Source organism: Hymenobacter nivis (assembly GCF_006439025.1).
In the GTDB taxonomy this organism is placed as follows: Bacteria; Bacteroidota; Bacteroidia; order Cytophagales; family Hymenobacteraceae; genus Hymenobacter; species Hymenobacter nivis_A.
The window spans coordinates 1-57081 of sequence record NZ_RCYZ01000013.1; the positions used below are offsets into that span (position 1 = coordinate 1).

General features: G+C 60.0%; 51 protein-coding genes and 1 pseudogene (1 of these 52 only partly in view). 31 read left to right on the forward strand and 21 right to left on the reverse strand.

Annotation, left to right across the window (positions count from 1 at the left end; genetic code table 11):
• Window positions 1-183: 183 nt before the first annotated feature.
• The 7 genes from EAH73_RS21260 to EAH73_RS21290 form a co-directional block, all read right to left on the reverse strand.
• Window positions 184-1296 carry a catalase family protein gene (locus EAH73_RS21260; protein WP_140469449.1) on the reverse strand — a complete coding sequence of 371 codons (1113 nt, stop codon included), beginning with the start codon at window positions 1294-1296 and terminating at the stop codon, window positions 184-186.
• Window positions 1297-1324: 28 nt separating this feature from the next.
• Entirely contained in the window at window positions 1325-2290 is a 966-nt protein-coding gene (locus EAH73_RS21265) for an alpha/beta hydrolase (RefSeq protein ID WP_140469450.1), read from the reverse strand.
• A gap of 9 nt (window positions 2291-2299) precedes the next feature.
• On the reverse strand, window positions 2300-2482 hold the full coding sequence (locus EAH73_RS21270; protein WP_140469451.1) for a hypothetical protein: 183 nt from the start codon (window positions 2480-2482) through the stop codon (window positions 2300-2302).
• 126 nt (window positions 2483-2608) lie between these two features.
• Window positions 2609-3397, reverse strand: a complete 789-nt coding sequence (locus tag EAH73_RS21275) for a LytR/AlgR family response regulator transcription factor (protein ID WP_140469452.1) — start codon at window positions 3395-3397, stop codon at window positions 2609-2611.
• 75 nt (window positions 3398-3472) lie between these two features.
• The gene (locus tag EAH73_RS21280) at window positions 3473-3877 is read right to left on the reverse strand and encodes a hypothetical protein (RefSeq protein WP_140469453.1); all 405 of its coding nucleotides are present in this window, start codon (window positions 3875-3877) and stop codon (window positions 3473-3475) included.
• A gap of 108 nt (window positions 3878-3985) precedes the next feature.
• The gene (locus EAH73_RS21285; protein ID WP_140469454.1) at window positions 3986-4432 is read right to left on the reverse strand and encodes a hypothetical protein; all 447 of its coding nucleotides are present in this window, start codon (window positions 4430-4432) and stop codon (window positions 3986-3988) included.
• Window positions 4433-4531: 99 nt separating this feature from the next.
• Window positions 4532-5584: a sensor histidine kinase gene (locus tag EAH73_RS21290; protein ID WP_140469455.1), complete on the reverse strand. Its 1053-nt coding sequence runs from the start codon at window positions 5582-5584 to the stop codon at window positions 4532-4534.
• A gap of 504 nt (window positions 5585-6088) precedes the next feature.
• Here EAH73_RS21290 and EAH73_RS21295 point away from each other — a divergent pair.
• The 5 genes and pseudogenes from EAH73_RS21295 to EAH73_RS21315 all read left to right on the forward strand — a co-directional run bounded on the left by EAH73_RS21295 (window position 6089) and on the right by EAH73_RS21315 (window position 11582).
• On the forward strand, window positions 6089-8311 hold the full coding sequence (locus EAH73_RS21295) for an AAA family ATPase (RefSeq protein ID WP_140469456.1): 2223 nt from the start codon (window positions 6089-6091) through the stop codon (window positions 8309-8311).
• 402 nt (window positions 8312-8713) lie between these two features.
• Window positions 8714-8893, forward strand: a complete 180-nt coding sequence (locus EAH73_RS21300) for a DUF1778 domain-containing protein (RefSeq protein WP_140469457.1) — start codon at window positions 8714-8716, stop codon at window positions 8891-8893.
• 19 nt (window positions 8894-8912) lie between these two features.
• A complete protein-coding gene (locus EAH73_RS21305) occupies window positions 8913-9476 on the forward strand; it encodes a GNAT family N-acetyltransferase (RefSeq protein WP_140469458.1) in 564 nt (187 codons plus the stop codon).
• Between the two features lie 87 nt (window positions 9477-9563).
• Window positions 9564-9872, forward strand: coding sequence for a helix-turn-helix domain-containing protein (locus EAH73_RS21310; protein WP_161599636.1), 309 nt, complete (start codon window positions 9564-9566; stop codon window positions 9870-9872).
• A gap of 636 nt (window positions 9873-10508) precedes the next feature.
• Window positions 10509-11582, forward strand: a pseudogene (locus tag EAH73_RS21315) (IS3 family transposase).
• A gap of 109 nt (window positions 11583-11691) precedes the next feature.
• Here the strand turns inward: EAH73_RS21315 and EAH73_RS21320 are convergent.
• Window positions 11692-12366, reverse strand: a complete 675-nt coding sequence (locus EAH73_RS21320; protein ID WP_140469460.1) for a recombinase family protein — start codon at window positions 12364-12366, stop codon at window positions 11692-11694.
• Between the two features lie 128 nt (window positions 12367-12494).
• Between EAH73_RS21320 and EAH73_RS21325 the strand changes: the two genes are divergently transcribed.
• Window positions 12495-13178 (forward strand): recombinase family protein, encoded by a 684-nt coding sequence (locus tag EAH73_RS21325; protein ID WP_140469461.1) that lies wholly within the window; start codon window positions 12495-12497, stop codon window positions 13176-13178.
• Between the two features lie 491 nt (window positions 13179-13669).
• Here the strand turns inward: EAH73_RS21325 and EAH73_RS21330 are convergent, their stop codons facing one another.
• The gene (locus tag EAH73_RS21330; protein WP_140469462.1) at window positions 13670-14602 is read right to left on the reverse strand and encodes an alpha/beta fold hydrolase; all 933 of its coding nucleotides are present in this window, start codon (window positions 14600-14602) and stop codon (window positions 13670-13672) included.
• Between the two features lie 394 nt (window positions 14603-14996).
• Between EAH73_RS21330 and EAH73_RS21335 the strand changes: the two genes are divergently transcribed.
• The gene (locus EAH73_RS21335; RefSeq protein WP_240047364.1) at window positions 14997-15977 is read left to right on the forward strand and encodes a tyrosine-type recombinase/integrase; all 981 of its coding nucleotides are present in this window, start codon (window positions 14997-14999) and stop codon (window positions 15975-15977) included.
• A gap of 109 nt (window positions 15978-16086) precedes the next feature.
• Entirely contained in the window at window positions 16087-18087 is a 2001-nt protein-coding gene (locus EAH73_RS21340) for a beta-L-arabinofuranosidase domain-containing protein (RefSeq protein ID WP_140469463.1), read from the forward strand.
• A 520-nt stretch (window positions 18088-18607) separates the two neighbouring features.
• Here the strand turns inward: EAH73_RS21340 and EAH73_RS21345 are convergent.
• Window positions 18608-19249 carry a TetR/AcrR family transcriptional regulator gene (locus EAH73_RS21345; protein ID WP_140469464.1) on the reverse strand — a complete coding sequence of 214 codons (642 nt, stop codon included), beginning with the start codon at window positions 19247-19249 and terminating at the stop codon, window positions 18608-18610.
• A gap of 132 nt (window positions 19250-19381) precedes the next feature.
• Here EAH73_RS21345 and EAH73_RS21350 point away from each other — a divergent pair, with 132 nt between their 5' ends.
• Together EAH73_RS21350 and EAH73_RS21355 are read left to right on the forward strand one after the other, a co-directional pair.
• Window positions 19382-20299: a helix-turn-helix domain-containing protein gene (locus EAH73_RS21350; protein ID WP_140469465.1), complete on the forward strand. Its 918-nt coding sequence runs from the start codon at window positions 19382-19384 to the stop codon at window positions 20297-20299.
• A 137-nt stretch (window positions 20300-20436) separates the two neighbouring features.
• The gene (locus EAH73_RS21355; RefSeq protein ID WP_140469466.1) at window positions 20437-21363 is read left to right on the forward strand and encodes an NADP-dependent oxidoreductase; all 927 of its coding nucleotides are present in this window, start codon (window positions 20437-20439) and stop codon (window positions 21361-21363) included.
• An 8-nt stretch (window positions 21364-21371) separates the two neighbouring features.
• Here EAH73_RS21355 and EAH73_RS21360 read toward each other — a convergent pair whose 3' ends face one another.
• Window positions 21372-22301, reverse strand: coding sequence for an alpha/beta fold hydrolase (locus tag EAH73_RS21360; protein ID WP_205013032.1), 930 nt, complete (start codon window positions 22299-22301; stop codon window positions 21372-21374).
• A gap of 75 nt (window positions 22302-22376) precedes the next feature.
• On the opposite strand from EAH73_RS21360, the gene EAH73_RS21365 reads away from it, so the two are divergent.
• The 5 genes from EAH73_RS21365 (at window position 22377) to EAH73_RS21385 (ending at window position 25207) form a co-directional block, all read left to right on the forward strand.
• Window positions 22377-22757 (forward strand): winged helix-turn-helix transcriptional regulator, encoded by a 381-nt coding sequence (locus EAH73_RS21365; protein WP_140469467.1) that lies wholly within the window; start codon window positions 22377-22379, stop codon window positions 22755-22757.
• Window positions 22758-23002: 245 nt separating this feature from the next.
• Entirely contained in the window at window positions 23003-23374 is a 372-nt protein-coding gene (locus EAH73_RS21370) for a VOC family protein (RefSeq protein WP_140469468.1), read from the forward strand.
• Window positions 23371-23808, forward strand: a complete 438-nt coding sequence (locus tag EAH73_RS21375) for an EVE domain-containing protein (RefSeq protein WP_161599637.1) — start codon at window positions 23371-23373, stop codon at window positions 23806-23808. The genes EAH73_RS21370 and EAH73_RS21375 overlap by 4 nt, the downstream gene beginning before the upstream one ends.
• Window positions 23798-24244 carry a MarR family winged helix-turn-helix transcriptional regulator gene (locus tag EAH73_RS21380; protein ID WP_140469470.1) on the forward strand — a complete coding sequence of 149 codons (447 nt, stop codon included), beginning with the start codon at window positions 23798-23800 and terminating at the stop codon, window positions 24242-24244. Before EAH73_RS21375 ends, EAH73_RS21380 begins: the two co-directional genes overlap by 11 nt.
• A gap of 102 nt (window positions 24245-24346) precedes the next feature.
• Window positions 24347-25207, forward strand: coding sequence for an SDR family oxidoreductase (locus EAH73_RS21385; RefSeq protein ID WP_161599638.1), 861 nt, complete (start codon window positions 24347-24349; stop codon window positions 25205-25207).
• Between the two features lie 102 nt (window positions 25208-25309).
• Here the strand turns inward: EAH73_RS21385 and EAH73_RS21390 are convergent, their stop codons facing one another.
• A complete protein-coding gene (locus EAH73_RS21390) occupies window positions 25310-25675 on the reverse strand; it encodes a winged helix-turn-helix transcriptional regulator (RefSeq protein WP_140469472.1) in 366 nt (121 codons plus the stop codon).
• Between the two features lie 130 nt (window positions 25676-25805).
• On the opposite strand from EAH73_RS21390, the gene EAH73_RS21395 reads away from it, so the two are divergent.
• From EAH73_RS21395 to EAH73_RS21415, 5 genes are all read left to right on the forward strand, one after another.
• Entirely contained in the window at window positions 25806-26492 is a 687-nt protein-coding gene (locus EAH73_RS21395; RefSeq protein WP_140469473.1) for a nitroreductase family protein, read from the forward strand.
• A gap of 445 nt (window positions 26493-26937) precedes the next feature.
• Window positions 26938-27966, forward strand: coding sequence for a DUF2268 domain-containing putative Zn-dependent protease (locus EAH73_RS21400; RefSeq protein WP_140469474.1), 1029 nt, complete (start codon window positions 26938-26940; stop codon window positions 27964-27966).
• A 374-nt stretch (window positions 27967-28340) separates the two neighbouring features.
• Window positions 28341-28754 (forward strand): hypothetical protein, encoded by a 414-nt coding sequence (locus EAH73_RS21405; protein WP_140469475.1) that lies wholly within the window; start codon window positions 28341-28343, stop codon window positions 28752-28754.
• Window positions 28755-29051: 297 nt separating this feature from the next.
• On the forward strand, window positions 29052-29780 hold the full coding sequence (locus EAH73_RS21410) for a DUF6088 family protein (protein ID WP_140469476.1): 729 nt from the start codon (window positions 29052-29054) through the stop codon (window positions 29778-29780).
• Entirely contained in the window at window positions 29777-30754 is a 978-nt protein-coding gene (locus EAH73_RS21415) for a nucleotidyl transferase AbiEii/AbiGii toxin family protein (protein WP_140469477.1), read from the forward strand. Before EAH73_RS21410 ends, EAH73_RS21415 begins: the two co-directional genes overlap by 4 nt.
• Here EAH73_RS21415 and EAH73_RS21420 read toward each other — a convergent pair.
• Window positions 30747-31340, reverse strand: a complete 594-nt coding sequence (locus EAH73_RS21420) for a recombinase family protein (protein WP_140469478.1) — start codon at window positions 31338-31340, stop codon at window positions 30747-30749. The genes EAH73_RS21415 and EAH73_RS21420 overlap by 8 nt on opposite strands.
• 582 nt (window positions 31341-31922) lie before the next feature.
• Between EAH73_RS21420 and EAH73_RS24045 the strand changes: the two genes are divergently transcribed.
• Window positions 31923-32192, forward strand: coding sequence for a transposase (locus tag EAH73_RS24045; RefSeq protein WP_410503827.1), 270 nt, complete (start codon window positions 31923-31925; stop codon window positions 32190-32192).
• A gap of 35 nt (window positions 32193-32227) precedes the next feature.
• Here EAH73_RS24045 and EAH73_RS21430 read toward each other — a convergent pair whose 3' ends face one another.
• The 3 genes from EAH73_RS21430 to EAH73_RS21440 form a co-directional block, all read right to left on the reverse strand.
• Window positions 32228-33010, reverse strand: coding sequence for an ankyrin repeat domain-containing protein (locus tag EAH73_RS21430; protein ID WP_140469480.1), 783 nt, complete (start codon window positions 33008-33010; stop codon window positions 32228-32230).
• A 2-nt stretch (window positions 33011-33012) separates the two neighbouring features.
• A complete protein-coding gene (locus EAH73_RS21435; RefSeq protein ID WP_161599639.1) occupies window positions 33013-39963 on the reverse strand; it encodes a DUF6443 domain-containing protein in 6951 nt (2316 codons plus the stop codon).
• Window positions 39964-40068: 105 nt separating this feature from the next.
• On the reverse strand, window positions 40069-42786 hold the full coding sequence (locus EAH73_RS21440) for an RHS repeat domain-containing protein (protein WP_161599640.1): 2718 nt from the start codon (window positions 42784-42786) through the stop codon (window positions 40069-40071).
• Window positions 42787-44729: 1943 nt separating this feature from the next.
• Here EAH73_RS21440 and EAH73_RS21445 point away from each other — a divergent pair.
• The 3 genes from EAH73_RS21445 (at window position 44730) to EAH73_RS21455 (ending at window position 45921) form a co-directional block, all read left to right on the forward strand.
• Entirely contained in the window at window positions 44730-45014 is a 285-nt protein-coding gene (locus EAH73_RS21445; protein WP_161599641.1) for a transposase, read from the forward strand.
• Window positions 45015-45083: 69 nt separating this feature from the next.
• Window positions 45084-45716 (forward strand): DDE-type integrase/transposase/recombinase, encoded by a 633-nt coding sequence (locus EAH73_RS21450; RefSeq protein WP_161599642.1) that lies wholly within the window; start codon window positions 45084-45086, stop codon window positions 45714-45716.
• Window positions 45610-45921: an integrase core domain-containing protein gene (locus tag EAH73_RS21455; protein ID WP_410503828.1), complete on the forward strand. Its 312-nt coding sequence runs from the start codon at window positions 45610-45612 to the stop codon at window positions 45919-45921. Before EAH73_RS21450 ends, EAH73_RS21455 begins: the two co-directional genes overlap by 107 nt.
• Window positions 45922-46118: 197 nt before the next feature.
• Here EAH73_RS21455 and EAH73_RS23235 read toward each other — a convergent pair whose 3' ends face one another.
• Window positions 46119-46286 carry a hypothetical protein gene (locus tag EAH73_RS23235; RefSeq protein WP_161599644.1) on the reverse strand — a complete coding sequence of 56 codons (168 nt, stop codon included), beginning with the start codon at window positions 46284-46286 and terminating at the stop codon, window positions 46119-46121.
• 685 nt (window positions 46287-46971) lie between these two features.
• On the opposite strand from EAH73_RS23235, the gene EAH73_RS21460 reads away from it, so the two are divergent.
• Complete coding sequence (locus EAH73_RS21460; RefSeq protein ID WP_140469486.1) at window positions 46972-47277, forward strand: hypothetical protein; 306 nt, start codon at window positions 46972-46974, stop codon at window positions 47275-47277.
• Between the two features lie 92 nt (window positions 47278-47369).
• Window positions 47370-47936, forward strand: coding sequence for a hypothetical protein (locus tag EAH73_RS21465; RefSeq protein ID WP_140469487.1), 567 nt, complete (start codon window positions 47370-47372; stop codon window positions 47934-47936).
• A gap of 75 nt (window positions 47937-48011) precedes the next feature.
• Here EAH73_RS21465 and EAH73_RS21470 read toward each other — a convergent pair whose 3' ends face one another.
• Window positions 48012-48404, reverse strand: a complete 393-nt coding sequence (locus EAH73_RS21470; protein WP_140469488.1) for a helix-turn-helix domain-containing protein — start codon at window positions 48402-48404, stop codon at window positions 48012-48014.
• 936 nt (window positions 48405-49340) lie between these two features.
• Between EAH73_RS21470 and EAH73_RS21480 the strand changes: the two genes are divergently transcribed.
• Together EAH73_RS21480 and EAH73_RS21485 are read left to right on the forward strand one after the other, a co-directional pair.
• The gene (locus EAH73_RS21480) at window positions 49341-49526 is read left to right on the forward strand and encodes a hypothetical protein (RefSeq protein WP_140469489.1); all 186 of its coding nucleotides are present in this window, start codon (window positions 49341-49343) and stop codon (window positions 49524-49526) included.
• Between the two features lie 248 nt (window positions 49527-49774).
• Window positions 49775-50026: a hypothetical protein gene (locus EAH73_RS21485; RefSeq protein ID WP_140469490.1), complete on the forward strand. Its 252-nt coding sequence runs from the start codon at window positions 49775-49777 to the stop codon at window positions 50024-50026.
• A 54-nt stretch (window positions 50027-50080) separates the two neighbouring features.
• On the opposite strand, the gene mobV is transcribed toward EAH73_RS21485, so the two are convergent.
• Complete coding sequence (mobV, locus tag EAH73_RS21490; protein ID WP_161599645.1) at window positions 50081-51817, reverse strand: MobV family relaxase; 1737 nt, start codon at window positions 51815-51817, stop codon at window positions 50081-50083.
• A gap of 1730 nt (window positions 51818-53547) precedes the next feature.
• Here mobV and EAH73_RS21495 point away from each other — a divergent pair.
• Entirely contained in the window at window positions 53548-54465 is a 918-nt protein-coding gene (locus tag EAH73_RS21495) for a replication initiation protein (protein ID WP_140469492.1), read from the forward strand.
• A gap of 167 nt (window positions 54466-54632) precedes the next feature.
• On the opposite strand, the gene EAH73_RS21500 is transcribed toward EAH73_RS21495, so the two are convergent.
• Together EAH73_RS21500 and EAH73_RS21505 are read right to left on the reverse strand one after the other, a co-directional pair.
• Window positions 54633-55112: a hypothetical protein gene (locus tag EAH73_RS21500; protein ID WP_140469493.1), complete on the reverse strand. Its 480-nt coding sequence runs from the start codon at window positions 55110-55112 to the stop codon at window positions 54633-54635.
• A gap of 14 nt (window positions 55113-55126) precedes the next feature.
• The gene (locus tag EAH73_RS21505) at window positions 55127-55870 is read right to left on the reverse strand and encodes a ParA family protein (protein WP_140469494.1); all 744 of its coding nucleotides are present in this window, start codon (window positions 55868-55870) and stop codon (window positions 55127-55129) included.
• Between the two features lie 416 nt (window positions 55871-56286).
• Here EAH73_RS21505 and EAH73_RS21510 point away from each other — a divergent pair, with 416 nt between their 5' ends.
• Both EAH73_RS21510 and EAH73_RS21515 read left to right on the forward strand, forming a co-directional pair.
• Window positions 56287-56835: a hypothetical protein gene (locus EAH73_RS21510; RefSeq protein WP_140469495.1), complete on the forward strand. Its 549-nt coding sequence runs from the start codon at window positions 56287-56289 to the stop codon at window positions 56833-56835.
• Window positions 56828-57081 carry the 5' portion of a nucleotidyl transferase AbiEii/AbiGii toxin family protein gene (locus EAH73_RS21515; RefSeq protein WP_140469496.1) on the forward strand. It continues 445 nt past the right edge of the window, so 254 of the gene's 699 nt are visible here — the first part of the coding sequence; the start codon lies at window positions 56828-56830; its stop codon lies beyond the right edge, outside the window. Before EAH73_RS21510 ends, EAH73_RS21515 begins: the two co-directional genes overlap by 8 nt.

Consider the following 57081-nt stretch of genomic DNA (forward strand, 5'->3'; position numbering starts at 1 on the left):
CGCGAGATGGGTTGAAACATAATGAGTAACGGGTGAGCCGTCGCGAATGGCAGTGGCAGGGTGGATTGATTGCAGCCTAAAAAGCTGCAAAGAGGCTCCTGGAAAGCCCTTAGGAGACCCTAGCGGTAGGTTAGGGGCGAGGCCCGAGGCAACTGCCCGGCCCACGCGCCCCTAGCCAGCCAATTAGTCGGGCATTTGGTTAATGTCCGTCGGCTCGACGCGGGGCGTAGCGTTCATCATATGCCGGTATTTGGCACTCGACTCGTAGGCCTTGATGCGCACCCGGTTGATGCTGCCCAGCGGCAGGTGCTCGGGCAGGCAGTGGAAGGGGTTGAAGCTCAGTACGTCGTCGGCATACACGCGGCGGGCGGGGCTGTAGGCGTCCTGGGCGGGCAGCACAATTTTGCCGAGCACCTGATAGGGGCTTTGGTCCTGGGGCCAATCAACGCTAGCGTCTTCCACGGGCATGGTCTTCAGGTCGGTGCAGAGCTGCACGCGCAGCTCGTACTCGGCGCCCTGGTTTTTGAAGAGGTCCACGACCATGTCGCGGTAGGCGCCGGGCTCGCTCACGTCCATCTCTTTACCCGCAATGGCTTTGAGGTTGTCGGAGAGCGGGGCCACGCTGATTTTGGCCACGTAATCGCCGTAGCGGACGGCGCCGAGCGTGGTGTAGGTTTCGCCCAGCATGTGGTGGTTGGGGTGGGCCTGCACCACCATATCTACTTCCTTCTTAGGGCCGCCCACATCTTCCAATAGCTCCAGGGCTTTGTCGGCCAGCACGCCTACCTTGTTGATGGCGGTTTGCAGAATTTCGGGGCTGTGGGTGAGCTTCTCAATGCGCAGCTGCATGTCGTGGTAACTTTTCACGTCGCCGGTCGGGATGATGGTATCGTTCACCATCAGCAAGTCCTGGGTCACGGCGTCGGCTTCTTCGGCCAGAAACTTCTTGCCCGCTACCCCAATGATTTTCAGGGCAAAGCCTTTCACAGCCGGCGCGCTATCGGGCTGAATAGCCCCCGGCGACGTGGACAAGCGGATGATGACCGGGAACGTTTTGGTTTCCTTAAACGCGCCCTGGGCCAGGTGCTCGGGCAGGTTGGGATATAGCTGTAGCTCGCCGCGTAGGATGCCGTGGCTTTTGGCGTGGGCATCGCGGATGGCGTGGCGGTTTTTCTCGAACATCATGCGGGCGACGCGGGCCATGGAGGCCACGGTTTCGTCGCCGAGCTGGTCTTCGTTGGGCTGGATTTCTTCGACGCCGTCGGCAAAGCGTACGTAGGAGGTGGGCAGGGACATAAAAAAGAAATTAGGAGGAAGCAGGCAACTATTGGAAGGCAGCCTTGAGCCGCGTGGCGGCAAAATCCTGGGCGTCGTTGGCCAGCGGCACCACGGCGTAGGTGCCAAAAAACTCGTGCGTGGTGCCCGCGTACAGCTGGTACTGCACGCTGACGCCGGCCGCCGTGAGCTTGTCGCGCAGCAACGTGCCCTCGGTCTGGAGCGGGTCGATTTCGGCGGCGATGATGGTGGTGGGGGGTAGGCCCCGCAGGTCAGCCACGTCCACGAGCGATAGGAGGCGGTTGTCGCCGTCGGCCGCGCTATTGAAGTACAAGCCGGTGAAATACACGATGTTGGCCTTATTTAGCGGCACGGCGTTGGCGTACTGCGTGTAGGAGGCCGTGGTCAGGTTGTTGTCGGCCACGGGGTACACCAGCAGCTCGTGCACGGGCAGCGTAAGGCCGCGCTCGCGGGCCAGAATGCACACGGCGGCGGCCATGTTGCCCCCGGCGCTTTCGCCGGCCACCGCGATTTTGGCGGCGTTCACGCCCAGCGTGGCGGCGTTGTCGCGCACCCACTTATAGGCCGCGTAGGCGTCTTCGTGGGCGGCCGGAAACTTGTTCATCGTTTCCGAAGCCAAGCGGTAATCCACCGAAAACACGATGGCGCCCGTGCGCTCAGCCAGGGCCTGGGCCGAGGGCTCGTACACATCGAGCGAGCCGATGACCCAGCCGCCGCCGTGGTAGTACACGATGGCCGGGCGGGTGCCCGTGGCCGCCGCCGTGGGCGTGTACACGCGCACCGGCACGCCGTCGGGGGCCGAGCCACTGGTGTAGGCGGCCGGCAGCACGCGCTGCGTCACCGTCACGGCGGGCGCAGGTGCGCTGCGGTTGTTTTTGGCCAGCACCGCATTCACGGCGTTGGTTACGCTGTGCGTCATGCGGGCCTGGCGGGCCGAGAGGGTCGGCAATTGCGGGTCGTTGAAGGCGATGAACTGCTCAATCACGGCCCACATCTGGTCGTTTTAGTTGGGCGCGTAGCTGGGCTTGGCCGTGGTGGGTTGCACCTGGCTAGGCGAGGCGTCGTTGTCTTTGTTGCACGAAGCTAGCGGGGTGCCCAACGTAGCCGCCAGGGCGGCAAGCGCGAAAAAGCGCGGTAGGCGGCCTACGCCGAGCCGGTTGGTGGGGAGGGAGAACAGGTGACTCATGGAATGGAAAAGGAAATACGCATTTCCTACGGTGACTCGCAGCATTTGTCCAGCCAGTAGGGACGAGCCGGCCGTTAGCGGGGACGAGCCGGCCGGCGCCCCGCGCCCGGGTTCGCCCAGTGGTTATCAGGCGCTGAATTGCTTGAGGAATTGCTGCACGCCCTCGTTGTAGCTGCGCGAGGAGCTGAGGTGCGTGCCATCGTGTAGGGTCAGCAAAAACTCGCCATGCGCCCAGGGGTGCAGCTCCTTGATGTGCTGCGTGTTGACGATGAGCGAGCGGTGGATGCGCAGAAACTGCGCCGGGTCGAGCTGCCGCGCTAGCTGGCTCAGGGTGGTGCGCAGCGGGTGCGCGGCCCCTTGCGCGTGCACGGTCACGTAGTTGGCGGCGGCTTCCAGGTACTGCACCTGCTCGGTGAGCACGAAGTAGAAGCGACCCGGCTGCTTGATAAGCAGCTGGGTCAGAAACGCTGCCGCGGCGGGCGCGGGCGGCAGCGTTTGCAGCAAGCCGGCTAGCCGCGGTTGGCGCTCGCCCTCCGGCTGCCGCTTGCTGAGACGGCGCACGTGTGCGAGACTACGCGCGAAGCGGTCCGGGTCCAGGGGCTTGAGTAGGTAATCGACGGCGTGGTTTTCAAAAGCTTGCAGCGTGTACTGGTCGTAGGCCGTCACGAACACCACCAGCGGCCGGCTCGGCAGGTCGCGCACCCGCTGGAGCACTTCCAGGCCGCTGAAGTCGGGCATTTGCACATCCAGAAACACCAGGTCCAGGTCGCGGTCGCCGCGCAGGGCGGCCACGGCTTCCGTGCCGTTGCAGCACTCGCCCTCGATGCGGAAGTCGGGCCACTCGGCCAGCAGCTGCCCGATGCGGCGGCGGGCCAGGGGCTCATCGTCCACGATAAGGGTGCGAATGAAATCCAAGGGTAATAGAGGGGAGCAGAGTAAGTGGTGCCGGGCGTACCGCTTGGCTAGCCTGCGGCCGCCACTGCGGGCCCCTTAAAAAGGAGCGGTGGCCCAGGCCCGGGCCTCTTCAATGGTGGCAAAAAACTGACTAGATAACTGGGTATTAGGAATAACCGTGGCTACCAGCGCCGTAATGCCCATGCGGTTCATGGCGTCCAGCGACTCGACGGCCGCAAACCGGCGGCCACCCAACTCGCTCAGCCCCTTAAATACAAGCTCGCCGCTCCACTGCAAATCGGCCTGGCGCAGGGCGCGCAGCAGCCGGTTGTCGGCAATAAGCGCTTTTGCCTGGTGCTGACGGGCCAAGCGCATGAGTTCTTCTAGGGCAGCGCGAAAGTCGGCGCTCGGCACAAAGTTCAGCCAGTGCAGTTCCAGGGTTTGGTGCGTGGTCTGGTGAAGGTAAATAATCAGGTAGGGCGTACTATAAAGGGTTTGCATGAGCAGCGGAAGCGGCTGGGGTAGCAGGTTGAAACGTATCGGGGGTACCCCACAAAATGGAGCGGAGAGGGGCCAGCGCGTTCGCTTATAGTCAGGGCAGACACTGGTTTATTTTATGCTGAGCGCGGCGCAGCGCAGGGCTACGGCGTGCTGGGCTTCTTCCAGCGACTCGTAGTAGACGGGTTGAAGGCCCGCTTGCCCGGAGGCGGCCACGGCCTTTTCGGCGTACTGCTGGGTGGCGAGCTGGCCCAGAATATTGGCCGCGGATACGATGCTCATCTCACGCAGTCCGGCTGCGTAGGCCTGCATGTTCCAGTCGTCGGCTAGCCACTGCTGCACCTCCTGCGGAATGGCGCTCATGAGCCGGGTATCGGCAATCCAGCCCCAGCGCCGGGTGGGCTGGCTGTGAGCTTTGTAATAAGCCAAGCCCGCATTCATCAGCGCCTTAAATTGGGTGCGGTTGGCAAAAGCGCGCAGCTGCACCACGATGCAGGGAATGGCGCCGTTGGCCCACACCCGGACGTAGGATTCTTCTAAAATAAGCTGTTCGGACATTGCGGTCGCATACGCAAGGCGCCGATGTGTGGTTTCTCGCCGCCCACATGCTGCTCGGCCAACGCGGCCCCAAACAGTTCGGTACTGCGGACCAGTAGGTCAGGTAAGAAAGGGAAGTTCGAGGCGTACCACGGTACCTTGGTCCGGGGCAGGGTCCAGCGCTAGTATGTAGTGCTCACCATAGAGCATTTGCAGCCGCTGTTCGGTGTTGGCCAGACCCACGCCGCGAGAGGTAGCGGGAGCGGGACCCGGCCCAGAGTCGCGCACGGCCAGCAGCAGCTGGTCGCCCCGCCGGTCGGCCTGAATGTGAATGCTGCCCACTCCGGCGGCGCTCAGCCCGTGGCGCACGGCGTTTTCTACCAAGGGCTGCAGCAGCAGGTGGGGCACCACAGCCAGCCGGGCCGCCGGGGCCACTTGCACCGTTACGGCCAGACGGCCGGCGAAGCGCACCTGCTCCATCTCCAGGTACAGTTGAATGAAGTGCAGCTCCTGGGCCAGCGGCACTTGCTGGGCATCGGTATGGTCGAGCACCAGGCGCAAAAACTCGCCCAGCTTGGCCGTCATGCGCTGCGCGGCTTTGGGCTCGTCGCCGATGAGGGTGGCAATGCCGTTGAGCGTATTGAAGAGAAAATGGGGGTTGAGTTGCTGCTTCAGCACTTGCAGCTGGCTTTGGGCGAGCTGCGCTGCCAAGCGGCTGGCCTCCACGCTGCGGCGCTGCCAGCGGGCGTGGTAGTCGAGGCCGTACACCACGCACAGCAGCAGCCAGTAGATGGGTACCCAGGTATTAACCCCCGCCAAAACTGCCTCCCAGGAAACGGGCCCCTGCCCGCCGCTTGTCAGAAAAAGCGTGCTCAAAAAAATGGCGCGGTACACGATGGTCAGCACCACGCTGGCTCCAGCGTGCAACAGCAAGTAAGGCAGCCAGCGGGCCTGCCCCGCCGTGAGGTCGAAGCGCTGGGCCAGCCAAAAAACAAAGGGCGTAAGCAGGGTCCCCGTTAGGCCGTAAATAAGGGGGGCTAGCAGCAGCGCCCGCCCGTGCCAGGGCGCCGTGCCCACGAGGGCCTGCGCATACACGAGCACCAGCATGAAGAGCGTAAAGAAGCCCCAGGCGGCCGCGATGCGCAGCCAAGTGAGGCGGTGCAAAAGGAGCATGCGCGAAAACTAGGTAGGGCCGGTTCAACGAGAATTTCTAGTTTAGAGTTGGCGTGGCCAACCAGCTGCTAGGGCCTTTGATATGTCTTCCCTAAAATGAGTGACCTGCAACACGGATAGCCAATGAGCACCTTACTCTTGTGAGCCCCGAAAAGTAGGGAACAAGGTATACTGAGTCCTACTGCCTAATTCAGGCTGTAGAACCATCCGAACTGAAGATTCTGCCCGGCATATTTAGACAGGCCTCTATTGGATGGTTTTACCGAGGGGATTTCTAGCGCGCAGAGGTACTTTTTTTAGGACGCTTCTGGCTGACCCTTTATTGGAATAGTGTGAGGTAGTGAAAATATGCGTTTCTCTACTCACAATTGGTTCTGTATCTAGGGAAGCTTACAGCTGACTTGGGCTAATAAAGGGGAGCCGTGGTGGAGCATTGTGGAGGCAAAGTAGGGAGGGGATATGGAATGATATCGAACTTGCTGGCTCACTCCCATCCAGTAACTGATGACTCGCTTCCTGTCATTTGAGCTTTCGCCAGACGACGCTCAGAAAAGTGACTTAACTGCCTATAAGCTAGGTAAAACTGCTCTCCTACCACACTACTTCGGTGGTATAGCCCCAGTCAACATCTTCCTCGGTGAGAACAACTCGGGCAAAAGTCGATTCATGCGAAGCATTATGAGATGCAACCCGACAAGGCTCTTTGACTTTACTAATCAAATTGAGCTGCTGCCTCTGGTAGTGCAGGGTGCTCACAACGCAATTCAGATTTCCGGGCCCAATAGAATTTATGCGATAGATGCCACGGTGCAATCTAGTGCGAGAGAAACCTTGGATTTACTTGACCTTTTCTTAACAAGCTCTGACAATCTGCATCGCTCCATCAGAGTAATATTAGACCCACTAGATACTATAAAGGAGTTAAGCGAACTGCTTGACAAGCTTGTGGATTCTATAGCTAAAACTGAGTACCTGCTAAAATTTATAACTAGTGGAGCAGTAAATCAGGTGTTAGAAAATCTGGACAAATATTTAAATGATATTAAAAAAGCCGCGAACATTTACGAAGCGTTAGGAACAGTTAAATTTAAAAAGTGGAGCCTGGGTTTGAACTCAGCGCATAATGGATTTGCTGTTTTTGCATCTTCGCACGCCAGCATAGGTTTCAAGGCAGACAATCAGTCCTCACTCTTTAACACCAAGCAATACAGGGAGGGCCTCTCTCAGGAGGTGACAGCTATATTGCGTTGTGTTATAGATGTTTGTCAGCCAGTTATCGACACATTGAAGTTATTGAGTGAGGAGCAGCCTAAGACACCTACTAGGACTTATCTGCCCACGTTACGCACGGCGCGAACACTTATTGATGATAAGGAACATAGGCTAAATGCGTTGAATGACGTGATGAAGCATACAACAATCAGAGACTACAAGTTGAATGAATTTAAGCTAGACATCAACACTGGTTTTGACCTCTACAATGCCGTTGACAAGAAATACAAGGCACTCAAAGACGAGCGTAAAGAATTACAGCTTTTTGCATCTTTCTTATCAGGAGCATTCTTCAATGGCGAGCCAGTAGAAATAGTGCCACGGCGAATAGATGACCCACGTGGGGGAAACATCGTGGTCACTGTTGGGTCAACGGAGCATGACCTTCACGATTTGGGTGACGGCATTCAAGCACTTATCTTACTTCTATATCCGCTTTTTATAGCAAATGAAGGTGACTGGTTTTTCATTGAGGAGCCGGAGATTCATTTGCATCCAGGCTTTCAGAGACTTTTTATTAAGACCGTTGCCACTCATGAAGTTATCAAGGGCAAAGACTTAACGATTTTCTTGACGACTCACTCCAATCATATCCTAGATTTTGCGCTTGACGAGGCTAAACGCATTAACCTGTTCACCTTCCGCAAGACGATTGAAAAGGCTGGTAACCCTACTTATCAGATTCAACTTACTCAACCTCAAGACTTATCTAGTCTAAATGTGCTAGGGGTTCAAAACACTTCTGTCTTTCTCTCCAACTGTACGATTTGGGTAGAAGGTATCACTGACCGCTTTTATCTAAGGGCTTACCTAAAGGTTTACCTCGAATACCGAGAAAGTCAAAAAGAACAGGCGGTTTCGTTGCTGGAAGGAATGCACTACTCCTTTCTAGAATACGCTGGCTCTAATGTCACCCACTACGAGTTCAATACCCACCCCAGTGACAGCGATGTTAACGATGGTGGCACTATCACAACGCAAATCTTACAGCGAATCAGGTCCCTCTCTATTTCTAACCGCATCATGCTCATTGCGGACAGAGATGCCGGTGCTAAAAAAGAAGAGAGGCAAGCAGGCCTCACAGCTCAGCAACACGACGGGTTTGAGTTTGTCGTATTGAATGTGCGAGAGATAGAGAATCTGCTTACGCCAACTGTTATCGTCGAAGCTTTACAGAAAGTATACAAAACGAAGAAGTTCGACATAAGCCTACTAGTGCAGGAAGATTACATAGCAGGCTACTTAGCTAAGTACCTGAATGAAAGTCTTACAAACTTGCCGATGTCATTTGTTGGGCAGAGTGGCACCGTTCATAGCGGCAAGAAACGCCAATTCGCCGAGGCGGCGGTGGAAGCGATAATCTCATGGGATATGCTCAGCCCAGAGGCTCAGGTACTAACGAAGCGGGTATTTGACTTCATCGTAGGGCACAACCCACATCTAGGGAGCAATTAGACCGAAGTAGTCGAATTATGCTGGACAGTTTGATACCTTGGGCGATAAGATGAAAGTACACCATGCGCTAGGGTTGGAGATTTCTTGCGGACTTATTTGTTTATTTATTTTATTTCTCTTCGGTTTTGATAATAAAGCAATGCTTGAAAAAATAAGAACCACTCTGCTGTAGCGCAAATAACTAGTAAAGACCATGACTGCCATTGCGATTGCTTGCACTACTTGTAATGCTTGCAGTGCAAGAACCGCGAGTTTCGGGAAACCGTTAGATTTGTTACAATGCCGCTAAGAATTGCGGGAAATGAATAAAACGCTATGACTTATACAGCCTTATATCCTGCCCCCACTCGTGGTTGGGAAGCCGGGCCAGTCCGCGCCTTCGCATTAGACCTCAGGCTTTTTATGAAGATAGCTTCCTTTGGCTTTCAAAAGCCGATGGACGTTACGCCACGCACATTTGCTACCACTTTTCTCACTTCCAAAGAGGATGAGGAGCGCTTCATTGCCATCTGCGAGAACCCTCCTAAAGCAAACGAAGCAATGCGTAAAGGCATGAGCGAGGTAGCAGATTGGCTTAAGTAGCAGTCGAACACACAACACGTTGCCTGAAGAACCAATCAAGCTTGCCGTAAAGCCGCTCGACCCAGCAATGGATCGAGCGGCTTTTGTATGTTCTGATGCTGAACTGACAGCCTATTTCTCCGGCAATGGTTCGCAGCCCCGAACGCTAACCTTCGATCTCAAACAGCGTCTTGCCGTAACAAAGGCCCATGTGATGCTTGATGAAAACACCAACGAAATAATCGGACTTTTCACCCTTAGCAACTTATCAATTCCAGTATCCGACCTGCCAACCGGCGGACTCCGCCGTGGTCAACACACTGATGTTGCAGCCACATTACTTGGTAGAATGGCTGTTTCTTTAGCCCGAGAAAATCAAGGCTTTGGCAAAAAGCTTGTTTACGCGGCCTTGACCAGAGCTTATCAAGCAACAGCCTTTTCGGCGTCAGCTGTTATTGTGGTTGATCCAAAACGAGAAGACTTGGTTCCGTTTTATGAGAAGTTTGAATTCACTAAAACGCTAAGCAACACAAAGCCTTTGCGCATGTTTGTGCCAATGAAAACAGTAAGGGATGAGGTGCCGCATTCGCTATTACACGACTAAGATTCCCGCGCCTGCCGCTTATCCAAGTGCCCCAGGCGCTGCAAATAGTCGTAATTGTGTCCCTATCTCAAAGATACAATGCCTCTTATGGCTGAGCAAGCTGACAGCTCTCAAGTAAAGCAACGCTTGCAGGAAGATTATCGCCTCCGTTTCCGCGAAGGACGCAAGGCGGCGGGCTTCTCTCAGGGCGCGGTTGGCCAGGCTGTGGGCATCTCCACGCAGGCCGTGGGGCAGTTCGAGCTAGGGGCCCAGCGGCTCGACCTGGAGAACTTCGTGGCCGCCTGCGACGCCATGCACCTGAACGTACGCTGGGTGCTCAAGGGCCTGGGGGAGATGTTTGAGGGCAGCCGGCCAGTCCCGTCTAAGGCAAAAGGCCGGCCAGCGCGCAAGCGATAATAGCCCGGGCATTACCTACGTAGCATAGCAGTAGATGCACGTACCGCTGCTGCAACTATCTCATCCAAGAGTACTGTGCTTGCAGCGGGACACATATGTGTTCATGTTAAATACATATAAGTATGGGCCTTTTCTTTGCCCAATGCTCACTCGCCGCCGCCACCGTTACCTTACCCGCTGGCCCCGCCGCTTGGCCTTTGCCTTGGTGGCGCTTTCGCTGCTAGCCGTCTGCTGGCACTTGTACTGCGTCCGGCAGCAGGCACAGCCGCTTGCACCCCACCCGCCTATCCAACAGGTGTAGATGCGTAGCCATAATATGGGGTGGTCCAGTGAAAACGGACAGTGAGCTAAGATATGGTGGTTAGGAAGTCGCGCTCGAATTGATGCGGCGAGCAGTAGCCGAGCGCGGAGTGGCGGCGGTCGAGGTTGAAGTAGGTGTCGAGGTAGTAGGCTACAATCGGGCCTCTTCGATACTGGCAAACGCGCCGCCATGTGGCAGTAGTTCGGTTTTGAGCGTGCTCCACCCGGCCTCGGCCTGGGCATTATCGTAGGGGTTGCCCGGCTGTACTCTTCCCCCAATCGGCAGCCAGTTATAGGTAGAGAAAAGCGTATTTTTCACTACCTGACAACTGAAACATGAAAAAAGGACGATTTAGCGAAGCCCACATTGTGGCCATCCTGCAACAGCAGGCTAGCGACCAGACCGTAGCCCAGATTGTGCGTGAGTACGGCCTGAGCGAGGCGACATTCTACGCCTGGAAAAGCAAGTATGCCGGCGCGAGCGTGGCCGAGCTAACCCGGCTCAAGCACTTGGAAGAAGAGAATCGAAAGCTCAAGCAGCTGTTCGCGGACTTGAGCTTAGAAAATCAGGCTATCAAGGAGGTGCTGCGAAAAAAGTAGCCAGCCCTGCGGCGCGACGCCAGGCAGCGCAGGGCTTCGTAAGCAAAGGGTGAAGCCAGCGGCGCGCGTGTGCACTCGTGGGGCTCTCCCGTGGCAGCTACCATCCGGTAGGACAAGGGCGCAATGACGAGCCGGTGCAGGCGGCCCTGCGGGCGTTAACGGGGCGGCATCCGGGCTGGGGCTTCTGGAAACTGCACCACCGCTTACGCAAAAACGGCTTGTTAATCAATCATAAACGCACGCTGCGCATTTATCGGGCGCGCCCTGAACTTACCTCGGCGCCTCAAAAAGCGCGTACCTGCCCGCGTCAAGCAGCCGTTGGTCGTACCCGTGGCGGCCAACGTATGCTGGTCGCTCGACTTTATGAGTGACGTGCTGACGGATGGGTGACGGTTTCGGACCCTGAACGTGCTCGACGATTACAACCGCCAGTTGCTGGGCGTCGAAATCGATTTCTCCCTGCCTGCCGCCCGCGTGGTGCAAACCCTGACGCGCTTGGTCGAGTACCACGGCCGGCCCGCACAGCTGCGCACCGACAACGGACCCGAATTCATCAGCGCTCGTCTGAGCGAGTGGTGTGAGAAGCAGGGTATCACCCTGCACGGGAGTCAGCCGGGCATGCCGACGCAAAACGCTTATATCGAACGCTTCAACGGCTCGTTTCGCCGCGAATTATTTGATGCGCACCTATTCCGCTCGCTGGCGCACGTGCGCCAACTCGTGGACGACTGGATGCTCGACTACAACACGCAACGGCCCCACCAGGCCTTGAATTTCATGACTCCACTCGAATTTAAACAAGCGGCTTAACCTCTGCCTACCACTGGCTTATCAAACGGGGAAGCGTACACAACTGTATGCTTCCCTGTATGATATGGCAGTAGTGAGTAGAGGTTAAGTTGCTTTAGAACCCCTCTTGTTATTGTATTTGCCTCTTCAGCAACCGTTGCACCGACATAGCTAGGAATAGCTGCCCCCGCCGAGTGCGGTAACCCCCGTCATTGAGTTCCTGGGCAATCTGCTGCAACTTATATCCCTGTGCATGCAGTAGCCCCGCAAGTCTGGTTGCTTGCTGGTTTTGCTGATTGGTACGGGCATTCTCCTGCCGAATATTTAGGCTTTTCGCGATGGCTGCCGGGGTCATATTAGCCGGCGTGCCCAGTACGGCACCGCGCGCCTTCTTCGCGGTGAGCGCGTCTTTGGTTCGTTTGGAAATCATCTCCCGCTCGTGCTGAGCAATCACTGCAAACAGCCCTACTGTTAAAGTATTCGCGTCGGGCATATCGCAGCAAACAAAGGCCACGCCTGAATCGCGCAGCTCAAAGATGAAGCCCGCGTTCCGGCTCAACCTATCCAGCTTGGCAATCAACAACGTCGCCCCCGCCGCCCGAGCCGCCGCGATAGCCGCTAGCAGTTGGGGTCGCTGATTCTTCTTGCCCGATTCAATCTCCACAAACTCCCCCAGCAGCTGGGCCGGGTCCGCAGCGAAGGATGCTACCGCCGCCCGCTGGGCTTCGAGCCCAAGGCCGGACTGGCCTTGGCGGGCGGTGCTCACCCGATAATAGGGGACGTAGAAAGTAGTCGTGGGCAGCATAAAACGGGCATTGGTACAAAAGTAACCTTTATAGTGGCGTTTATAACGTTTATTAAACGGACGTTTAACAAATGACTATACCCCCTATCTTTACCTAAAATCACCCCTGATGAGGAAGTCGTTCGCTTATGCCCGCCTATTATGCCTACTACCGCGTCTCCACCCAAAAGCAAGGGGCCTCCGGTCTCGGCCTCGAAGCGCAGCAGGCCGCGGTGGTCAGCTTCCTCAAAGGGGGCCAGCCGCGGGGCGAGTATGTTGAAGTGGAAAGTGGCAAGAAGAATCAGCGGCCCCAACTGCTCGCCGCGATGGCCGCGGCCCGCGCCGCGGGTGGGGTGCTCCTGATTGCCAAGCTCGACCGACTGAGTAGGAATGCGAGTTTCATTCTGACGCTGCGCGACGCGGGGGTAGATTTCGTGTGCTGCGACATGCCCGATGCCAATACCCTTACCGTGGGCCTCTTCGCCGTACTTGCCCAGCACGAGCGCGAGACGATTTCCAAACGGACCAAGGATGCGCTCGCGGCCAAGAAGGCACGGGGTGCTCAACTAGGTACGCCGGCCAACCTCACGGCGGCGGCCCGGGAACAGAGCCTGCTCGTGCGGCGCGCCCACCTGCTACAGCACCCGGGCCTGCGGCAAACGGCGGCTTTTATCAGCTCACGCCGGGCGCAGGGGGTGAGCTTTCGCCAGCTGGCGGGGGAGTTGAATGCCCTTGGCTTTACCGCCCCGCGCGGGGGGGCCTTTAACCAGAAGCAGGTCCAGCGCTTACACGAACGGCTTCGGCTAGTGAGTAAGCCCACAGCCGCCGAGTGAGCTCTATATAATAGAAGCAGCTAAGGCTTGTTGGACTGGTACTCGAAAGCAAAAATAGGTAGCGATGCGTTAGCTTCTCCCTACCTACCTGGCCCCCTCGTCACGAGGACTTCCTGGGATTCTTGTTGCAAGAGGATACTGTTGGCGAATTCGATTTTAAGCTGTTGCTTGAGGCATTAATCGCTCGAAATCTGCCTGACGCGTCTGGGCTAAAGGCACCTTGTTTAACCACGCAACGATTCGCCAACAGTATCCTTTAGAAAAAGAACCCCACCTACGCCGGGGCCCCGCACGGTCTGTTCAGCACCGAGAAGGATAAGCTCAACCGCGACTTGCTGAACTTCGTCACTGGCACGCAGGTATGCGGCGCCCAGAACAGCTGAGCGAATAACCAATGGAAACCGAAAGCCCCGGTCCTAATACTGGTCCGAGGCTTTTGCGCGCCCGTAATGTCAAGCTGCTCCAAGCAGTTGTTCCGCTACCTAGCGGTCCTACTGCCTGCCTTTTCGACGCGACGACAGCAGCCAGATGCCACCCGCCACCAGCGCCAGGGCGGCCCCCACTACGGCCGCTTTGGGCAAGGCGGGCGCTGCCTGTGCTGGTTTGGCCTGGGCAATGGACGCATCAGTGAAGGGCTGGCGGCTGGTCACGGCCAGAATCAGGCGGGCGGCTTCGGCGGGCTGGTCCCACTGCGGGAAGTGGCCACAGTGCTCAAACCAATACAGGCGCGCATCGGGGAATTTCTCCAGGGCCAGCTTCGACTGGCTCGGCAAACACACCCGGTCCTGCCGGCCCCAGCCGATGACCAGGGGCCCGGGAATACTACCCTGGGGCGCGGGCTGCTGCATTTGGCCGTGCGCCAGCTGGTCGAGCAATTCATCAAAGGCGGGCGAGTGGGCGAACGTGTACATCTCGTCGATGGCCTGCTGCGAGTCTACGGCCCAGGGCCGGGCCGAAAACTGGGGCAGCAGCAGCGTGCGCCCCACCGCCGAACCGGCCAGGGCGGGCATCACCGGTTGCAGGGCTTTGACGAGCTTGACCGACACGTCCACCGAGTGGTAGAAAAAGGGAATCTGCCAGCCCTGCCAGAAGCCGCCCGGGTCCAGGGAAACCACTGCGCCGAGTACCCCGCCGCGCCGGGCCAACTCCAGCACCAGGCGCGCGCCCATGGAGCTGCCCACGGCATCAATCCCCAGCAGGTCGTGCTGGGTGAGAAAGCCCGTCACCGCGTCGGCCAAGGTGGCGATCGAGTTTTCGCCGGCCAGCTGGGGGGTTTCGCCGTGGCCGGGCAAGTCCACGGCCAGGACGTCGCGCTCGGCGGCCAGGGCGTCTATGATGGTGTTCCAGGACCGCCAGCTGCCGCCGATGCCGTGAACCAGTAACAGGGGGCGGCCGGTGCCGCGGCGAACGAAGTGCAGGTTCATAAAACAGCAGAATAGAAGGGAAACAAGTAAGTAGCCGCCGGGCGGTAACGACCGGCCCGTCGAAACAGCGGTGCCCGGCTCCCCCTACAACGCAGAACGGCCCCGCAGGGACGAAAGCGGCTAGTGGAAACTACTGCCTTTCCAGGACCAGCAGCTGCCCCGTCGCGTTCGTGGCCCTTCGCGTACTCCTTATAGTACTGCCGGCTATAATCGGCTTTGACTAGCCTTTTCACCGGCTGGCCATTCCTACCCGCTCAGAGCTTCCGCCTATTCCTTTCCCGCTTGAGGTGGCCCAGCTACGATTCAGGTTCGATTTTTAACTGTTATCGGTACTAAGTTTGCAGAATCGGGCGCTCGTTGTTCGCCGCTCGTTATACCTTATTATATAGGTCGCATGGAAAAGTCACCTTCGCTACCGGTCCTCGTGCCGACCCGCTCGCATTCCCTAGTCGAGATGCCGGCTTCCGTAGGTCGGTACGTGGAGGCGGGACTACAGGGCGCGGCCAATACCAAGCGCGGCTATGCGGCCGACCTGCGTAGCTTCGAGGATTATTGCCAGCACCAGGAGCTCAGCTACCTGCCGGCCGAAGTTACCACTGTGGCCGGCTACGCCTCGCAGTTGGCGGACCGGGGTAAGAAGTACGCGACCATCCGCCGGCACGTGGCGGCCATTGCCAAGCTGCATCAACTCGCGGGCCTGCCCTCGCCCACCAGCCACGAAGCATTGGGCGTGGTGCTTGACGGCGTGGCCCGCGTGCACGGCAAGCGCCAGCGCCAAGCGCCGGCCTTCTCAGTGGCCGAGCTCAAGCAGGCCATCCGGGCGCTGGACCTGACTACCCCCACGGGACTACGCGACCGGGCCCTGCTGCTACTGGGTTTCGCCGGGGCCTTTCGGCGCTCCGAACTCGTGGCCCTGAACGTGGAGGATGTGGAGCTGACGCGCCTGGCGCTGGTCATCCACCTGCGCCGTAGCAAGACCAACCAGTACGGAGAGGAAGAAGACAAAGCCGTGTTTTATGCTCCCTCGGCCGATTACTGCCCCGTACGCGCCGTGCAGGACTGGCTCGCGGTCCTTGACCGGCCGGCGGGACCCCTCTTTACCCGTATGAGCCGGGGCACGAGTCGGCGGCCGGCTCAGCCGGGTACCGCTCGGCTCTCCGATCAGAGTGTCAACGACTTGGTGCAGCGCCACCTCGGCTCGGTCTATACCGCGCACTCGTTGCGGGCTTCCTTTGTGACGGTAGCGGTTGAGGCGGGGCAGAGCAACAAGGCCATTAAAAACCAGACCAAGCAGAAGACCGATGCCATGATTGAGCGTTACGCCCGCCTCGACGACGTCAAACGCTTCAATGCCGCTCAGTATCTGGGACTTTAACGGCCCTTGCTAAGCAGGCGTTTGCTTACTTTAACGCAGGTTTCACAGCTAGGTAGCCCGGCGCTCGGATGGGTGCCGGGCTACTGCGCCCTTTTTCCATTACTCTCGCATGTTGACCCTTGCTCGCTACGTGCTGCCATTGGTGATAGCTGTCTGGCTGCCGCGCTCCCCGCGTCAACCGCTACCAGTGCCGGTCCCGCCGTTAGAGGCGTTTCGGCCCGGTGCGCTGCACGCGCTACCACTGGGGTCCGTGCAGCCGCAGGGGTGGCTACGGCGCCAGCTGCAGCTGCAAGCCGACGGCCTAAGCGGGCACCTGGAAGAGTTTTGGCCTGACTTAGGCCCCACCAGCGCCTGGCTTGGGGGCGCCGGAGAGGGCTGGGAGCGGGGGCCTTACTACCTCGACGGGCTAGTCCCCCTGGCCTACGGCCTGGATGACGCCGCCCTGAAGGCCAAGGCGCAAAAGTGGATAGATTGGGCTCTGCACAGCCAGCGGCCCGATGGCGGCTTTGGCCCCGCCAAAAACCAGGACTGGTGGCCCAATATGCTCGTGCTCAAGGCCCTGATGCAGTATCAGGAAGCGACCCACGACCCGCGCGTGGTGCCGTTCATGACGCGGTACTTCGCTTACCAAAGCAGCCAGTTGGCGCAGCGGCCGCTGCACGAGTGGGCCGTGTACCGCTGGGCCGAGGAGCTGCTGCCTATCCGCTGGCTCTACGCGCGCACGCGCAACCCGCAACTGCTCACGCTGGCTGGCCAGCTAGCCCAGCAAGGCTTCAACTGGCAGTGGGCCTACGCGCACTTTCCCTTTACGCAGCCTACCTCGAGCGCCAGCCTAGGCCTGGCGAGTGGCAACAATGACCTGGCGCTGCAAGCGCACGGGGTGAATAATGCCATGGCCCTGAAGATGCCCGCCCTCTGGGGCTATACGGGCGGCACCCAGGCCGACCGAAAAGCCATTTATAATCAACTGACTATGCTGGACACCTATCACGGCTTGCCCAACGGGATGTTCAGCGGCGACGAGCACCTGGCAGGGCGCAACCCCTCGCAGGGCGTGGAACTCTGCACAGTGGTGGAGGCTCAGTTTTCGTATGAGGAGTTGCTCGCCCTGCTCGGCGACCCGCAGTTTGGCGACCGGCTCGAAAAAATCACCTTCAACGCGTTACCCGCCACCTTCGACCCCACCATGTGGGCCCACCAGTACGACCAGCAGCCCAACCAGGTGCTCGTGAGCCGGGCCCACCGCCAGTGGTCGACCAACGGCGACGACTCGAACGTATTCGGCTTGGAGCCGTGGTTTGGCTGCTGCACGGCCAACATGCACCAGGGCTGGCCCAAGTTTGCGGCCAGCCTCTGGCTCGCCTCGCCCGACGGGGGGCTAGTCGCCGCGGCCTACGCGCCCAACCGCCTCCGCACTAGCCTAGGGGCGAGTGGCGGGGAGGTAATCATTCGGGAGGAAACCGACTATCCCTTCCGCGAAACCGTGCGTTTTACCGTGGAAAAAGGTGGTAAAAAGGCCTTTCCGTTACAGTTGCGCATTCCGGCCTGGGCCACGGGCAGTACCGTGGCCGTGAACGGCAAGTCCGCCCCCAGCGCGCCCCAGCCCGGTACGTTCTATCCGCTACAGCGACGCTGGAAAGCTGGCGATGTGGTAGAACTGCGCCTGCCCATGCAAGTACGCGTAGTACCGGGCTATAACCAGTCGGTATCAGTGGAGCGCGGCCCGCTCGTGTACGGGCTTAAGGTAGGAGAACAATGGACCAAGCTGCGCGACCGTCCCTCCCTGGCCGACGACTACCAGGTGCAAGCCACCACCCCCTGGAACTATGGCTTGCTGCTGCCCACCGGCCAGGCGCCCGCTACTGCGTTCAAAGTCAGAGAGCTGCCGCTGGATGGCGTACTCTTTTCGCCCGGCGGCGCGGCGGTAGAACTGCAAGTGGCGGGCGTGCGGCTCCCACAATGGCAGCTCGTGGACAACTCGGCTGGCCCGCCGCCCGCTAGCCCCGTCGCTGTGCCTGCCGGGACACCGGTCGAAGTGCTCACGCTGATTCCCTACGGGGCAACCAAGCTGCGCATCACAGCTTTTCCCTTCGTGCAGCGGCAGCCCTAAGGGGACTAGTTGCCTAAACTAGACTAAGCGAGTCACTCTCGCTCCTCACTACTCTTAAAGTAGGGTGTGCCAGAAGCGCTACAGCAGGGCATCGCCTCTTTAGAGAGGCTGACTGGCGAAGGCGCGGCAACAGAAGCACGCGTCACCTGGATAGCGCTGGCTATAAGCGACGTTGAAGATAGTCTGAGAACAGTTTTTATATTACGCTGTCGGTAGCTACCGACAGCGCGTTTTACTACTGCCCTTACGGTAGGCACGAGCGAGGCAAGCAATACCTGCGCGCCGCGCCAGCTAAGCGGTCCGGCCTAATCCCCATCGCTGGCCTGCGCAACAGCTAGCAGCGGCACCTAAAGGTTTGGTCCGGTTAAAGCTTTACACTTGGTTCCTATTAGGGGGCCGCCCGCGCGGCCTGTATACCAGGCCAACAATGCCCTCTATTCTGTTTGCTTTCGACAAGAAGCCCTGCGCTGCGTCTATGCCGGTTAGCACAATGAACCTTGAAAGCGCCGTTTAAATACTATCAATAATAGGGCGCCGCCTCTTGTAGCCGCCGGGCCACCAGCGCGCCGGCCGGCGAGGTAACGCGCGCTAAAAAATCGGTGGTCTGCGCCGCCAGGGCTTCCGCTAGCACCTGCGTGTTGGGCGAAGCCGCCACGGCCACCGTGGACTGGTTTACCCAGCGCTCGGTTTCCGCGGCCACCTCCAGATTGGCGCGGTAGAAGCCTTCCGCTATTCCGCGGTGCAGATTGGCCTGCATGTAGCTGATGATGCTAGCCAGGCGCGTAGTGATAAGGTACTGGTAGTGGGCAGGGTAGCTAGCGGCCAACTCCGGGAGGAAGGGACCGCGCATCTCATCGGGTAAGGATTGCAGGGTGCGGCGCACCCGCAGCATCTCCTCGACCGCGCTGCTGCTGTGCGGCTGGTGCTCGGCTAGGCGCTCGCGAAAACTAGTCAGGTAGCGGTCGATGGCGGCGGTCAGCAGCGCCGGCTTGCCTAGCGGGAAGGCGCGCTCGATGGTGGCTACGGGCAGCCGCAAGGCCAGCGCCACCTCGGCCAACGACACCAGCGCGATGCCCCGCTCCAGAAACAGGTCCTGGGCGGTAGCCACTATGCGGGCCTGCGCTTGCGCCTGGGCTGCGGAATCGAGTGCGTGGGGAAGCATGTTAAGCGGGGCCTTGCCACTGGCGGCGGCTAGGCAAGCAGCAGATTTTAGTCTGAATGTGGGCGCAAAAGTAGTACTATGCTGAGTAAAATAGGGTCTAGCTTACCTTTGATTTATTAAAGTATCAGCCTCATGTCGTCTACTTCCCTGGAAGCCTTTTACACCAAGTTTGGCGCCGGAGCCGGGGGTGCGAACCTGGCTGACCTGTCGCGTCAGGTGGGCCACTTCAACGTCTTTAACATCGCCGACCTGGCGCCCTACACCGGGGGCGAGCGGCCCATGCTGTTTGACAAGCGCCTGTATTATAAAATCAGTTTGTGCAGCGGGCCGAGCCGGGTCGAATACGGCGACCAGGTGCTGGACATTGCCCAGCAGGCCGTGTTTCTGGCCACGCCCCGCGTGCCCTACCGCTGGGTGCCGCTCACGCCCACACCCAGCGGCTATTTCTGCATCTTCAACCAAGAGTTTTTGCTGGGGCCCCGCGGGGGTGGGGCCGTCGAGGAATTACCCATTTTTCAGCCGGGGGCCTACCCGCTCTGGGAAGTGAGCGCCGCGCAGGCGCAGGCCGTGCAGGGGCTATTCGAGAAGATGAGCCAGGAAATCACCTCCGACTATGCCTACAAGTACGACCTGCTGCGCAGCTACCTCTGGGAGTTGATTCACCTGGTGCAGAAGCTGCAGCCCGCCCCCAGCGCGCCGCCCGCCGGCAGCGCCGCCGAGCGCCTGGCCACGCAGTTTGGCGAGCTGCTGGAGCGGCAGTTTCCGCTGCCCGGCCCCGGCCAGGCGCTGCGCCTGCGCACGCCCACCGACTTTGCCGACCAGCTGGCCGTGCACGTCAACTACCTCAACCGGGCGCTCAAGGAGGCGACCGGGCACACGACGAGCGCGCTGCTGGCGGGGCGGCTCACCCAGGAAGCCAAGATTTTGCTGCGCCAAACCACCTGGAGCATCACCCAGATTGCCGAGGGGCTGGGCTTTACCGACACAGCCCACTTCTGCACCTTCTTCAAGCGCCAGACCCAGCACACGCCGGGCGCGTTTCGGAGCTAGCCGGTTGGTTTGAATTATACAGAAACTGGTTTGCGCGGCGAAATGCGGGCCCGGCGGACTAGCCGGACCTTTGTCGCACTAGTTTTTCTCTTCAAGCCCGGCGGCTGTGCCCGCCGGCCCTAGCTATCCCCAACGACATGAAAGCAGTTAAAATTGACGAGTACGGCGACGAGCGCGTGCTACAAGTGGTAGAAGTGCCCACGCCCGAACCCGCCTCCGATGAGGTATTAATCCAGGTGCACGCGGCCGGCGTGAACCCCATGGATTGGAAGATTCGCGACGGGGCCGGCGTGCGCTTTGGCCTGCAGCTGCCCATTTCCCTGGGCAGCGAAATTGCCGGGGTGGTGGCCAAAGTGGGCGCTGGCATCACGGCGCTGCGCGTGGGCGATGCCGTGTACGGCACGGTCAAGGCGGGCGGCTACGCCGACTACGCCCTGGCCAAGCTGGAGGAAGTGGCCCTCAAGCCCGCCGCGCTGGATTTTACCCAGGGGGCCGCCATTCCGCTGGCTGCACTCACTGCCTGGCAGGCCCTGTTTGACCTGGCCCAGCTGCAAGCCGGGCAGCGCGTGTTTATCACCGCCGCCGCGGGCAACGTGGGCGCGCTGGCCGTGCAGCTGGCCAAGGCCAAGGGAGCCATCGTAACGGGCCTAGCTTCCGGCCCCAACGAAGCGTTTGTGCGGGGGCTCGGGGTCGATGCCTTTGTCGACTACACCACCCAAACGTTTGAAGACGTGGTGTTGGAGCAGGATGTCGTCTTCGACGTGGTGGGGGGCGACACGTTCGAGCGCGCCTTTCGCTGCCTGAAAAAAGGCGGTACGCTGGTGACGGCTGTGGCTTTCCCGACCCCGGAGCAGGCGGCCGCGCACGAGGTGAAGGCCGTGCGGGTGTTTTGTCAGCCCAACCGGGCGGAGCTGGCTGAAATCAGCCAGCTCGTGGACGCCCACCAGCTGACCGCGCACGTGGCCCACGTCTTTCCGCTAGCCCAGGTGCGCGCGGCCCAGCAGCTATCTAAAGAAGGGCGCACGCGCGGCAAAATCGTTTTGCAGCTTGGCAGCAGCGAATAGCCTTAAGGTCAGTTCGGGGAAGCTCCCTGGTGGGCGGCCAAAAAGGGGAGGATAACGGCCGCCATTTCCGCGGGCACCTCTTCCGCCAGGTCGTGGCCCGCGTGGAAAACGTGGCCCGTCACGTTCGTGGCCAGCTGCCGCATTATTTCCTCGTTGCGCGCCCCGATAAAGGCGTCGCCGCCCAGCGCCAGCACCGGCAGCGCCAGCGGCGTGCTCGCCGCGGCCCGGTTCTGCTCGCCATCGACGAGCATGGCGCGGTACACGGCCAGCATCGAGCGGATGCCGCCGGGCAGGCTGTAGCAGCGCACGTACTCTGCCAGCGCATCCGCCGTGGCCGAGTCGGGAAAGAGGCGCTCCGACTTAATCATGTAGGTAATCAGCTCCCGCTCGTGGCCGGCAATCAGCATCTCGGGCACATCCGCCTTGAAGTAGAAACCCACGTGCCAGAGAAACATGCCGACGGCATTTTCCGGCGTCAGGGCCGTGTGCTGCTCGAAGTTGAAGCCCGGCATCAACGCTTCCGCGAAGACCAGGGCTTTTACCCGCTGCGGCTGGCGCACGGCGAGCTGGTAGCCAATCACCGCCCCCCAATCCTCGCCCACCACGCTATACGTGGCGTGGCCGAGCTGGGCCATGAGCGCCGCAATGTCGTCGCTCATGGTGGCCGAGTCGTAACCCCCGGCCGGGTGGTCCGAATCGCCGAGGCCGCGCAGGTCGGGCACGATGACGGTGTAGCGGTCGCTGAGCAGGGGCAGCAAATGACGCCAATGGTAGCTCGTTTTCGGGATGCCGTGCAGCAGCACGACGGGCGCGCCCGCGCCGGCGAAGCGGTAGTGCAGGCTTGTGCCATTCACCGCGGCGCGGTCACTTTGCACGGGCCTGCCTTGGTGGTCCACCATCCGAAAGGCACCTTCGTTGTTAAGCGGGAAGTGTTTCATGCGGCAAAGGACTCGCTCACCTTTTGCCGCGCCAATAACTCACCCCAAAGTGAGCGTTTCCCCTTCTCCTCTCCCATGGCCAGTAAGTTGAAAGCTGGGACCACCAATGCCCAGAATAGTCAGTTCTTATCGGCGTGGTGCTCCGTCAATGACGTATTGCGCGACATTAGTCCCCGCTGGAAGATGGTGCTCCTGCACGGCATTGCCCACGGGGTAAAGCAGTTCAGCCAGCTCAAGCGGACATTTCCCACCTTGTCCGACCAGGTACTGGGCCAGCGGCTGGCCGAATTAGTAGCCGAGGGGCTGGTCGAGAAGGCCGCGGTGGCGGGTACCGTCCCCCCGCGCATTCGCTATTCGGCAACGCCCAAGGGCTGCGCCCTGCTGGCCATCGTCGACGACCTGCAGCGCTGGGGCCAGCAGGATTGGTCCCGCGACCACGCGGAAGAATCAGTTTAAGAAACGGCACCAAGTAGCGGGCAGGTGCTCCTGCTCGTTACTTGGTGCGGCTTGCCTATTCTCCCTTTCCCATTGATAGCGCTGTTCCGCTATAATGTGCTACCCATCCGGTAGCGGAGGCGGCGCGCGGCGCAATTCGCCACCAGCGCCCACCGCGGGAACAATCAGAAATTTTTATGGCCACAGAGCGAAATATCAACTGCGTCTCCTACTTTTGTAGTCGCGACTACTAAATCATTTCGCCCATGTCCACTCCCACGCAACTCGGCTTCGTTTCGCTCCAGGTGAGCGACCTGGCCGCCTCCCGCCACTTCTACGCCGACGTGCTTGACTTCCAGCCCGTGCCCGCCTCGCCCCCCGATGCCTGCCTGTTCGTCACCCAGAGCGGCGCCCTGTTTGCCTTGCGCACGCCGCTGGTGGATTTGCAGGCCACCAGCCGGCTTGGCTGGGGCGTTAGCCTCTGGTTTGGCGTGCCCGAGCTTGCCGCTTTCCTGGAGCGGCTGGAAGGCAAAGTCCAGGTAGTTCGCGGCCTGCAAGCCACGCCCTTCGGCACCACGGCCATCATCGCCGACCCCGACGGCTACTGGCTGACCTTGCAAGAAGTACCGGCCAAGTGAGCGCGCCCCGCTCCTGGGTGCTGGTGGCCAGCCGCGACCACATCCGGCACGGCGTGGTGCAGGGCATCGCCCAGGCCAACCACGGCCAGCCGGGCCCCCTGCATCGCTTGCAGCCCGGCGATGGCGTGGTGCTCTACGCGCCGAAGCTCGTGCACGGCCAGCCGGCGCCCTGCCAGTGCTTCGTGGCGCTGGGTGAGGTGGGCCCCGCGCCCGTTTTTCAGGTGCAGGTAACGCCGGACTTTGCGCCCTTTCGGCGGCGGGTTAGCTACCAGCCCGTTACCGAAGTACCCATCCAGCCGCTGCTCGCGCAGCTGAGCTTTATTACCGATAAAGCGCACTGGGGCTACCCCTTCCGGGCGGGCTACTTCGCTATCCCAGAGGCTGATTTCACTTTAATCGAGGCGGCGATGACTGCCCCTACGCATGGCCGATAACCCCATTTTCACTTACACGCAGCCCGAGGAAAGCACCGGCTACCTGCTCTGGCAGGTTACGATGGGCTGGCACCTGCGCATGAACCAGCAGCTGCGCCCGGTGGGCCTCACGCTCACGCAGTTCTCGCTGCTGGCCGGGCTGTATTGGCTGAGCCGGCAGGGCGAAGTCGTGACCCAGCAGCGGCTGGCCGACTACGCCCACACCGACCGCATGATGACGTCCAAGGTGCTGCAAACGCTGGAAAAGAAAGGCTTGGTCGCGCGCCGCAGCAATCCGCACGACGGCCGGGCCAAGCAGCTGCAGCTGACCGACGCCGGCGAAGGCCTGTTGCGGCAAGCCCACGCCGTAATGCAGCAGGCCGACGGCCAGTTTTTTGGCCCCCTTGGGGCGGAAGCGGGGCTGTTCAACCAACTGCTAGCCCGCCTGATGGGCTAGCCACCCGGACCAAAGCCCGGACTACTCTAAAAAATGTCGCTTGCTAGCCTGTTAAAAAGGCGAACGGTCACTCTATGTCTCACTCATTTCATTCACCACCCCATGCTTGCCATTACCGGCGCCACGGGCCAACTCGGCCAGGCCACGCTTCGTCACGTAACCACTACAGTAGATGCCAGCCAGTTGGTGGCCCTCGTGCGTGACCCCCAAAAGGCCACCGGGCTGGTTGCCCCCGGCGTTATCCTCCGTCAGGGAGACTATAACGACCCCGCCTCGCTGGTCGCCGCCTTTCAGGGGGTTAGCACCGTGCTGCTTATCTCCGGCACGGACCTAGCTACCCGTACTCAGCAGCACCGCCACGTTATCGACGCGGCCCGCGCGGCGGGCGTAACCCGCCTGGTGTACACCAGCGGGGTCAACCCTTCGGCCGATTCGGCCTTTATCGCCTCCCCCAGCCACGCGGCGACGGAAGACTACCTGCGCGCCTCGGGCCTGACTTACACGATTCTGCGCAACACGCTCTACCTGGATTTGCTGCCCATGCTTATCGACCCAGGCGCGCGGGCGCGGGGTGCCTTCTATTACGCGGCGGGCAAGGGCGCCGCCAGCTTTGCCCTGCGCGCCGAGATTGCCGAAGTATTGGCCACGGTGCTCACCACCCCCGGCCACGACAACCAAACCTACGACATCGCCCCGGCCCCCGTGCACACGATGGCCGAGGTAACGGCCGCCATCAGCGCCGCCACCGGCCAGCCGCTGCGCTACGTGCCAATTTCCGGCGACGAGCTGACGGCGGCGCTGCGCCAGCATCACCTGCCCGAGCCGCTGGTGCTGCTCATCGCGAGCATGGCGCAGGCGCAGGCAAATCAAGAGTTCAACCTGACTAGTCCCGCTTTTGCGCAGCTACTGGGCCGCCAGCCCACCAGCTTAGCGGAGTTTGTCCAAAACGCGTTTGGGCGCTAGGTCATGCACCAAGCGGGCAAGGGACAGCCAGTGAGGTAGTGGACAAGACGATGCCGTAACCGCTACCTCACTAACTTAAAAGCATCTGGAATTACACCTCGCTCACTGCGCAGGACCCATGATGCGGGCGCGATGCGCCAGCCCCCAATCCGCCAGGCTATCCGTCAGCGCTTTGAGCGAGCGGCCCGTATCGGACAGGCTATAGGTCACGGTCAGCGGCTTACTCGCCGACACTTCCCGCACGATTAGCCCGTTCGTTTCCAGGTCCTGCAGCTCGCGACTCAGCACCTTGCCCGAGATGCCGGTCACCTCCCGCAGCAAGGCCGAATAGCGCAGCGGCTGGTAGCATAGGCGGGCAATGAGGGCCAGCTTCCACTTCCCGCTCAGCAAGTCGAGCGTGTCATCGAGGGCGCGCATCCGCTGGATGCAGGCGCTGCTAAGGGGGTGGTTGGGGGTTACTTGTTCCATGGCAAAGCTGGTTACCTGCGTGTCACTTGAGGGGCGTGCTTGTCCCGGTTACTTTTTGTCCCTAAGGTACTAGCTGACAGTAGGCGCTAGTACCTTTGCCGAGCAATTAGTTCCTAAAGCACTTACCAGCATGTCCTTGATTGAAGACCTGACGTGGCGCTACGCCACCAAAAAGATGAATGGGCAGCGCATCCCGGCCGATAAGCTAGCCTACATCTTGGAAGCCGCCCGGCTCGCCCCCTCCTCTTCGGGCCTGCAGCCCTACAAAATCCTTGTTATCTCGGACCCCGCCTTGCTAGCGAAAGTCAAAGAAGTCGCCTTCCAGCAAAGTCAGATTACGGACTGCTCGCACCTGCTGGTTTTTGCGGCCTGGGACGGCTACAGTGAGGCGCGCATCACGCGCGTCTTCAACTACCTGACGGACGAGCGGGGCTTGCCGCGCGAGACGATGGACGACTACAAGCAAACTATTCTGGCCATGTATGAGCCGCTGGGCACCGAATGGCAAGCCCACCACGCGGCCAAGCAGAGCTACATCGCCTTTGCCCTAGCCATCGCGGCGGCGGCCGAACAGCGGGTGGATGCTACCCCCATCGAAGGCTTTGACAATGCGCGGCTTGATGCCCTCCTTCATCTTACGGGCAGTGGCTACCGCAGCACGGTGCTGTTGCCGCTGGGCTACCGGGCGGAAGAAGGTGACTGGCTGGTGAAGCTGAAAAAAGTACGCACGCCCCAGGCAGACTTTATTACCGAACTGACCCTGGCCGATGTGGCCGCGCCTGAAGACAAACCGCTGCCGGTAGCCAGTCAACATTAACACCCAGTCATTTGCCCCTATTGCCAGCAGTGGCCAGTAGCTATCTGCTCGTTAAAGTAGCGAGTAGGGGGCGCTGCTGGTAGTAATAAAATGCTATCCTAAAACCACGCTGAGCAGAAAGCGCATCAGCCCTTTTCCAAGGATTGTCTTCGATCAAACATTATGTAACTGGACAAAAGGCAGGGGTAGTGAAAATTACGAAGAGCCAGATTTTCTACTTTTTGTGCAATTATATCACCTGTGTAGAAGGACGCTTTCCTAGCCAGACCAAGAAGCACAGCAAGCACTAAGGAAACAGCTCACTAGCCGCGACTGCGCGGCAGCCGACCGCTTGTTGGTCTATTGGTTCAAGTAGCTTGTTTAACGGCGCTTACTAAGTGCAGGCGCGCCTCCCCGTATATCTTGCTGCGGTCGATGTACTCCACTACCCTTTGCCCACACGCTTATGGCCATACTTATTCGCTTACTTCTTATCGGGCTGGTGGGTCTGGTAAGCGAACAAGCGGCGGCGCAAACCCGCACGATGGAGGAACGATTACGGTCCGTTCCCGATAGTGTCACCGTCGGTCGACTCACCGTGGTCAACGTGTTTAAATACCAGCTGTTAGCGGCTAGCAGCTCCCAAAGAGCCGCGGCGGCTACCCTCCTTGCCGATAAAGTCTACCGGCCGTATGCCGCGGTTTGGCAGCAAATGGGTCAAGCCTTCGGCAACGCGTTCCAACCCGCCGCTTTCACGCGGTGGAACCTACGTTTGACGGACAGTCTGGCGGCCGTGGTCCAGCCCAAGCTGGCGTGGCTGCTGGCCAGTAACCTGGATTCGCTCTTTGGGCGGCAGCTCCAGCAACTCCACCGGACCACCGGCCGCCTGCCAGCGGGGCGCTGGCTCATCTTTTTTAGTCCCTACGAGCAGATGGGCCTCGTGATGGGGGGATTTGATAACCAAGCCATGTTGGTTGACCTAAGCGATAAGCGCGTGACGAGCGAAACGCTTCAGTTTGGCTTCCCGCACGAGCTGCAACACATGATCTACTACGAAACAAGCACGCAGGACCCCGATAAGGACTCCGCGCTGTACGCCGTGCTCGACGAGGGCTTCGCCTCCTATGCCGTGTACAAGTATTACGACGAACGCGTGTCGCTCGACAAAGCCATTTTTGCCAAGACTACCCCGGCGGAACTGGCGTGGTGTTTGGCGCACGAGCGCGAAATTTTTGAGAAAGCCCAGCCGTATCTGCTGGCCAAGATTGATGCGAAGAATGCGCTCATGTGTGGGGTTCGCGTCGGGAACTGTCCGAAGTTGTTCGCCGAAGCGCCGAGCAATTTGATTTACTTCTTAGGCTTTCGCATCATCCAGGCGTACGAGAAAAAACGGGGCCGCGGCACCTGGAAAGACGTCTATACCAAACCCGTTCGGGAAGTCCTGGCCCAGAGTGGTTATGGCCAACAGTGGCAAAAGAGTCGTCCAAAAAAGTGAACCCGTTACGGCCAATTCGCACTACTTCCATGCTTGATAGCGCAAAGACTTGACGCAGAATGTAGAGTAAGAGCGACCAGAAAGGCGCACCTTTCTGAGGCCCCCTCCGATGAGTACTAAAAGCTAGCCTAGGGGGTGTCTCAGCAGCTCAAGAAGTAGGGTCTGAATCAATAGTAGGAGACCGGTACTTTCTGAGCCAGCAGCGGCGTTCGAAAAACCCGCTCGCAAAACGGCCCTGAAAACCGCGTTTTCAGAGCCGTTGGTGTGGGTAGGGAAGTCGTTCGGAAAACAGTAGATTGCGCGTGCCGTGCCGTGAAGCACGTCGCGGCTGTCGCTTCTATTGCCTGCCTACGATGCCTCCCCCGCCCGCCCGCTTGTTGGTTGCCTTCCTGGTGGTGATGCCCCTTTTAACGTGGGCGCAGCACACCGTCCCCGCCCCCGGCGCCCCAACGACCGCGCGTGAGCTGGTCCACAAGACCTTTCTGATCGGATACCCCGACGCGGCGCACCCGCCCGCACCGGAGGACCGCAGTTATTTTATCTTCCAACCGGACGGCCGTGCGGTCTACCGGGGGACCCGAGGCGTTGCGGTGCAGAAAGACAGCCCCCTGGGGTGGCGCGTGGCGGGGGACTCTCTGTTTTTGACCCCGGGCGCGGTGACCCTGGAAGCCGCGGGCCAGACGCAACGCATCGCGCGCGCGGTGGTGCGGTACGCCGTTACCAAAGTCCCCGGGGGGTACTTGCTGCGGCGCAACGCGGAGCAAACGCTGTTGACGGAGGTGAAGTAAGCGGTGACCGCGGGCGGCGTCGGGGAACGGCTGCGGGCGGGGCAAGGAAGCGGGTTTACTGGCTTCGCTAAAGTGGGGCCTTTTACCCCGCCCGCCCCGACGCGCCCAATCGGGAATAAGGTCCGCTGAGAGGGGTTGTCACGTCTTCCCGTCCTTCGTTTGCAATATGTAAAATGGGATAAATCAGGAGTCAGGCGGGCGCATTTTGTCAAGTTTTTGCCGGCAAAAACTTGACAAAATGCGCTCCATAAGCGTAATTTTACGTGGCTATTAAGCGTAGTACATAAGTACCTGGGTATGGCAAAGGTGTCTATTATGCAGCGGGTAAAAGCGCAACTGAACCAGCTCCCGCCGGGTGCGCTGGTCGGCTACGCGGACTTCGTTCAGGAACCTGGCCAATTTGCGGCCGTAGCGGCGGCCTTGAGTCGCCTCAGTAAAGCGGGCGAAATCATCCGCTTTGCCAAAGGCCAATACTATCGCCCCCACCTTAGCCGCTTCGGTACGGTGCCCCCCAGTGACCAAGCCGTGCTGGCAGTTGTGGGGGCGACTACGGGGCAACTAGTGCCTTATGCAACAGGCATCAGTGTGTATAACCGCCTGGGATTGACCACGCAAGTGCCGGCGGTCGTTACCCTGGCATCCACGCGGCGGCGGCGCAACCTGCCCCGCCGTTTACGCACCGTTGTGCGGCCGGCGCTGGAGCAGGCCAGCGATGTCCCGCTGCTGCAGTGGCTGGAAGTGCTGCGCGACGTGCGGCGAATTCCTGACACTTCTCCCGACCGCGTCGTGACGCGCGTGGCCAAGGAGCTCCGGCTGCTCACCCCGGCCGCCCGCCGCCGACTCGTCGCGCTTGCCTCTCAACAAACGCCCCCCCGGGGCCGGGCCTTGTTGGGAGCCCTGCTGGAAAACATCCCCAACAAGAAAGGGGCTGCTGCGCTGCGCCAGACCCTGAATCCGCTCACCACCTATCGCCTTGGGATCAGCGCTAAGGTGCTCCCCAACCGCGCCGCTTGGCACATTCAATGACCCTGCACCTGCACCCCACTGACTTTCGCGCCTTATTAGCGGCCACGGCCCAGCAACTGGGGATGGCTGACGTCTTGATCGAGAAAGACTACTGGGTCACCTACATACTGCGTGCGCTGGCCGATTCGCCTTACCGAGACCAAGTGGTCTTTAAGGGCGGTACGGCGCTGAGCAAAGCGTACGGGCTATCGGAGCGCTTCTCGGAAGACGTGGACTTGGCCATTGCCGGCACCGAGGGTTGGAGCAACAACCAAGTTAAGAAACTGATGGACTCGGCTGCTCGGCATTTGACGCAGGGATTAGCGGCAGACCCCACGGCACCCGGCACCAGTCGCGGCAGTCACTTTCGGAAGACGGCCCACCAGTTCCCTGCGCTATTGGCCGGGGGGGCCACTTGGGATTCTCAGCTTCGCACGGGAGCTGTGCTATTGGAAATCAATGCTTTTGCCCGTCCTTATCCAAGCCACCGGCGCGCCATTCAATCCTACTTAGGTCAATTTCTAGCACAGCAGGGCCAAACGGAAGCAATGGTCGAGTTTGGCTTGGCTCCCTTTGAGGTGCTGACCCTCGCGTTGGAACGCACGCTGACCGAGAAAATTCTAGCGTTGGTACGGGCGGGCGCCGCACCGGACCCGTTGCGAGAGTTGGAGGCGAAGATTCGGCACGCCTACGATGTGCACCAGATTTTACAACAGCCAGCGGTGGCGGCTTTCTTCGCCAGTCCCGCCTTTGCGCACCTGCTACAGGAAGTACAGGCGGACGATGCGCGGAACCAAGAATTTCAGGGTGACTGGGCGACGCAACCCCTAACCCAGGCGCAGCTGTTTGCGGACGGTGGCCGCACGTGGGCGCGCTTAATTCCAACGTATCTAGACGGATTTCGCAAGCTTGTGTACGGGGTACTCCCGCCCGCCGGAGCAGTTGGCCAAACGTTGGCTCTTGTTGGGACACGCTTGCAAGCGCTGGCTATGTAGTTCGCGCGGCTGAGTACTTGGCTACGGTGCTGGCGGAAATAGCGAGCCTTTTGCTGATAGCGTAGTTGGAAAAGCCACCCGCTTTCAACTCATGTATCTGTTCAATGACCGCGGCGCTTTTGACAGGTGGACCCATCGGCAGGCCCTCGGCCCGGCGCCGGGCCATCCCGGCCTTGGTACGTTCGCTGAGGCGGATGCGCTCTTGCTTAGCCAGTGTGGCTAAGAGGGAGATGATAGCCTCCTGAAAGAGCCCGACTGAATCCAGGTATTGCTCCGTGAGCGACTTGTAACCCACGCCCCATCCTTGCAATTGATTGAGGTACTGCAAGGTAGGCAATGCCCCCTCTCGACTAAAGCGGTCCAGGCTCCAGAACAGCACCAAGTCGAAACGTCGTAGGTGGGCATCGGCAAACAGCGCCTGAAACTCGGAGCGCTTGCCCGTGCCGCCCGACTCGTGCTCCACGTACTCTTTGTAAACGGTGTAGCCGTGAGCCTGGGCAAAGCGCCGCAGTTCGGGCAACTGGTTTTCGGTACTCTGACCTTTGTCCTTGGTCGAGACACGAGCGTAGAGGGCGACGGTTGTCATACCCGGAAGGTACTCCAATAAGGGTCAGTAAAATACGGGGCAAAAAAGGGCCTCTGCGCGCTGGAAACGCCTCCACTCAAACCATCCAATAAAGGCCCCGTGGCTGTTGCAGAACTCTGCTTGGTGGTACCAGGCGAGGATAATACAAGCCTAATCAAGCCAAAAAGGCCGTTTAAAGGGTCTTTTAGATGTGCTTGGCAGCTAGCCCACGCTGATAACCCGGCATTTAGTGTGTTCTGCAACAGCCACGCCCGTGGTCGGCCGTGTATTACTATTTCGTTGCTGGCAACTCAACGACCTGTGGCAGCGGCTCAACGCAGCCGTTAATCGGGCCGACCGGCTGGCCGCCGGTTGCGGGGCTACGCCTTCCTTGGTCTGCCTGGACAGCCAAAGTGTCCGACTCGCGCCGCGCATCTTTGAGCACCGCGGACTGGACGGGGGCAAACAAGTAAACTGACGTAAGCGGCAGATTATAAGCGATGTGCAGGGACACCTTTTTGCCTGCCGCGTGCATGCAGCCAATGGGGACGACGGGGTAGAAGCCCTGCGCTTACTGCCCGCGCCTCTGGCTTGGGGCCGCGCTTGTTTACCATGGTGACCGACAAGGGGTACCTAGGGCGTTTCGCCCGCCACCTCACGGCCCTGGGCCTCAACCACCGAATCGGCAGCCGTTCGCCAACGGCCCGCGGCTTCCTTCTGATCGCCAATCGCTGGGTCTTGGAGCGCACCTTTACTTGGCTAACGGGCTTTAGACGACTGGCCATCGACTACGAATTTACCCCGCGCGTCCACGAAACCTGGCTGCTAGTCGATAATATAACGATGTGCCTCAATGGATTAACCGTAGCTTGATTTCCTAACATCCTCTTAGAGTATTCTTAGCTATGCTATTCGGGAATATCTGTTTTGCGGTATTCTCCTTTCAATTTTAAGTAGGATACAATGGCCATTTTTTCTTTATAATTTTCCGAATCAAGTGGAAAGACCCAATTACGAAGTAAATCAGTAACCATAACGGGCGCTCCTTCTTTGCCGTCATAAGTACTTCTATAAGTAATCGGCCGCTTAATATCTGCGCCTTGTTCTATGATTAGGTAACGAACTATGTCAACTCTATCGCGAGTGAAAGCAGCGTATAAAGCAGATTTATGGTAAGGGGCTTCGTAATTAACTGTAGCACCTGCGTCAATCAGTAGTTTAACACTTTCTAATCGATTATAAGCAGCGGAGATAAGAGGTGTCGCATGAGATTCTGTACTATCAGTGGCAGCTAAATTAGGATTTGCTTTATAATCAATTAAAAGTTTCACATATGCTGACGTTTCATACTTATCGGCAGCATTAATAAGAGGAGTAATCCCCTTATGAAGGTCGCGAATATTAGGATTAGCGCCATGTTGCAGTAAAGCTTTAGCTGCTGAGTAATGATTAGTGTAGATCGCCCAACTCAGTAATGTTTGCCCAAATTTAGGTTCGCGAGCATTGATTAATTCATGGTTTTTAGATAATATAAGATAAATTTCTGTAGTATCATCACGTGAAACTGCTTGAGCTAATAACCAAGCTTTAGTTGAAGCAAATAACTTAACATCATCGCCAAGTAAATCTTGCGACTGTTCTGAGCAACCTGCTGCGAATAGAGCACCTATTAAAAATAATAATTTTTTCATGACTATTCTTTAAGACCTTGGGCCTCCATTTTTTCGATGACAGTTCCCATGAGATGATTATTAATTCGCAGACCCAATCTGATTGCATCGTCTATAGGACCAGGCCAGTCATATGGGTATGAAGCTGGTAAGATATGTTTAATTCCTTCTGCTCTCATACCTATACTGGATTGCGAGTAATCAACAATCTCGCCTTGAACAATATAAGCATCAATTTTGGCATCACGATTCAAGCCAAGTTCTGCTTTAGTGCCTGAGCTAAGGGCTGCTGCATTGAATGTAATTGCATCGCTTCCCGTTGCTAGAGCATTTGCACTAGCCAATGCACCACCTAGCGAGTGACCAGTAAAAGTCAGCTCGCTTTCACCAAGTTTATCTCTCAATGCTCTAGCATTATCGGTAGATTGTTTATACTGTGGATCTCCTTTTTTAAATGGTTGAAGAGCATCAGTTTTTGCATCATTCCTGTCATCAGTACCGGCGGTTGCGTAAGTAAATTCTGTTTTGCCTCCTTTCGTGCGTTCGTATAAATTAGATTTAAACCCTGTTTTAGTATTTGAATAGCCAAGACCGGTTTTTAAACCAGATAGATGCCAGCCTCCTTTGAGAATGTGCCCACTTGGATTGTAAACATCGTCTGCCATAGCTGCTGCTTGCCTAGGCGTGGGCTTCATTCCATCTCGGTCGATAAATCTCAGAGGATTATCAAACGAAAAGACATAAGGAGACCAGCGGCGCATTTGGTCAGATAACGGATCAATTGTATGCCATTTACCTACTTGAACATCATACATTCTTGCCCCATAATCTGCCCAATTTAGCCCTAAGTTGTTCTGCTGTTCCTTACTATTGAATTGAAATTTGTTCATTAGCCCTTGTATGCTTGGCGAAGTATAGTCTATGCCAGCCAAACTCAATCCATAAGGATCGTAACTGTTCTCTTGCACCTGCAAGCCCTGGCCCAGCACCACCTGCACGTCGTCGAAGTAGACATCCGCGTTGCTCTCGTTGCCCACGTAGGCCGTCACGTACCCGTCTTGAGCGGCAATCACCTGTACTATTAAAGGCTCGTAGCCCCCAGCTGCGGCCGCGCTTAATTGCCGGGTTTGGGTCTGGGTGCTGACCAAGTTGGAGTCGGCATCGAAGACGAGCAGACGCGCGTAGCCTTGCGGCACGCTGCCGCTGCGGGTCAGTGCCGCCAGCGGCGCGCTCACCCCGATGCTGAGCAGCGGTAGTGAACTGCGCCGCCGCCCGTCGGTGCCGGCCGTGGGCTGCTGCTGCACGAGCGTGGCCACGAAGGCAGCAAGTGAAAACGCAAAGCTATTGTTCTGCACCGCCTGCGGATAGTAGCCCGGCGCGGTGACCGTGACGGTGTCGCCCTTTTGCACGGCCAACTGCTTGAGCGGGCCGATGGGCTGGGGCGCGCCGCCCCCGGCGTTGAGCTTGGCCACGTAGCTGCCCGTGCGGGCCCGGTTGACGCCGCCCGCGTTCACGTTCTGGGCCACGGGGTGACTCACGCTCAGCGAGTCAAACTGGCGCACTTCGCGCCGGTGCCCATCCGCGTCGTCCTGTTCTAGGCCGGCTGCGTAGGTGAGCCGCTGCCCGGCGCGGTAGGCCAGGCGCAGGTTGCCCAGGTGATCCTTAAGCGTGTACTCGCGCTGGTAGCGCACGGCCCCGCTGGCCCCGTTCACGAAGCGTAGCACGCGCCCCTCGGCGTGGGGGAAGAAGCGTAGGCTGTCCCCCTCGTACTGGTAGGGGCCCAGGTAGTCCGTGCGCCCCAGCGGCTTGCCGCTCTGGTACACGAGCTTGGCCACCTTCTGCCCCGCCGCCGTGTAGCGGAACACCACGCTGTCGGCCCCCGTCCCAAACTGCACCTGCTGAGGCAGGCCCAGGTGGTTGTAGAGGATGCGACCGATGCCCTTGTTTTGGTCTTGTGTGAGGCTGCCGTTCGGGTCGTACCCGTACTCCTGGGCCCGGCGCACGCCCTGCTCCTGGAAGTCCCCCGCCAGCGAGGCCGGGGCCCCGTTGTAATTCGCCGGCCGCGCCAGTTGATTGGTGGCTATCTGGTCGTTGACGGCCTGCAGGCGGTTACCTGCGTAGGCGTAGGATAAGTTGTCTACCGGCCCGAATTGCTTCGGGGCCGTGCGCGTAGCATTGGCCAGCAGCCCGCGCCGCTGCAAGGCCAGAATGTTGCCGTTCTCGTCGTAACGCAGCCCGGCCAGGGCAAAGCGCTGCTGTTCGGCATTCCAGCTACCCGCCGCGTTCTGGGCCACGTAGTCGCCGAAAAGCAGCCGATTGGCCCCGTCGTAGCCGTAGCCGTAGGCCCGCGCTACCCCGTCGTGTTTATTGCGCCACTTCTGGCCCGCGATGTTGCCGTTGAACTGGGGTACTTGAAAGCCACAATCGTAGCTCAATTGCATCCCCCACAGGTCCGTTGAATTCGCTACGGAAGTGATGCCCGTCACCAGGTCCTCGTTGAGGCCCGTGAGCCAGCCGCGGATGTTGTAGGCGTAGTCCACCTGCTGGGCCAGGCCCGTGCCCGGGGCCAACTGCTTTTGCAGCACCTGCCCCACTTCGTTGTAGGCAAAGCTGGCCACCAGCGCCGCCCGCGCCTCGCCCGGCAGCTGCTGGGCGGTCGTCAGCAGACGCCCCGCGTGGTCGTACGTGTGCGTCTCGGCCACGGCGATGGCCTCGTGCCGCGGGCCCGTGTGCACGCTGTACCTTTTAAGCACTTGGCCCACAAAATTTACCTGGCTCGTCACCACGTCCTGGCCCTGGCGGGCATTGGTGGCCACCACCTGCACGGGCCGGGCCTTGTCGTCGTAAAACGTCGTCGTCGTCAGCCACGCCGCCTGCGTGGCGTCGTTGTCGGCCACGCCCAGCACCCGCGTTTGGGTGCGCGTCGCCAGCCCCGTCACCCGCGCGTCCGCGACCGGGGCTTGGCCGGTTGGGAACTGCCCCGCGTACTGGTTGTCAAACGCCACATCCGGTGCGCCGTCCTGGTTGAAGTCGTAGCCGTCGTAGTACGTGGCCGTCAGCACGCGCCCCGCCCCGAAGCCGTCCTGCCCCAGGCGCGGGTAGGCCCCCGTCACCGAGTAGTACTGCGTGGCCGCATCCGTCGTCGGCTGCTCGAACTGCGCCACTGCCGGCGTCTGCCCCGCCGCGGCCGTGCTGAGCTGGTCGGCTTCCTGCTGCAAGGCGTCGGCCGTCGCGTTCCGCGTCACCAAGCCCGTGAGCACCGCCCGGCCCAGCGCGTCGTACTTGGTCCAGCCCCACTCCTGCCGCGCCCGCTGCGCCGGGTCCTGGCTGAGCACCGGCCGGTCCAGCTGGTCGAACACCACCAGAATTTCCCCCGTCTGCCCGGGCACTTGCTTGGCCAGTTGCCGCCCGCGCCCGTCGTAGCGGTAGTAAAACAGCAGCGAGTCCACCGCCGCGTTCACCTGCTGGCCGTTGCTGGCCAGTAGGCGCGTGGCCTTGGGTGGCAGCACGGCCCGCAGCCGCTGGAAGTCGTCGTACACGTAACCCGTCGTCAGCCACTGGCCCGCGCCCAACCCCACTTTCTTGGCTACCACCTGCCCCTGCTTGTCGGCAAAGGTCTGGGTGGCGTTTTGCTGCTCGTCCGTGGTCTCGGTCACCCACAGCTCCCCGGCCGGGTAGCTCCCCTGGTAGGCCAGCGCGTGCGCAACGGCCGCCGTGGTCCCGTAGGCCGCCGCGAAGCGCGCCACGGCGTCGGCGTCTGTACTAGGCCGTTCGGTGCGCCCTTGGGCGTGGCCGCCGGTTAGGGCCCAGGGCTCGCCCGGGGCCCCCTGCGCCACTACCCGGTTTAGGGGCGAGGCCTCGAACCGGGTTTCCCCGTACGCCTGCCCCGTGCGCGCCACCCCGTCGGTGAGCAGGCCCGGGCCCTGCGGCTGCCGGGGCGTGTAGAAGTCGAACTGCTCGCGCAGCGCGTTGGGCCGGTAGGCCCCCTTCTGGTGGCTCGTGTCGGCGAAGGCGTAGGGCAGGTACTGGCGGGGCTGGCGGCCCAGCGCGTCGTAGGCCACGGCCTGCACCAGGTCGTGTTGCTGCGGCGAGGCCTGCCACTGCACCGTCTGCACCGGCCGCCCCAGCCCGTCGAGGTACTGGGTCGTGGCCGCTGCCTGCGCCACCGTCCAGGCCGGGTCGGGCGCTTCGGCCCCCGGCTGGGGCACCAGCTCCACGTCGTCGAAGTACAGGCTCGTGCCGCCCGGCCCGCGCGAGAACACGCCCACCTCGCAGCGGCCGCCGGTCACGGCGATGCCGGCCACCTCCACCGGCTGCCAGCGCCCGCCCGCCCCGCCCGGCGTGGCCGCGATCGGCGTTTGCAAGGGCGGCCCGCCGTAGTGCTGGGCCTGCAGGTAGGCCGCGCCCTGGCCCCCGTCGGTCTTCACCCACGCCCGCAGGCGGTAGGTACCGGCGGGCAAGCCCGTGGCCACCTGGTAGGTGTAGGCCTGGTAGGGCTGGCTTTGGTAGTGGGTGGCGTGGTAGTCGCCCGTGCGCCCGTCGGGGTACGTTTCGCGGTAGGCCGCGTCGGCGGGCGAGCCCGGCCCGTACGTCGTGCGCCAGCCCGCCAGGGCGTTGCCTTCGCCGGCCTCGAAGCTGGCGTTGGCCAGCGCGTTGGGCTGGGCCACCAGGGCCACGTCGTCGAAGTAGAGGCTGGCGCCGCCCGGCCCGCGCGAGTACACGCCCACCCGGCACTGCCCGTTCGTCACGGCAATGTCGGGCACTTCCACCAAGACCCAGGGCCCGCCGAGGCCGCCGGGCGTGGCCGCGATGGCCGTTTGCGCCACCGGCCCGCCGTAGTCCTGGGCCTGCAGAAAGGCCGCGTCCTGCCCGCCCACGGTCTGCACCCAGGCGCGGAGCGTGTACAGGCCGTTGGCCAGGCCCGTGACCACCTGGTAGGTGTCGGCCGCGTAGGGCTGGTTCTGGTAGTGGGTGGCGTGGAAATCGCCCGTGTGCGCGGCGGGGAAGTCGTCGCGGTAGGCCGCGTCCGTGGGCGAGCCCGCCCCGTAGGCCGTCTGCCAGCCGCCGGCCAGCGCGTTGCCCGCGCCGGCGGTTTCGAAGCCGCCGTTGGCCACCGGGTTGGGGGCCGCCGCCGGGGCGGGCGCCGCCGGGTCGAAGGCCGTGAGGCGGTTGGCCCCCAGCGGCTCCTCGTAGGTGCCGTCGGGCCGTTGCCAGCGCACCGACAGGTGCCCGCCGCCGCCGGCCTGCTTGTGCAGGGCCTCGATGTAGTAGCGCTGGCCCGCCTCCAGGCGGACGGGGTCGGACTGCTGCTCGGCGAACTTGGTCCACTCGCGCGGGGCGGTGTAGCCCGGGGCTTCGGCGACGAGCGCCCGGTGGGCCGGGTCCGCGTCGGGGCTCAGCCAGAGCTGGCCCGTGTCGTCGGCCGCCACCCAGAAGGTGTAGTAGCCCGCCTGCGGGGCCGTCACGTAGCCCCGGAAGCGCGCCCCGTAGTCGTACGCATTTTCCGGGGCGGCCTCGAACGTACTGAGCACGGCGGTGCGGGTGGGCGGCGCGTTCACCGGCACGTCGACCACGCCCGTGCCGGGCGCGTTGTCCCACTGCTCGCGCAGCAGCGTGCCGGCCGGGGCCGGGGGCGGGGTGGCGTCGGGGGCGGTGAGCGGCACGCGCGGCGCCCAGGTGCGCACGTAGTTGACCACGTCCGTGGCGCCGGCCCTGTCCACCGGCGCGGCGGGCGGCGCGGGCACCGGGCAGGCGGCCGTTAGCGGCGGATTGGTCAGTGCCGGGGCGCGGTCCACTTGTAAGTAAAGCACCTTGGACGTCAGCGTCAAATTGGTCACCCAGTCGTTGGTGCCGGTGACGCGGTAGGCGCCCGCGTCGGCGGCGCCGGGCGCGGCCAGGGCCAGCGCCTCGCCGGTTGCGCCGGCCACGTCCTGCCAGGCCCCGCCCACCCGGCGTTGCCACTGGTAGTGGGTGCGCGCCCCGCCCAGCGGGCGGCGCAGCGCCAGCGCCTGCCCCGGCACGAAGCGCACGGTGTCGGCCCCAGCCGGCGGGCTCTGCCCCGCGTACGTGTACGTCCCGATGGACTGCCCGGGCCCGGGGGCGTTGCGCTCCAGGCTGCCAAAATCCAGCGCGTTGCGGTCCACGAGCAAGGACAGCCCCCCCGGGTTGTTGATCCCCTGCCAACTGGGCAGGGCCGTGAGCCGGCTGTCGACCAGGGTCAGGTAAGAGAGCTGGCGCAAGTTGGCCCAGGCGGCGGGCACGGCCCCCGCGAACCGGTTGCCGTACAGCACTAGGGTGGCCAGGTTGCCCAGGTTGCCCAGTTCGGCCGGCAGCGCCCCGTCCATCAGGGTTTCGCTGAGTTCGAAGTACGTGAGGTGGACGAGCCGGCCGAACGAAGCCGGGATGCCCCCTTGGTAGAGGTTGCTGGGGTAGCCGGCCGGGTGGCGGGTGTCGCCGCCGAGCAATAACCGCGTGAGTTGGGTCAGGTTGCCCAACGCGGGCGGCAACGTGCCCGTCAGGCGGTTGTTGTAGAACGAGAGGTACGTCAGGCGGGTCAGCTGGCCCACCTCGGCCGGGATGGCCCCCGAAACCCCCGTCGCGCTGATGATCAGGCTCCGCAGTTGCCGCAACTGGCCCAACTCGCGCGGAATGGGGCCGGTGAGCCCGAACGCGCCGCTGAGTTGCAGTTCCGTCAAGCCTGCCAATTGGCCCAGGCTGGCGGGGATGGCGCCCTGCATGTGGTTCTCGCCGTTGACCAACTTCACCACGTCCCCGCCGGCCACCCCTACCCCGTCCCAAGCGGCCGCGTCGGCCAGCGTGGTGCCCTGCAACCAATTGGTGTGGTGGTACCAGCCGTCGCCGCCGGTGGCGTAGTAAAACTGGCGCAGCACGCGCAGCTCGGTCGAATCGGCCACCAGGCCCTGCCCCGCCGGCACCCCCTGGGCCCGGGCCCCCGCCGCCACGAGGAGCAACAAAGGCAACAGAAAAGTCCCACAAAACCGCACACGGGCAACAAGAGACGTCCAGCGCATAGCAGGGGCGTTAAGAAAAGAAAACCAGAAAAAGAAGGAAATCCGGGCTTACTGGCCGGCGTAGTGGTACTGCTGCTGGGAGAGGATGTGCCCCTGCTCGTCGCGGGTGCGCAGGAGCCGCCCCAGGGCGTCGTACTCGTAAGTAACGGGCCGCCCCAAGGGATCGGTTTGGCGGAGCAGGCCCACCAGGGGCTGGTGCACATAAGTCGTCAGCAGCGCCCGAGCCAAGCTAGGGTCGCTGCGCAGCGCCTTCAAGTCCTCCCCCCGGTTGGTGTACGCCGTCCGTAAAGTGCTGTACCGCACGCCCACGGCCTTGGCCACAGGCAGGGTATTGCCGTAGCCCCAGAGGTAAGCGGTCACGATGCCCGTCTTGGGCCGCACCTCGACCAGCGCGCCGTTGTCAAACGCCAATGTAGTTTCCGGGGCCTCGGCGTAGCGCCCGTCCCGTTGCACCCGGTTGCCGCTGACGGCAGCGGGTGCAAACGTAGGCGCGGGGGCAGCCAAAAACAGACCGAATTGCTGGGCCGGGTACAGCACGGTGGGCTGGCTCAGGCCCGGGCCAAAGGTGGTGTAGTTCGCGCTCAGCAAACGGCGGTTTCGCCACTGGCTGGTTTCGACCACTTCCAGGCGGCCGTCGTCCTGTAACTGCAACACTGGCCGCAAGCTGCCCTCCGCGTCGTTCTTGGCCGCGTCGTGGCGGGCTTGGAAGGTGTTTTGGGGGTCGGTAAAGTTCTGCCGGCGATACGTGACGTAGGTCTGTCGGGCCGCGGCCCGGCAGAGGAGGTTGTCGGTGTAGGCATTGTAACGACAGTCGTCCGTCGTACAGTCGCTGCGTAGCCGATTGCGGTACGCCGCGTCGCAACTGGCGCAGGCGGTGGTGTACGAAGCAGTGCCGTCGGCCAGCGCGTCGGGGCCGGGTGCACGCAGGTCGAACGCGTACTGGGTGCGCGTCTCTACCGTATCGCCACTGGAAGCCGTCTGAACCGAGCGGGTCACCTGGTGGTGAAACTTGCTGGCAAAGTACTGCGCTTGGGTCGTACTGTGGGCGGGGGCCAGCCCCGAAGCCGACGCGTCGTACAGGGTTTCCGTCACCGTTGACTTGGTTTGCCAGTAGCCCCGGCGCACGTAAAAACCCGTTAAGCCGGCCCCGGCGATGTACTTGGACAGGTAGGCGGGCGTTACCAGGCGCGTGCTATCGTAGTCGTGGTGGTAAGCCGTGGTCTTCACCACTTGCCAGTTGGCATTGTACTCGGATTGGTACTTCAGCTGGCCCCGGTCGTACTCGTAATTGGCCGGGCCAGTCGGCTGGCTGGGCACCGTGGGGTCGCAGACCGTGGGGTCAATGGTGCGCACGCATACGTCCGCGTACGTCCGTTCGCCCACCCCGGTATCCGCGTACCGGTAGCTGGTGCGGCTGCTGTCGGCTTTGGTGACCGTCACCACGTCGTAGCCTAGGTGGCTGCCCTGGGTCGTGGACAAGGGCCGGATGCCGCAGGGGGAGATCAAGTAAGCCTTGGTGGGGCTGCTGTCCGGGTTCAGACAGCCGCCCGTTTCCGGATGGGTTGCCCCGTTATCGCCCACGTACCCAAAAAGGGCCAGTTGGTCGTTGCGGACCGTCTGGACATAGGTCGGGCGGTTGTAGAGGGCGCCCGTGGAATGCCCGTCCGTAAAACGGTAGCTGTAGCGGGTGACGACCGTGTCGGTGGCCGTCGCGCTGGGCTTCACCGTAACGGTTCTGATCCGCAGGCCCCCCGCGTAGGCATTTTCCGTCACGTTGCGCCGGACCACTTGCTGTAAGCTAACATCCGCTACGTCCCCAGCGCAGGAGGAACTGATGTCGAACCGCAGGGTTTGGGCCCCCGCTGGAAGATTCTTCGAAGCAAGCGTAAACCGCGACTTTGTGTGCTGATTCTGAAAGCTCGCGCCGTCGATGACCACATCTGGGTAGGGATTAGACCGGGGCCCACCGTAACCAAAAAGGGCAGAAGTAGGGTCTGAGGCTTGTGAACAAGGGGAATTGCGCTTGTAATCAACAGATAGCTCGTAATAACTACCTGCCTGAAACGTAACCGGCGCCTCCGCGTGGCGGGCGGCGGAGTACGCATTTTCGACGTGCAGGAACAACGCCGGCAGGTAATCCCACCGGCTGTAAGTCGTCCACACGTCGTTGGGCTCGAACTGGAAGACCGCGCGGCCGCCCGTCGGGTACGTTACCTGGGTCAGCATCCCGGCGCTCATGTAGGGCAGAGCAGGGTCGCGGTTAGCCCCCGGGACCCGAGTGCCGGGTCCCGGGTCCGTGCCGGCCGTGTAAGCGAACGTGGGACTGAGGGTGTAGGTGGAAATGAGCGTGTTCAGCTGGTTATTGGTCTCCGCCCCGTTGTAGAAGCCCCAGTGGTCCTGCGCCAAGGACAGTCGACGGGGCAGGTATTCCCCGTTGTAGTGAAAGAGCCAGGGATTGACCGCCTGTGAGCCGTCGCAGGCGTGTTCCACCACCTTGTCCAGGCGGAGCCGGGTCTTATCGGACTGGATGCTGGACGAACCTGAGCTTGCCGGGGCGAGAAAGGTGGACAGCGTTGCTGCAAAGGCCTGGTAATAGCTGTAGGAGAAGTTAAACTGCTTGCAAAAGCTGCCGGCCGTGATGCTCACTTGGTCCAGGGCCCGGGCCGGGTTGCTTTGCCGTTGCAGGTCGCTGTTCTGCGAGTCGTCAAGGCCACCCGGGCCAAACGCGCCCAGATCCGTGCGAATAGTGTTCGCGGTAAAGGTCACGTCCCCCGTAGAAAAGTGAATGCCCGTGAGCCGGACGCCATCTAGGTTATTGTTAACTAGGGCAAATTCTTTCTTGGAGTAGAGCAGCGGGGCATCCGGCGTTCTATCAGAATTGGAGATCGGGTAGGTGGAAAGCGTGTAGTAACTATATTTTTCCCGCGCATACTCAAAACTGATGGCATGCACGCCATCGGCAGCCACCACCTTGTGCAGGTAATAGCTGGAAAACACATTGCTGTCAGTGTTGAGGCTATTCTCTGAGGTGGGGTACGTCAGTTCTACCGGCTTTACGGACGTACTCGGCACATCTATATCTAACGTGTTGCCGAAATAATAGCGGTCGCCCGTGGGTACAGTCAGGACAAAGCCTTGAATATTGCCATCCCCCTGACCTCCCCCACTTCCTGGATGAGGGTAGTAATATTCGATCTTGATGTCCTGGCCGTCCACGACGACCGGCGTACGGTCGTCGTTGAAGTAAAACTTGCCCGAGTAGCCGTTGAAGTTAAAGAAAAATAGGTCCGGTTCCCCATCGTAGATGTTGGTGGAAAACTTAGAGTCATTCGGTGCTGGTTGCGTGGAGTTACCCGCCCGTTGCCCCCCTTCCGTTAAGTAGGTGCTGTAGCCGTAGTCACTGAAGTGGCCGTGTACCGCATTGGTGGTGCCCCGTTCGTCGGGAGCGCCCATCACCGAGCGGGTAATGACGCCGCCCGCGTTGAGGGCCCAGTTCATGCCTACCCAGCTGGCGGTTTCGAGCACCTTGATTCCCCCAGCGTGGTAGTTCAAACTAATAGGCAGCGTCAGCGGGCCTTCCTTGATCGTGTAGAGGGGCACGCTGACCTCCGGAATGCCGGTGTGGTAGCTAACGGGCACGTCCGTGAACTTACCCAGCGCGGCGGCCGTGGGCGAGGCAATGGAGACGGCGTTGTAGAGGGAGGGGCCGGGCGCACCACTCTGCGCCTGCGCGCCCACCGTTCCCGCCCACAAACAACAACCTATAAAAATCCTTTGGAAGCAGCGCAAAGCGGGCATGTGCGGAAGGTTGTTAAGACTAGTAGCAAGACCAGTAGCAAGAGGAGTTGCGCGGGCGGGCACGGGTGTTTGAGTTGAGCGGTGGAAACATTTCCGCGGGAGGTATGCCGCTGCTGCGCAAAGACACCTGCGAACACCTAGCACTCCCACTAATGGTTGTTAATCAGCCCAATGGGCAACCGGCTTCAAAACCGGTATTCGGGTGGGAGCGCAGGCGCACCCCCCGCACGTATTTTGCGTTTATCCGTCTTTCTTACACAGCGGGCGGATAAAGCGCAGGGGAGGCGGCATTACCAGCAGTGGCGAGCAAACCAAACCGGGCCCCGCATGCTCCGCCGTGGGTAGCGGAGACCCCGGGAAACTGGGCTTCAGCGCAGCAGGAGCTGCCACGGGACGCAAAAAAGTAAAGAACATGCCAAGCGTTGCCAATAAGGGTATTCCATAAGAAACCGGACCGCGCCAGCGGCGCCACCGTATTTCATAGGGCCCGCAAAGAGAAGCGTTGACAACGCATTTTCGAAAGACACTTCGCCCCTATCCGTGACATCTACCCCGTTGTTTTACAACGGTTGATGCCCTGGATGCAACCAATTAAAAATAGGCAAAATGATGGGGCAGTGTTTCTTGCTGAAAAAGATATAGATTTTCCTATTTATAGTAAAAATACCCGCGGCGCAAAACCACCTGTTTGTGACATTGCAAGGTCCCAAAGGGCCGGAAAATATTTGACCGAAGGGGGCCGCTAGCACGCCGTGCACGTACAGCAAGCGTTATTGACAAACCAAGTCCATTGCGGTCTTCTGTACCATGGGAACCGTAGCGGCGTTCGCGGCGGCCCTGAAGCCTGGTACAGTTCCGCGTGAGGTGGTCTAGGAATGACGGACAGAAGAGGGACGTATATTTCTTCTGTCATGGCAACCAAAACCAGCGGGACGTCGCCCGACAAACGGCGTAAATACGACGCGGCGTTCAAGGCCGAGGCCCTGCGCCTGGCCAGCGAGCGCCGCAGCACGCAGGCGGCCGCCCGGCAATTAGGCATCAGCCCCAAGCTGCTCTATCGCTGGCAGCAAGCCCAGCTCGTGGCCGAAGTGGGCAGCGAGGAAGTGGCGCGCGACCCGGAGGTGCGCGCCCGTCTCAAACGGGCCGAGCAGGAGCTCGATATGTTAAAAAAAGCCTTGGTCAGTTGCCTGCTTTAGGCGCAGGCTCGGCCAACCGACCCGGTGAGCGCCTACCAGCACATCGCGCAACGCGCTACCCACGTGCCCGTGCGTCCCCTCTGCCAGGTGCTGCGCGTGGCCCCGTCCGCGTACTACGCCTGGCAACGCCGCCGGCAACTGCCGCCGGTCGAGCCGGCCTGGCAATTGGCGGTACGCGAAGCCTTTCGCTACCATAGCCAGCGCAACGGCACCCGCCGGCTGCGGGCCGAAGTGCCGGCCCAGGGCCACGCCGTGGGCCGCTGGCGCATCCGCCGCGTGCTCGAAGCCCACGGCCTGCGGGCCCAACAGCCGCGCTCGTTCGTGCCGCGCACCACCGATTCCAATCCGGCCGTGCGCGCCGCCCCCAACCGCTTGCTCGGCCAGCCGGCCCCCACCGCCCCGAACCGGGTGTGGGTGGGCGACAGCACCTATTTGCCCCGCCAGGGCGGCGGCTGGCGCTACCTGGCCGTCTGGCTCGACCGCTGCGCGCGCAAGATTGTCGGCTGGGACGTGCGCGCTCGCCATGCCCGAAGGCCTGGTCAGCGACGCCTTGCGCCGGGCCTTGGTCGTGCGCCGGCCCCCGGCCGGACTCGTCGTGCACTCCGACCAGGGCAGTCAGTACACGGCCACCCGCTTCAAGCAACTGCTTACCCGCTACGGCGCTCAGCAGCGCATGAGCCGGCGGGGCAATTGCTACGATAACGCCCACGCCGAATCGTTTTGGAGCCGCTTCAAAGCCGAACTGCTCGACGGCGGCAGCTTCCCCGGCCTGGTCGAGGCCAAGCTCGAAATCAGCCACCACATCGCCTATTACAACGCTGAGCGGCGCCATTCCGCGCTCGGCTACCACTCGCCCAACCACTTCGAAACCCAACTCCAAACAACGTCCCAATTCTGTCCGGCTTAGCTGGACCACCTCAGTTGGCCGAGCGCCTGACGGCGATGGAACAGTTGCAGCAGCAGTTGCTAGCCTTGCTCCTGCCACCGACTGTGTAGGCTACAGCCTTATCCGATGGGCATAAAAAAAGACCTTGCCGCTTGGAAAGGTCTTTTTTTATGTGTGTCAACTATTGAATCTGTTATAATAAAATCTATTGATACCGCTCAGAGTATTCCGAGACGCCGAGCCTCATCCTTAATAAGGAGACGTACCAAAGCAGAAAAGCCTAACCCGCGCTCTTTAGCCACCTTCTCAGCAAGCTCTTTTTCTTCAACGGTGACTTCTAATCCCACTTGCTTTTTACCGGTGCGCTCGGTCTTCTCTTTTTTCATGAGGTAAAGATAAAATCTCTCCATGGTCTGTATCAATACAGCTTAGATACYTTAATGTATCAATACTTTTTTTATCACAAAAGTATTGATACTTTTGTGATACTCAGAAAGAGTGCCCTACTCCGTAGTAAGCTAAAGAGGCCAGCCGCTGGTAACGACTGGCCTCCGATGTAGCACCTGTATCAGCAGGTACTACGGTTGGGTTATGGTCAACCCTATTCCAAAAATACATGGCAAACCATGTAACCGGGACGAATACGCTCCTTGGCGTATCCCCAATCTCCCTAGGCGAGCTACGTCAGCACGACTTATTGCCCCTTATCGGCAACCCTCTTTTCAGCGAAGCGGAGCAACTGCGGGCCAACCATTTCGTGCACGAAAGCGAGGATATCGCTCGCCTCACCCGCTGGGGCGCGAACGTCTTAACCAAAATAGCCCGTCGCCAAGCCAAAGCGGCCCGCCAGCTCCGCGACCGCGCCACGCGCGCCGCGTTGCGTCAGTTGCCTTCTACCAGCTTCCGCAGCCCTCGTTCCCGCCCGTGCCAGCCGACCTCGCGTTGGGTGCCCGGTGCTTTCTTCTCCGACGGGGCCGACCGCCGGGCTAGCATTTTCGACCGCCTAGTCGCCGCTCGTTTCCAGTCAGTGGACGCGTTGCCGTTTGCTTCCCTACGCAGCGGTCAATCCCGATGAGCCACCGTCGCGACCTTAAGCTGCTGCGCCGCGCCCAGAAGCAGGCCAAGCGCCAACTGCGCCAACTCGCCGCGTTGGAACTCACCGGGCTGACGGCCGTCACCCTCCACGCGCACACCCGGCAGGTAACGGTGGTGCTGGTCTCCGCCACGGGGGCCCCCTTCACGGACGCGCTCCGGGAGGCGTTGCACGCGCGCCGCCAAGCCCTGCAGACCGAAGCCCAGCACCTGCTGCTCACCTGGCTGGAAGACGAGCAGTTGCGCGACCGCCCCGCCCCGGCCGCCGGGTCTCCACGGCCCTAACGGCTGCCCAACCCCGGCGAACTCCTTGCCGCTGCGGATTACCCCGTGGCGAGCCCCCGTATGCGCTCTCCCCTTTCTCTTATCGCTGCGTTATGTTTTCCCCCACGGTTCCGCTCCTGCCCTACGCACAGGCCACGGCAACGCAACGGGCCCAGGCCCTGCATTACCTGCAAGCCCGCTTGCAGCACCACTTTCCGACCTTGCCCGAACGCGCCTTCGTCCGCGCGCTGGCCGAGTGCCGCCCGCCGCTGCTGCTCGCCGGGGCGCAGGTGGCGCTCGCCCGCCCCGACCTGACCCAATTGGTCCAATACCTGGGCCACGCCCCCGAATTGCCGGTGCTCGACCCGCCCCTCTTCGGCGGGCCGGCGCTGGCGTTGGCCCAGTACGTGTGGCAGACCAGTGAGCTTGCCGTGGGCGCGCTCACCGAGTTGGCCAGCGCGCCGTCCCCCCGGTGCGGCCCCCGCCTCGGGGCGCTGCTGCGGCGCACGGCCCGGCTCTGCCCGCTGGCCGAGCAGGTGGTGCAGGCCCAGCGCTGGGACTTGCCCGGCGGCCCCCCCCTGCCCCCGGGCGTCCCCGGCGGGGGGCCCGTGCCCGGGAGCCCGGCGGTCGAAGGCCTGCTGCAACGCCTCGTACCCGTAGCGGCCCCGCCAATCAGGTAGCGCAGGGCAAGGGCAACGAGCCCTTGCCCGGTGGCCACGCCGACCGTTTTCGCCCTGCGCTCCCTCCTGGCCGTGCTAATCAATCTCGACGATGACGTCGTTGATGGCCGTGAGGCGTGCCACGGCCCGTGCCAAGCCGGCGGCCGTCCCGTCCAGTTCCACCGACACCAACAGCGGGTGCTTAACCGCGCGAATAGCTGCTTCGCCCAATTGCCGGGGGGTAGGCGGGGCGTTGGCCTCCGGTTGGACCGGGGCGGCCAGCTGCTGCGTGAGGTCCTGGTTGCGCAGCGCCTCCACGCTCACGCCAAACACCTGCGCCAGCTTCGTCAAGGCTTCCAGTTTGGGCGTCGATTTGCCGTTCTCGTAGCGGCTAACGGTGTTGTAATCGGTCACGAGCTTATCCCCGAGTTCGGACTGGGAGAGCTCCGCTCGACGTCGCAAAAAGCGCAGGTTTTTTGCAAAATACATGGCCACGCGGGAAATTGCGCAAAACTACCCGCCTGTAAATCCGTATTTTACTAAAATATGATGAATAAAAGCGCGTATTTTGCTAGTTTTAAATCATATTGCTGCATATTGCAGCAACTAATTCGGCTTCCCTTGTGGGCGCGCTCTCCTTCGGTTGTGGTGACGAAGGGCGCTTTTTGGCCGCGCCGCTGCACGCACGACTTCTTTACTTGTTCCCCGGCTTCTTGCGCTTAATCCCTCTTCTGCGGCACTCACGTGCAGACCTGTCGAGCGACTACACGCCAACGGGCGACTGCAGGGCCGGGAGTTCTTGCCCCTGCCTGCTTTGCCCAAGCATTCGTACCCCAGGGGGGCGTGCCCACGCGGGCCGCACGACCCGCTTCCTTTTATTCCACCCCTTCGCTTGTATGAGTTCCGCCAACAAAAGGCGCCCCGCCAGTACATTGCCGGCCCCCGCCCCCGCCCCCGCCCCTACCACTCCCACCAAAACCAAACCTGCTTCCCCAAAGCCAGCGAAGCAAACGGCAGCGGAGGAAAAGAAGGACAAAAAGCATCCTTTCACCTCCACCATTACCGAAGACAACAAGCGGCGACTCGCAAGGTACCAAGCGCACAAGCCCGGCGGGGCCCAGACGACGGACGTGTTAAACCAAGCGTTGAAACGCTTCCTTGACGCCAATAAGCAATACGCAGGCGTTAGCCCGGGGGAGAAGCCGTAGCACCTCGGCCTTCTTATAGCAGCGGGGGAATGATGGTAGCGGAGGGATAAGAATACATTAAGCCGTTTCCAGCGGCTTTTGCAAGCGGCGTAGTCCGTTGGGCGGTACTTCCACCTGGCTGGGAAAGGTGTACTTGCCCAAGCGGTTGGTATGCCCGTAGCGGGCGGGCGAGAGCCAAGTCTTCGTCGCGCACCTCCATGCCTTCGGCCCGTAACGTTTGCACCACCTGTTGCAGGTAGACCGTATTTTAGAGTACCACCAGGTGGGTGACCAGGTGCAGGGCACCCACGACCTCCTGCTGGGCTTCTTCCTGTTTGCAGCGGCTGAGCCCGTCGCCGCCAAACCAAGGAAGACCCCCAGCGCGTGCAGCCGCTCGCCCTTGTTGGGGTTGCGCTACCCCTAACTGGACAAAGAATTACGGTAAGGGCCTCAGGGGTCGCAGGCCATTAACTAGCACGTCGGTTGGTAGCTGGAAGGAATAGCGGCCCAGACGGTTCAAATGGGCAAAACGAGCGGGTGAGAGCTAGGCCAGGTGTTCGGGCAGTGCCGGTGGCCCCCCCGCTTGCTGGCGCAGCAAGCGGGGGTGGTTGGGTTTGCGGACGGGCAGTTCTTCCCTGTGCCCAAATAAAACGCGCGCGGTAATTCGGCCCGGTGACGCTTAATGCCTTCGACCAGCTGCCCTACGGGCTCCAATTGGCTACCGTCTTCGAAACGGGCACCTACCTGGCCCGGCGCTGGGAAGAAGAAGACGGCGTGAACTTGTACCACCTGCCAGGCGGCTTCTTTGTAGAACTGTACTACGACACGCTGGCCGAGGAGCTGGTGCGGCTGCGCAGCTTTAGCAGCACGGAGCCGCTGGAGGATTATGCTGCTTCGGTGCGGTTGCCAGAAGGTTGGACGTAAAAAATAATGGGAGTACTCCAATCAAAGGGAAGCACTCACCACGGGGCGCTGGCATTAACCTCCGATGCCAAAGTCCTTGCTTTTCGTCGGTTCTTGCTCGCGCTCCTGACTTTTCTGCCGAGGTAGGGCTTGCCACTGCTCTCGTTGGCTTTGGTGGGTGGCGTGTTCGTACACCTGGCTGCCACCTGCTCGTACTTTATCAAAGTAGCGGCTGACCTGAGGGGCAAAATCGGCGTCATACTTCACGTACACCGCTACCAGCTCATCCGTACGATTGGGCACGCCCTGTATGCGTAAGTCAGCTGCCCACGACGAACTCCCCACCCGCAAAGTCACTAACACGTTGTCAACCTTTTCTTTCGGCACTACCAGGCAAGCCGCCAAGTCGCCTGGGCCGATTTTCCATTTGTAAATACCAAACGCTTGGTCCATCAAGGACAACTCGTGCGTGGCCACCTTTTGCCGGGCCTGCTCGATCTTCCGCGCCTCTGCTTGCTTCTCCTCTGCCAGCAGTTGTTCCCGGAACGCACGCCTGGCTTGCAGCTGCTCTTCGACCTGTTCGCTTATTTTCCGGTCGTTGGGTCGTACTTCAGAATAGATAAATTCGAAGCCGTGCTTGGGGTGGCGCACTTGATTAGGGTTATCCTCGGTAGGGTTTCTAAACCTAAATCCTTGTTTTTCAAGACCTTTATAATAACTTTTACCATCCTCGTAGGTTCCGCTGACTAGGTGTGCTTCAAATTTCTTCTTGGTATCCAACCGGTCTCCCTCACGCAGCTCGGTTCCGAGTTGCAGTATACTTCGTGGAATATCCTTCCCATTAGCAAGATTGACCGCCAGTTTGGTTACCTCCTTTTTAAGCTCGGTCAGCTCCTTGTAATGAGCATTTTTTAACCCCTCCGACACGTTCAACTGCCTCTTGAGCGCTTCTGCCTCCTCCCGGAATCCCGCGTTAGCGATGGCGGCTTGGGCAGCCTCCTGGATGCGTTTATTGGCTTGTTCAGTGCGCTTGTTGGCCTCCTGCACCTGGCGCACGAGTTCGGCATTGACGCGTTTTTGCTCATTGGCCCGCCATGCATCAGCCCCAATGCCGAACGCGGGCACTTTGCCTAGCTCCACCTCCCGTGCCAGTGTTGTGGTCACTGGGGTTGCCAACTCTTTCAGCTCGGCTGTAGCCTTATCCTGGCGACCGTACATCTGCTTCATGTCCAGGTGCTGCCGCCTAGACCCCTTCACGCCCCTCTCCAATCCATGTGTGGCCATTGCCTTGGCGTAATCAGTTTGCAGCTGGGTCAGGCTCGTGCGATTGAATAACGTGTCAGCAGAGAGTCGTCCCTTCTCTGTGAGGGGAATGACCACCGCATGAATGTGCGGCGTTGTTTCGTCTTGGTGCAGCGTGAACGAGACGACATTCTTAGCCCCGTACCTGTTCTTTAAAAAATCTAAATTATCCGTCACCCACTTGCTCCCACGCACGTCCTCGGCCTGCCCGCCTTCGCCCCGTTTGAACCAATCCGGCGAGGCCGTCAAAACGACTTCCACGGCGTGCACTTGGTCATCGCGCACCTTTCGAGGCTTCCCTCTCGCGGTCTTGGCAATGCCTTCTGCAATACGCTCATTGGCCAGCGTCCAGTAGTCGCGTTGGCTTGTGTTCACCAATTCCTGATTCAGTGCGGTTGTTAATTCAGGGTCGGCGTTGGGCGTGTTCATCAGCCGGTAGTTGTGCTTGGTTTTGCCTTGAGCTGCGCTCTGGGTTTTGATTTTTGCAACGCGAATGATGACTTGAGGCATGGGGTATGAAAAAGGCAGTGGGGAAGTATAAGCCCCGCAGGGCGCACGGCGAAACGATGGGGCACAGCCCTGTCGTTTCGCCATAGTGTGTTATGGCAAAACTACGTCCAGGATATTCTCACGAAACCCTTGCTCAACCACAAGCTACAACTCTTTTTTCCCCACTGCCTAATAATCCCTTTTAGTTGCCCTTAGACGCCTCATCCAGATGATCAAGTAGCTGGCTTCACTCTTCGTTGCTCAATTCCTCCACTGGATAACTAACTAGCATTCTACCTTGAATTCTTACTCCACTTAACGGCACTTACTACCAAACCACCTCATTTGAACGGACTTTACTTGATTGTCCCGGTCCCCTCTTTGTGTAATAATCTCAAGTGTTCTTTTCGCGCTAAACTTTTTCTTCTTGCCCTAACCCGGTAGTAAACCAATCAAATACTATTCATTCAACACACTACAGAAAAAACAGCTATCGCGACCGTCAGCCAATCAGCACTACCTAAAATATAATACAATTTTTTATCCTTCCGAATGCGCTGTTTGATGAAATACCCAACCCAATAACGGGTTGTCTCAACGCCTTCCGTGTCCATCGATTTCACCTACTTTCTTCTGCCAATGGTGCTGGAGTATCAGGTAATGGCTTGGTACCTTACCCTGTTTCTGCGCGCCCTGCTCTGACTTCGCTTGCCCCTCGTTAACGCCCTTCGTCCTACCGATTCTGAAGACGCTGGTTTATTCAGCAAAGGATGCCTGCAACTTGGTTCTAGCCTAATCAATCCCATTCGGCGTGTCTGGGCAGTCAGGTCGACCTCCGCACTGCGTCCCCAGGTTTTATAAGAATCTTGCGGTCTGGCAAATCATGGATTCAACTACCACATTTTGTCCGTGAAACGCCACTGAGGGAAAGTACTACAGAACACCTTTTCACGTAACATTCTGTTAATTAATCACTTACAACATAAACGCTAACAGCCAGTCAACGTGCTGATTAGCGTAGCATTTGTACAGGAAATATTTGCACTGCTATTCAGATCACATTATATGTTTGATAAACAGTGATTTAAGAATAAAATCTACTGTTTAACCAATCGTGTCTCACTTATAGAATGTGGTTTTTGTACGGTCACAAATGATTTGGCTTATAAAAAGTGAGTTTTTGTAGCTGCAGATGAACAAGAAAAGGTAAATCCGTTGTCTTTTTATAATAAATTTTATGACTAATCTAATAAAATTAGCTTCGTTTGCCTATGTTTTTCATGGTGTGCGTGGATAGTCGCAAAACTTATAAAAAGTGGTTTTAACTTAATTATATTAAATTAAATATTGATAAAGTGCAATCACCTTTTGCGTTTGCTTATTTAGCGTCGGTTTGTTGTTTTTTGTTTGTTATCGATGCTTGCTTAAAACCACTACCCTTTAGAAGCTTTTCCTTGAGCGCGAACAACAAGCTTGTGATTACTTGTTTTTACTTGTCTATTTGTAGGGCTTGCAACGCATTGATAATCAAAAGTATACGTAGGTATAAAACCACTTTTTATAAGCTAAAAACCACTTTTTATACTTTGAAAACCACTTTTTATAAGCTAAAAACCACGCCTTATAACTCAATCCCTCACGTTTTATAAGCTAAAAACCACTACTAACTATCACTGTGGTTTTTTGTACTCTTTCTGTCTATCTTTGCTCCACTTCCCTACCACTTCTGCCTGTTTACAAAGCCTGCCTCCATGGTTGATCGCCAAGTTGTTATACGTCAACATAACGCCATTACCCAGGCTCGCTACGATTACAGCGCCTGTCAACTCGACATTTTCTTCTATTTGCTCTCATGCTTGCAGCGAAACGACGCCCCTGACAAGGAGTATACCATTTACGTCAAGGACATAGAACAGCTGACCGGGCGGCAGTGGAACTACCAGCAAATGCGCGAAGCCACGGCTGATATGGGCTCGCGCGTGTTTGAAGTGGAAGATGACCAGACCTATCAGCAGATGTGGATGTTTCAGAAGGTGGAGTACATCAAGGGCGAGGGCTGTTTAGAGATCCAATTGGCTGCCCCCATTCGGCCCTACCTGTTCAATCTCAAGGATAACTTCACCTCCTATCAGTTGCAATCGGCCCTAAAGCTGAGCAGTAAGTACGCCAAACGTATCTATCAGCTCGTGAGTCAGTGGAAAGACAAAGAAACCACGCGCACTTATTCACTGGACGAGTTCAAGCAAATGCTGTATCTGAAAGACCCCAAGGGCAAGGCTCCGGAACAGTTTCAAAACATCAGCCAGCTCAAGGTCCGCGTACTCGACATCGCTGTGCGCCAAGTCAGCGAGCACACTGACCTTAAGATCGATTACTTGCTAATTAAGAAAAGTCGGGCCTACGACGCAGTTAGATTCACCATTACTCGCCAGCTGCCGCCGCAGCCACCCATCCCCTTCGAGCAGCCCGACGAAAGTGTCCGCATTATCACGGCCAAGCAGCACCTGGACACGCTGGGCATTACCCAACCACAATTGGTGGCGACTGTCCTCAGCAACGCTCAGCACCTGGAGCAGTTGTTCAAGTTCACCTACCAACTCAAAACGGATAAGATCAAGGCGACTAAAAACCCCGGGGGACTTTTCTTAAAAATCTGTGGACTGCGATAAGACACCCTGCGTCAAACGAACGGACGACCAGCATTAGCCACTCTCCTTTCCAGCGTGATACCAAAAATGGCACACTAAGCGGCTCGGCTCCCTTTGATTTAAGGGAGCCGCCAAAAAACACCTGAGTTGCTTACAAGCCACGAAAACCGTCATTTTCGGCCATCCTACTAGCCTGCCCTCCCCCGTTTAATACGCTCTTGTTGCTGCTGCTCCAGTCGACGCGTCTGCTCTGGGCGTTGCGGGATTGGGGGACTACTGGCGAAAAGCAAGTTTAACGCTTCCTGAAGCGCTTGTTTCTGGGAATAGGTGTATTCACCCTGGGACCGGCGGGCGTGTACGTAATCCCGCAATTGCTCCAAGTGGCCACGGCCCACTACAAAGGTTTGGCGCACCCCGTCCGATGCTGCAGCAACAACGAAAGGTGAGTCAAGAGCACCCGCCATTTGGGCAGCAATGCCAGCATTGCCAGCATTGCCAGTGTTACTAATGTTACCCGTATTACTGGTATTACGCCCCGATTCCGACGGATCCGGGCCGTTTTTGCCTGGCGTGCGCTCGTCGCTGAGGTCGAAAAAGTCGCGCTCCGACGTTGGCTTGGGAGCGGCTGCCTCGCCGGGGCGGGGCAGGTTCTTGAATGTCTTGGCCATGGGAAGCAAACGGATTAGCGGGTAAGAATTTCGGCTACCAGTGCTTGGTAGTCGGTGGCCCCGGCACTTTGCGGAGCGTAGGTGAAAATGTCCTGGCCCAGGTGCGGGGCCTCGCCCAGGGCAATACTCTCGCGAATGACCGTATCGAGCACCAGGCCCGGGTGCTGCGCCCGCAGCTGCTCGGCGGTTTCCCGGCGCAACACCTTGCGCTTATCGTGGCGGGTAAAAAAGACGCCCCCCACCACTAGCCCCGGATTTAGTCGCCGCTGCACCCGGCCCACCAACTCCAACACTTTTTCTAATCCGTCGGTCGCGTACATCTGCGCTTCCAGCGGAATGTAGAGCGCCTGGGCGCAGGCGTAGGCGTTGAGCGTAACCAGGCCCAGGGCCGGCGGGCAGTCTAGCAAGATGTAGTCGCACCGCTCACGCACGGGTTCGAGCAGTTCCTTCAGCAGAAACTCGCGGTCTAACTCGTCGCCCTTCACCTTTTCAAACCCCGACAAGGCGGGCGAGCCGGCCACCAGCGCCAGCTTGTCGTGCAGCGGGTAAGCCTTAAGGTGATATTCGCCCAGTAAGGCCCCGTACACATTGTGCTTGGCATCGACCAGGCCCAGGCCCTTGGTCAGGTTCGTCTGGGGGTCCAAGTCCACCAGCAGCACGCGCTGGCCGGCGCGGGCGAGGGCCGCCCCCACATTGGCCGTGGACGTCGTTTTGCCGACTCCCCCCTTTTGGTTTGTAAACGCCAGAATCTTGCTCATGGCGCAAACATACGCACGGGCGTGTTACCCATGTTACTTATCGTACTACTATTACGCATGTTACCGGTATTATCCATGTTACTAATAACGGGCATATTATTCATGCAACAGCTGCTATTCTTTTAATCAGTAGCTGTTTGTATTTTTTGCCTACCGCTTCCTCAGCGTACATCCTATTCCCCGGTGATCCGCAGCCCGACGAACACCTGTCGCTCCCGCTTACTGCCCGCCCCCGAGCTTCCTGACCACGCCCCTCGCAGTAACAGCGGGCTCCTTGTTGGCGCAGCGCATCACCTGGTGAAAAAGCGGAACCCGAAACAAGCATACCGTTCGGGCAAGGCTGCTCCATAGCAGGCCGCTGCTCTTTCGATACCGAAGTAGTATATTCGCAATCCGCAAATTGCGAATTGTAAATCATGCGCAAGTTCAACGGCCTCCGCCCCCAGGATGTAGTGTTGCTGCTCAAGCTGGTGGCCCATCCCCACCAGGCTTGGCTGGGCAAGGACCTGGCCCAGTCGCTGCACCTGAGCGCTTCGGAGGTATCGGAAGCCCTCGCCCGCTGCCGCTTCAGTCGGCTGCTGGCCGCCGACCCGCAGGCCTTGCGCGTGCAGCGCCACGCCCTGCTGGACTTTCTTTGCTACGGGCTGCCCTACGCCTTTGCCGTCCAGCCCGGCGCGCCCGCCCGGGGCCTGGCCACGGGGGCCAGTGCCCCTCCCCTGGTCCAGACCTTCGGCCCCGAGCCGGCCTATGTGTGGCCGGGGGCCCTGGGCAGCCAGTGGGGCATCGCGGTCGAGCCGCTCTACCCGCAGGCCCCCGCCGCCGCGCAGCAGGACGCGCAACTCTACGGCCTGCTGGCCCTCACCGACGCGCTGCGCCTGGGGCGGCCCCGGGAGGTACAGCTCGCCCGCCAGTTAGCCGAGCAGCAGCTTACCGCTTCCGCTTTAGCCTCCGCCGCCCGTGGCTGATGCCTCCCGGAACATCCCGCGCCTCCTGGCCGTGGGCCACGCGCTTGGTCCTTTGCGCGAACGCGTCGTCTTCGTAGGCGGGGCGGTCGTCAACCTGTACAGTACCACGCCCACCGGCGCGCCGGAGCCCCGCGTCACGGAGGACGTGGACTGCATCGTGGAAGTCGCCCCGCGCACGGCCTTTTACCAGTTAGAGGAGGAGTTGCGCACCCTAGGGTTTGTTAACGACGTGGCCTCGGGCGTGAT

Coding starts and splice junctions, on each gene's coding strand:
- EAH73_RS21300 (WP_140469457.1), top strand. CDS start 8,714: ATGAAGATAGCTTCCTTTGGCTTTCAAAAGCCGATGGACGTTACGCCA.
- EAH73_RS21430 (WP_140469480.1), bottom strand. CDS start 33,010: ATGAAAAAATTATTATTTTTAATAGGTGCTCTATTCGCAGCAGGTTGC.
- EAH73_RS21330 (WP_140469462.1), bottom strand. CDS start 14,602: ATGAACCTGCACTTCGTTCGCCGCGGCACCGGCCGCCCCCTGTTACTG.
- EAH73_RS21340 (WP_140469463.1), top strand. CDS start 16,087: ATGTTGACCCTTGCTCGCTACGTGCTGCCATTGGTGATAGCTGTCTGG.
- EAH73_RS21410 (WP_140469476.1), top strand. CDS start 29,052: ATGGCAAAGGTGTCTATTATGCAGCGGGTAAAAGCGCAACTGAACCAG.
- EAH73_RS21370 (WP_140469468.1), top strand. CDS start 23,003: ATGTCCACTCCCACGCAACTCGGCTTCGTTTCGCTCCAGGTGAGCGAC.
- EAH73_RS21285 (WP_140469454.1), bottom strand. CDS start 4,432: ATGTCCGAACAGCTTATTTTAGAAGAATCCTACGTCCGGGTGTGGGCC.
- EAH73_RS21350 (WP_140469465.1), top strand. CDS start 19,382: ATGTCGTCTACTTCCCTGGAAGCCTTTTACACCAAGTTTGGCGCCGGA.
- mobV (WP_161599645.1), bottom strand. CDS start 51,817: ATGCCTCAAGTCATCATTCGCGTTGCAAAAATCAAAACCCAGAGCGCA.
- EAH73_RS21460 (WP_140469486.1), top strand. CDS start 46,972: ATGAGCCACCGTCGCGACCTTAAGCTGCTGCGCCGCGCCCAGAAGCAG.
- EAH73_RS21385 (WP_161599638.1), top strand. CDS start 24,347: ATGCTTGCCATTACCGGCGCCACGGGCCAACTCGGCCAGGCCACGCTT.
- EAH73_RS21510 (WP_140469495.1), top strand. CDS start 56,287: ATGCGCAAGTTCAACGGCCTCCGCCCCCAGGATGTAGTGTTGCTGCTC.
- EAH73_RS21445 (WP_161599641.1), top strand. CDS start 44,730: ATGGCAACCAAAACCAGCGGGACGTCGCCCGACAAACGGCGTAAATAC.
- EAH73_RS23235 (WP_161599644.1), bottom strand. CDS start 46,286: ATGAAAAAAGAGAAGACCGAGCGCACCGGTAAAAAGCAAGTGGGATTA.
- EAH73_RS21500 (WP_140469493.1), bottom strand. CDS start 55,112: ATGGCCAAGACATTCAAGAACCTGCCCCGCCCCGGCGAGGCAGCCGCT.
- EAH73_RS21265 (WP_140469450.1), bottom strand. CDS start 2,290: ATGTGGGCCGTGATTGAGCAGTTCATCGCCTTCAACGACCCGCAATTG.
- EAH73_RS21260 (WP_140469449.1), bottom strand. CDS start 1,296: ATGTCCCTGCCCACCTCCTACGTACGCTTTGCCGACGGCGTCGAAGAA.
- EAH73_RS21400 (WP_140469474.1), top strand. CDS start 26,938: ATGGCCATACTTATTCGCTTACTTCTTATCGGGCTGGTGGGTCTGGTA.
- EAH73_RS21345 (WP_140469464.1), bottom strand. CDS start 19,249: ATGCTTCCCCACGCACTCGATTCCGCAGCCCAGGCGCAAGCGCAGGCC.
- EAH73_RS21495 (WP_140469492.1), top strand. CDS start 53,548: ATGGTTGATCGCCAAGTTGTTATACGTCAACATAACGCCATTACCCAG.
- EAH73_RS21415 (WP_140469477.1), top strand. CDS start 29,777: ATGACCCTGCACCTGCACCCCACTGACTTTCGCGCCTTATTAGCGGCC.
- EAH73_RS21325 (WP_140469461.1), top strand. CDS start 12,495: ATGCCCGCCTATTATGCCTACTACCGCGTCTCCACCCAAAAGCAAGGG.
- EAH73_RS21505 (WP_140469494.1), bottom strand. CDS start 55,870: ATGAGCAAGATTCTGGCGTTTACAAACCAAAAGGGGGGAGTCGGCAAA.
- EAH73_RS21295 (WP_140469456.1), top strand. CDS start 6,089: ATGACTCGCTTCCTGTCATTTGAGCTTTCGCCAGACGACGCTCAGAAA.
- EAH73_RS21310 (WP_161599636.1), top strand. CDS start 9,564: ATGGCTGAGCAAGCTGACAGCTCTCAAGTAAAGCAACGCTTGCAGGAA.
- EAH73_RS21335 (WP_240047364.1), top strand. CDS start 14,997: ATGGAAAAGTCACCTTCGCTACCGGTCCTCGTGCCGACCCGCTCGCAT.
- EAH73_RS21395 (WP_140469473.1), top strand. CDS start 25,806: ATGTCCTTGATTGAAGACCTGACGTGGCGCTACGCCACCAAAAAGATG.
- EAH73_RS21270 (WP_140469451.1), bottom strand. CDS start 2,482: ATGAGTCACCTGTTCTCCCTCCCCACCAACCGGCTCGGCGTAGGCCGC.
- EAH73_RS21290 (WP_140469455.1), bottom strand. CDS start 5,584: ATGCTCCTTTTGCACCGCCTCACTTGGCTGCGCATCGCGGCCGCCTGG.
- EAH73_RS21420 (WP_140469478.1), bottom strand. CDS start 31,340: ATGACAACCGTCGCCCTCTACGCTCGTGTCTCGACCAAGGACAAAGGT.
- EAH73_RS21355 (WP_140469466.1), top strand. CDS start 20,437: ATGAAAGCAGTTAAAATTGACGAGTACGGCGACGAGCGCGTGCTACAA.
- EAH73_RS21360 (WP_205013032.1), bottom strand. CDS start 22,301: ATGAAACACTTCCCGCTTAACAACGAAGGTGCCTTTCGGATGGTGGAC.
- EAH73_RS21470 (WP_140469488.1), bottom strand. CDS start 48,404: ATGTATTTTGCAAAAAACCTGCGCTTTTTGCGACGTCGAGCGGAGCTC.
- EAH73_RS21465 (WP_140469487.1), top strand. CDS start 47,370: ATGTTTTCCCCCACGGTTCCGCTCCTGCCCTACGCACAGGCCACGGCA.
- EAH73_RS21280 (WP_140469453.1), bottom strand. CDS start 3,877: ATGCAAACCCTTTATAGTACGCCCTACCTGATTATTTACCTTCACCAG.
- EAH73_RS21320 (WP_140469460.1), bottom strand. CDS start 12,366: ATGCTGCCCACGACTACTTTCTACGTCCCCTATTATCGGGTGAGCACC.
- EAH73_RS21380 (WP_140469470.1), top strand. CDS start 23,798: ATGGCCGATAACCCCATTTTCACTTACACGCAGCCCGAGGAAAGCACC.
- EAH73_RS21365 (WP_140469467.1), top strand. CDS start 22,377: ATGGCCAGTAAGTTGAAAGCTGGGACCACCAATGCCCAGAATAGTCAG.
- EAH73_RS21390 (WP_140469472.1), bottom strand. CDS start 25,675: ATGGAACAAGTAACCCCCAACCACCCCCTTAGCAGCGCCTGCATCCAG.